This is a genomic window from Candidatus Corynebacterium faecigallinarum (assembly GCF_052264515.1).
In the GTDB taxonomy this organism is placed as follows: domain Bacteria; phylum Actinomycetota; class Actinomycetes; order Mycobacteriales; family Mycobacteriaceae; genus Corynebacterium; species Corynebacterium faecigallinarum.
Window position 1 is genome coordinate 1 of record NZ_JBQQOC010000010.1, and the last position, 57,671, is coordinate 57,671.

The 57,671-nt window shown below is 67.5% G+C and carries 46 protein-coding genes (1 of these 46 running past the window's edge); 24 read left to right on the top strand and 22 right to left on the bottom strand.

The annotated features are described in order from the left end of the window. Positions 1-117: 117 nt before the first annotated feature. Positions 118-564, top strand: a complete 447-nt coding sequence (locus tag ACTXPP_RS06865) for an acyltransferase family protein (RefSeq protein ID WP_301525376.1) — start codon at positions 118-120, stop codon at positions 562-564. A gap of 905 nt (positions 565-1,469) precedes the next feature. Here the strand turns inward: ACTXPP_RS06865 and ACTXPP_RS06870 are convergent. Then, complete coding sequence (locus ACTXPP_RS06870; RefSeq protein ID WP_301498369.1) at positions 1,470-3,059, bottom strand: VanW family protein; 1,590 nt, start codon at positions 3,057-3,059, stop codon at positions 1,470-1,472. 238 nt (positions 3,060-3,297) lie between these two features. Continuing rightward, the gene (locus ACTXPP_RS06875) at positions 3,298-4,611 is read right to left on the bottom strand and encodes a glycoside hydrolase family 3 N-terminal domain-containing protein (RefSeq protein ID WP_443341460.1); all 1,314 of its coding nucleotides are present in this window, start codon (positions 4,609-4,611) and stop codon (positions 3,298-3,300) included. 84 nt (positions 4,612-4,695) lie between these two features. On the opposite strand from ACTXPP_RS06875, the gene ACTXPP_RS06880 reads away from it, so the two are divergent. The 3 genes from ACTXPP_RS06880 to ACTXPP_RS06890 all read left to right on the top strand — a co-directional run bounded on the left by ACTXPP_RS06880 (position 4,696) and on the right by ACTXPP_RS06890 (position 9,239). After that, positions 4,696-5,292, top strand: a complete 597-nt coding sequence (locus ACTXPP_RS06880; protein ID WP_301496772.1) for a universal stress protein — start codon at positions 4,696-4,698, stop codon at positions 5,290-5,292. Positions 5,293-5,358: 66 nt separating this feature from the next. Then, on the top strand, positions 5,359-5,553 hold the full coding sequence (locus tag ACTXPP_RS06885; protein ID WP_301496773.1) for a DUF2613 domain-containing protein: 195 nt from the start codon (positions 5,359-5,361) through the stop codon (positions 5,551-5,553). A 20-nt stretch (positions 5,554-5,573) separates the two neighbouring features. Continuing rightward, positions 5,574-9,239: a DUF3367 domain-containing protein gene (locus ACTXPP_RS06890; protein WP_443341463.1), complete on the top strand. Its 3,666-nt coding sequence runs from the start codon at positions 5,574-5,576 to the stop codon at positions 9,237-9,239. On the opposite strand, the gene ACTXPP_RS06895 is transcribed toward ACTXPP_RS06890, so the two are convergent. Beyond that, positions 9,236-10,414 (bottom strand): acyltransferase family protein, encoded by a 1,179-nt coding sequence (locus ACTXPP_RS06895; RefSeq protein ID WP_301496775.1) that lies wholly within the window; start codon positions 10,412-10,414, stop codon positions 9,236-9,238. The two genes, ACTXPP_RS06890 and ACTXPP_RS06895, sit on opposite strands and share 4 nt — an antisense overlap. Before the next feature lie 188 nt (positions 10,415-10,602). Between ACTXPP_RS06895 and ACTXPP_RS06900 the strand changes: the two genes are divergently transcribed. Both ACTXPP_RS06900 and ACTXPP_RS06905 read left to right on the top strand, forming a co-directional pair. Then, complete coding sequence (locus tag ACTXPP_RS06900; RefSeq protein WP_301496776.1) at positions 10,603-11,877, top strand: PorA family protein; 1,275 nt, start codon at positions 10,603-10,605, stop codon at positions 11,875-11,877. A gap of 154 nt (positions 11,878-12,031) precedes the next feature. Continuing rightward, on the top strand, positions 12,032-13,723 hold the full coding sequence (locus ACTXPP_RS06905) for an MmpA family trehalose lipid delivery protein (RefSeq protein WP_443341465.1): 1,692 nt from the start codon (positions 12,032-12,034) through the stop codon (positions 13,721-13,723). A 10-nt stretch (positions 13,724-13,733) separates the two neighbouring features. Here the strand turns inward: ACTXPP_RS06905 and ACTXPP_RS06910 are convergent, their stop codons facing one another. Next, entirely contained in the window at positions 13,734-14,300 is a 567-nt protein-coding gene (locus ACTXPP_RS06910; RefSeq protein ID WP_443341467.1) for a TetR/AcrR family transcriptional regulator, read from the bottom strand. Between the two features lie 49 nt (positions 14,301-14,349). Here ACTXPP_RS06910 and ACTXPP_RS06915 point away from each other — a divergent pair, with 49 nt between their 5' ends. Next, a complete protein-coding gene (locus ACTXPP_RS06915; RefSeq protein WP_301524675.1) occupies positions 14,350-14,811 on the top strand; it encodes a DoxX family protein in 462 nt (153 codons plus the stop codon). Between the two features lie 57 nt (positions 14,812-14,868). Here the strand turns inward: ACTXPP_RS06915 and ACTXPP_RS06920 are convergent, their stop codons facing one another. Next, positions 14,869-16,005, bottom strand: a complete 1,137-nt coding sequence (locus tag ACTXPP_RS06920) for a glycosyltransferase family 4 protein (RefSeq protein WP_301493943.1) — start codon at positions 16,003-16,005, stop codon at positions 14,869-14,871. A 275-nt stretch (positions 16,006-16,280) separates the two neighbouring features. On the opposite strand from ACTXPP_RS06920, the gene ACTXPP_RS06925 reads away from it, so the two are divergent. From ACTXPP_RS06925 to ACTXPP_RS06950, 6 genes are all read left to right on the top strand, one after another. Next, on the top strand, positions 16,281-17,138 hold the full coding sequence (locus tag ACTXPP_RS06925; RefSeq protein ID WP_443341470.1) for a GDSL-type esterase/lipase family protein: 858 nt from the start codon (positions 16,281-16,283) through the stop codon (positions 17,136-17,138). A gap of 80 nt (positions 17,139-17,218) precedes the next feature. Next, positions 17,219-19,045: a hypothetical protein gene (locus ACTXPP_RS06930; RefSeq protein ID WP_301493947.1), complete on the top strand. Its 1,827-nt coding sequence runs from the start codon at positions 17,219-17,221 to the stop codon at positions 19,043-19,045. 145 nt (positions 19,046-19,190) lie between these two features. Continuing rightward, a complete protein-coding gene (locus ACTXPP_RS06935; protein WP_443341561.1) occupies positions 19,191-19,424 on the top strand; it encodes a hypothetical protein in 234 nt (77 codons plus the stop codon). A gap of 95 nt (positions 19,425-19,519) precedes the next feature. After that, positions 19,520-20,308: a class I SAM-dependent methyltransferase gene (locus ACTXPP_RS06940; RefSeq protein ID WP_301493951.1), complete on the top strand. Its 789-nt coding sequence runs from the start codon at positions 19,520-19,522 to the stop codon at positions 20,306-20,308. Between the two features lie 258 nt (positions 20,309-20,566). Next, the gene (locus ACTXPP_RS06945; protein ID WP_301493953.1) at positions 20,567-21,793 is read left to right on the top strand and encodes an acetyl-CoA C-acetyltransferase; all 1,227 of its coding nucleotides are present in this window, start codon (positions 20,567-20,569) and stop codon (positions 21,791-21,793) included. Between the two features lie 11 nt (positions 21,794-21,804). Continuing rightward, positions 21,805-24,096, top strand: coding sequence for a 3-hydroxyacyl-CoA dehydrogenase NAD-binding domain-containing protein (locus ACTXPP_RS06950; RefSeq protein WP_301493955.1), 2,292 nt, complete (start codon positions 21,805-21,807; stop codon positions 24,094-24,096). A 344-nt stretch (positions 24,097-24,440) separates the two neighbouring features. Here the strand turns inward: ACTXPP_RS06950 and ACTXPP_RS06955 are convergent, their stop codons facing one another. Then, a complete protein-coding gene (locus ACTXPP_RS06955) occupies positions 24,441-25,745 on the bottom strand; it encodes an oxygenase MpaB family protein (RefSeq protein ID WP_301493957.1) in 1,305 nt (434 codons plus the stop codon). 323 nt (positions 25,746-26,068) lie between these two features. Between ACTXPP_RS06955 and ACTXPP_RS06960 the strand changes: the two genes are divergently transcribed. Then, entirely contained in the window at positions 26,069-26,707 is a 639-nt protein-coding gene (locus ACTXPP_RS06960; RefSeq protein ID WP_301493959.1) for a DedA family protein, read from the top strand. Here the strand turns inward: ACTXPP_RS06960 and ACTXPP_RS06965 are convergent. Next, positions 26,704-27,846: a YihY/virulence factor BrkB family protein gene (locus ACTXPP_RS06965; protein ID WP_301493961.1), complete on the bottom strand. Its 1,143-nt coding sequence runs from the start codon at positions 27,844-27,846 to the stop codon at positions 26,704-26,706. The genes ACTXPP_RS06960 and ACTXPP_RS06965 overlap by 4 nt on opposite strands. Positions 27,847-27,945: 99 nt before the next feature. Further along, positions 27,946-29,274 (bottom strand): YeeE/YedE thiosulfate transporter family protein, encoded by a 1,329-nt coding sequence (locus tag ACTXPP_RS06970; protein WP_443341476.1) that lies wholly within the window; start codon positions 29,272-29,274, stop codon positions 27,946-27,948. Between the two features lie 266 nt (positions 29,275-29,540). On the opposite strand from ACTXPP_RS06970, the gene ACTXPP_RS06975 reads away from it, so the two are divergent. After that, positions 29,541-31,142, top strand: a complete 1,602-nt coding sequence (locus tag ACTXPP_RS06975) for an alpha/beta fold hydrolase (protein ID WP_443341479.1) — start codon at positions 29,541-29,543, stop codon at positions 31,140-31,142. Between the two features lie 6 nt (positions 31,143-31,148). On the opposite strand, the gene ACTXPP_RS06980 is transcribed toward ACTXPP_RS06975, so the two are convergent. Both ACTXPP_RS06980 and ACTXPP_RS06985 read right to left on the bottom strand, forming a co-directional pair. Beyond that, the gene (locus tag ACTXPP_RS06980; RefSeq protein WP_301524563.1) at positions 31,149-31,568 is read right to left on the bottom strand and encodes a hypothetical protein; all 420 of its coding nucleotides are present in this window, start codon (positions 31,566-31,568) and stop codon (positions 31,149-31,151) included. A 39-nt stretch (positions 31,569-31,607) separates the two neighbouring features. Next, a complete protein-coding gene (locus ACTXPP_RS06985; protein WP_301493969.1) occupies positions 31,608-31,886 on the bottom strand; it encodes a hypothetical protein in 279 nt (92 codons plus the stop codon). Positions 31,887-32,027: 141 nt separating this feature from the next. On the opposite strand from ACTXPP_RS06985, the gene ACTXPP_RS06990 reads away from it, so the two are divergent. Further along, positions 32,028-32,618, top strand: a complete 591-nt coding sequence (locus ACTXPP_RS06990; protein WP_301493971.1) for a TetR/AcrR family transcriptional regulator — start codon at positions 32,028-32,030, stop codon at positions 32,616-32,618. On the opposite strand, the gene budA is transcribed toward ACTXPP_RS06990, so the two are convergent. The 8 genes from budA to ACTXPP_RS07030 form a co-directional block, all read right to left on the bottom strand. Then, on the bottom strand, positions 32,615-33,367 hold the full coding sequence (budA, locus tag ACTXPP_RS06995) for an acetolactate decarboxylase (RefSeq protein ID WP_443341482.1): 753 nt from the start codon (positions 33,365-33,367) through the stop codon (positions 32,615-32,617). The genes ACTXPP_RS06990 and budA overlap by 4 nt on opposite strands. Continuing rightward, positions 33,364-34,512 (bottom strand): glycerate kinase, encoded by a 1,149-nt coding sequence (locus ACTXPP_RS07000; RefSeq protein ID WP_443341484.1) that lies wholly within the window; start codon positions 34,510-34,512, stop codon positions 33,364-33,366. Before ACTXPP_RS07000 ends, budA begins: the two co-directional genes overlap by 4 nt. Positions 34,513-34,521: 9 nt before the next feature. Beyond that, a complete protein-coding gene (locus ACTXPP_RS07005) occupies positions 34,522-35,007 on the bottom strand; it encodes an LbetaH domain-containing protein (RefSeq protein ID WP_443341486.1) in 486 nt (161 codons plus the stop codon). A 71-nt stretch (positions 35,008-35,078) separates the two neighbouring features. Then, entirely contained in the window at positions 35,079-35,246 is a 168-nt protein-coding gene (locus tag ACTXPP_RS07010; RefSeq protein ID WP_301493978.1) for a hypothetical protein, read from the bottom strand. Positions 35,247-35,314: 68 nt separating this feature from the next. Next, on the bottom strand, positions 35,315-35,677 hold the full coding sequence (locus tag ACTXPP_RS07015; RefSeq protein WP_443341487.1) for a DoxX family protein: 363 nt from the start codon (positions 35,675-35,677) through the stop codon (positions 35,315-35,317). A gap of 167 nt (positions 35,678-35,844) precedes the next feature. Next, positions 35,845-37,683, bottom strand: a complete 1,839-nt coding sequence (locus ACTXPP_RS07020) for a phosphoenolpyruvate carboxykinase (GTP) (RefSeq protein WP_443341488.1) — start codon at positions 37,681-37,683, stop codon at positions 35,845-35,847. 48 nt (positions 37,684-37,731) lie between these two features. Then, a complete protein-coding gene (locus ACTXPP_RS07025) occupies positions 37,732-38,322 on the bottom strand; it encodes a DUF6802 family protein (protein ID WP_443341490.1) in 591 nt (196 codons plus the stop codon). Continuing rightward, positions 38,319-39,326: a hypothetical protein gene (locus tag ACTXPP_RS07030; RefSeq protein WP_443341491.1), complete on the bottom strand. Its 1,008-nt coding sequence runs from the start codon at positions 39,324-39,326 to the stop codon at positions 38,319-38,321. Before ACTXPP_RS07030 ends, ACTXPP_RS07025 begins: the two co-directional genes overlap by 4 nt. Positions 39,327-39,389: 63 nt before the next feature. Here ACTXPP_RS07030 and trmB point away from each other — a divergent pair, with 63 nt between their 5' ends. From trmB to ACTXPP_RS07055, 5 genes are read left to right on the top strand one after another with little or no spacing between them, the layout of a single operon-like run. Continuing rightward, entirely contained in the window at positions 39,390-40,175 is a 786-nt protein-coding gene (trmB, locus tag ACTXPP_RS07035) for a tRNA (guanosine(46)-N7)-methyltransferase TrmB (RefSeq protein ID WP_443341493.1), read from the top strand. Further along, positions 40,172-40,834, top strand: coding sequence for an NYN domain-containing protein (locus tag ACTXPP_RS07040; protein ID WP_301493990.1), 663 nt, complete (start codon positions 40,172-40,174; stop codon positions 40,832-40,834). Before trmB ends, ACTXPP_RS07040 begins: the two co-directional genes overlap by 4 nt. 37 nt (positions 40,835-40,871) lie before the next feature. Further along, positions 40,872-43,403, top strand: a complete 2,532-nt coding sequence (locus ACTXPP_RS07045) for an MMPL family transporter (RefSeq protein ID WP_443341495.1) — start codon at positions 40,872-40,874, stop codon at positions 43,401-43,403. Between the two features lie 9 nt (positions 43,404-43,412). After that, on the top strand, positions 43,413-44,834 hold the full coding sequence (locus ACTXPP_RS07050) for a lysylphosphatidylglycerol synthase transmembrane domain-containing protein (RefSeq protein WP_443341498.1): 1,422 nt from the start codon (positions 43,413-43,415) through the stop codon (positions 44,832-44,834). 10 nt (positions 44,835-44,844) lie between these two features. Continuing rightward, the gene (locus ACTXPP_RS07055) at positions 44,845-45,294 is read left to right on the top strand and encodes a DUF3054 domain-containing protein (protein WP_301493996.1); all 450 of its coding nucleotides are present in this window, start codon (positions 44,845-44,847) and stop codon (positions 45,292-45,294) included. Here ACTXPP_RS07055 and ACTXPP_RS07060 read toward each other — a convergent pair. After that, on the bottom strand, positions 45,272-46,171 hold the full coding sequence (locus ACTXPP_RS07060; RefSeq protein WP_443341499.1) for a LysR family transcriptional regulator: 900 nt from the start codon (positions 46,169-46,171) through the stop codon (positions 45,272-45,274). The genes ACTXPP_RS07055 and ACTXPP_RS07060 overlap by 23 nt on opposite strands. Before the next feature lie 55 nt (positions 46,172-46,226). On the opposite strand from ACTXPP_RS07060, the gene ACTXPP_RS07065 reads away from it, so the two are divergent. From ACTXPP_RS07065 to ACTXPP_RS07075, 3 genes are all read left to right on the top strand, one after another. Beyond that, on the top strand, positions 46,227-47,480 hold the full coding sequence (locus ACTXPP_RS07065) for an MFS transporter (protein WP_443341501.1): 1,254 nt from the start codon (positions 46,227-46,229) through the stop codon (positions 47,478-47,480). Positions 47,481-47,647: 167 nt separating this feature from the next. After that, on the top strand, positions 47,648-48,217 hold the full coding sequence (locus tag ACTXPP_RS07070) for a DUF6230 family protein (RefSeq protein ID WP_443341504.1): 570 nt from the start codon (positions 47,648-47,650) through the stop codon (positions 48,215-48,217). Continuing rightward, positions 48,217-49,674 carry a DUF6114 domain-containing protein gene (locus ACTXPP_RS07075; RefSeq protein ID WP_443341505.1) on the top strand — a complete coding sequence of 486 codons (1,458 nt, stop codon included), beginning with the start codon at positions 48,217-48,219 and terminating at the stop codon, positions 49,672-49,674. Before ACTXPP_RS07070 ends, ACTXPP_RS07075 begins: the two co-directional genes overlap by 1 nt. A 364-nt stretch (positions 49,675-50,038) precedes the next feature. Here ACTXPP_RS07075 and ACTXPP_RS07080 read toward each other — a convergent pair whose 3' ends face one another. From ACTXPP_RS07080 to ACTXPP_RS07090, 3 genes are all read right to left on the bottom strand, one after another. Further along, the gene (locus tag ACTXPP_RS07080; RefSeq protein ID WP_443341507.1) at positions 50,039-51,703 is read right to left on the bottom strand and encodes an acyl-CoA carboxylase subunit beta; all 1,665 of its coding nucleotides are present in this window, start codon (positions 51,701-51,703) and stop codon (positions 50,039-50,041) included. A gap of 10 nt (positions 51,704-51,713) precedes the next feature. Next, the gene (gene pks13, locus ACTXPP_RS07085; RefSeq protein WP_443341509.1) at positions 51,714-56,804 is read right to left on the bottom strand and encodes a polyketide synthase Pks13; all 5,091 of its coding nucleotides are present in this window, start codon (positions 56,802-56,804) and stop codon (positions 51,714-51,716) included. 195 nt (positions 56,805-56,999) lie between these two features. Beyond that, positions 57,000-57,671: the end of a FadD32-like long-chain-fatty-acid--AMP ligase gene (locus tag ACTXPP_RS07090; RefSeq protein ID WP_301494008.1), read on the bottom strand. Its footprint extends 1,260 nt past the window's final position; only the last 672 of its 1,932 coding nucleotides appear in the window; its start codon lies off the right edge, out of view — the gene reads right to left on this strand; its stop codon occupies positions 57,000-57,002.

A 57,671-nucleotide genomic window follows, 5' to 3' on the forward strand; every position in this document is an offset into this window, starting at 1 on the left:
GCCGTCTGGGACGTTTGACCCCGATCGAATTCGAGGCCATCATGACCAAGGACGTCGCCCTCGCGGCGTGACTAACAACTGTCACCTAAACGTGCAGCCGACCGCGTCTCGGTGGCCATGCTGGTCCTGGTCGGTGGAGCATTCGTGGTGTCGTTCGGTATCCTCATCGCCCTCAGCGGTGCGATCACGTCCCCGGCGTGGCTCCCGCTGACGGCGTTGGGCATGTCGACCGGGATCATCGCGTCGGCCCTGATCGCCCGCTACCTGCCGTGGCTGCGTCTCGACTGGTTCGGACGCCATACGTTACCGATCTACCTGCTCCACCTGCCGGTCATCGGCGTCCTGCTCACGCTCTGGCCGATGGACGATTCCGCCCCGATGCTCTCCCTCGGGCTGTCGACCGTGGTGACGATCGCCTTCACCGTGGCCGCGGTGGCCGGTGCCATTCTGCTGTGGGTGATACTGCGTCCGGTCCCGGGTCTGTTCATCGCCCCCTGGCGCGGTGAGGGCGCGAATACCCGGCCGTTGCCCGATGTCCCTGCAGTCAAGGTTCCCACCAGCTGACCGGACGGAGTTACTCACCCGGGCATGTGCTTCGAGGCTGTTACGAGACTGTCGAATGGGCCAGGGCCATATGGACCCGAGAGCGCCGAGGCACCCCCGAAGGTCGACCTGATGCAGTCCGAACGAATACTGGTTTTGCCTGGTGAAAACGTCATTCTTACTGGCACTGCCAGGACATAATTCCGACAGTATACCCTCCCATGGTACCCGATCGACCACCCCCGGTTCACCCACCACCCCATTGCAGGTGACCAGGTGACCTGCCTACCTTGCTGCCACGCCAGTGAGAAGCAGACGTTCCGACCCGGTTCTCTCCTCGAACTAGCGTGGCAGACCAGCGTCAATCCCGGTGTCTCTCAGCGTCTCTCACCGGAAGGCCTGCCACCATACCCTGGGGCGTCTGCCCTCACTGGCACATAACTCAACAGTGGCCCCTCGCCTTTCCTCGTCCGGCATTCCTGCACCCCTCAACGGACCATGGCACCCACCGCAGACGGCCGTACCTCACGGTCGCCGTCGGTCACACCGGCCGCTCCCCGCGACCGATGTCCCCGCCATGGAAACCCCGCCGGACTCTCTCTTTCTTGCCTCTCCTTATCCCTCATCACTCTCCAGTTTTGCTCTCCTTTTCCTCATCTCCTGCGAGGGGCGCGCCACGACCGAGTGACTCGAGCCCGTGACCAGACTCTCCATCTGGTCACGGGCTCGATGTCGTTGCGGAGAATTGCCTCGACGCGTCACTGCGGGCCCCTCCCTCCGACTGGTATCGCACCTGGTCGCGTGGTCAGTGTGGATGGTCGTCTGGTCAGTGTAGATGGCCAATAATCCGGGGTTTTCCGGCCGTTTACACTGACCGGACGACCACTTGCAGTGCCACTTCGCGCTCCCGGCACCCCCAGCGACCGCTAGTCCGAGCAGGTGATGATCGGCTGCGGGTCGTAGACCGTGGTCGTGGTCTCGCGGGAGACCACCCCGCCATCCAGGTCCTTGATCGTACGGGTGTCAGTGATGGTGAACCCTCGCCCACCGCTCGACGGCGAGCAGTCGTCGCCGGAGACCTCGCGGCGCTGCGGGTCGGTGTAGTTCGTCCGCGGACCCGAGTCAGACTCCACCTCCACGTGCTTGACCCCGCGCAGTCGGACGGTCACCTCGCTGGAGTCCGCCGAGGCCTCGATCAGCACCGGGGTGTCGTAGGTGTTCTTGAACTGCAGGTCGATCGCACCCTCGAAGACCGTCGCCTCACGACCGGCCGGGTACCGGTCGATGTAGTAGGAGTGCGGGGTGTGGGCGACGTCCTCCATACCGGCGAAGTAGGACGCGTTGTACAAGGTGGTGGCGAACTGGCTGATACCGCCACCGACGGCCCGGTCGGCCCGGCCGTCCTGGATGATGCCGGCGTCCACGAAGCCCTGGGCCTCGCCACGCGGGCCGGTGTGGCCGTTTAGGCTGAAGGTCTCGCCCGGCAGCACGATCGCCCCGTCCACCAGCTCGGCGGTCCGGCGGATATTGACCCCGGAGTCGGAGGCGAAGCCTCCGGAGGAGAAGGAACCGACAACGTCATCGAAGCTGGCGCGCTCGGCCATCTCGGTGGTGTAGGTGGCGTCCCTCTCGTCGTAGGCCACCTCATTGGTCCGCTCACCGGTCTCCATGAGCTTGTCCTCGATCGGGTCGAGGGTGTCCTCCCAGTTGATCAGCACACCGTCCTGGGAGGGGATGACCTTCAGGTCACGGCCGTCGGCCTCGAAGGAGGCGTTGCGGAACTCAACCTCGGTGGACCCCAGATGTTCGGAGAGGATCTCCTGGGCGGCCTCGGTGTTCCACTCCGGCTCCAGCGCACCGTCCTCCGGCTCGAAGGTGACGATCTTGCCCATGTCACCGGGGGTGATCACCCCGTCGGTGTCATCGCGTCCGGTGAAGACCACGTCACCGTCGGTCACCTTGTCGACGTACTCGGTGACCGCGGCATCGGCGGCGTCGCGCAGGACGTCCGCCTCGGTCACCTCCGCATCGATGCTCACCGAGCGGTCGGCGTTGAGCCAGTGGTCCTTGACCGCCACGCGCACCTCATCGGTGTCCACGGTCTGGCCCGGCACATCATCGCCGATGTCGGCGGCGCCCTGCTCGTCGATGGCCAGGGTGGCGTTCTCCGGGTCGCGGGTCAGATCCCCCTCCACCCGCTCGAGCGTGGTATCCAACTGTCCGTCGTCGAAGGTGCTGACGATGCCCACCTCGCGCTCCTGGAAGAAGCTCATCACCCGGGTGATCGGGTTCATCGGCTGCTGGCCTGCCTGCTCGATGGTGCCGGCCCAGTCGACGGCGAGCCCGGAGGTCATCGGGTCGATGCTGGTGGACATGTCACCGGCGGTGACTTCGACGGACTCCCGGGTGCCCGGGGCCAGTTCATTGCGTAGGCGCGCCTCGGCCTGGGAGTAGGACATGTCGCCGATGTCGACACCGCCGACGGTCACGCCGCGGGGCACATTGCCCTCGCTCATGATGATGTCGGTGGCGTAGAGCACGCCGCCGAGTCCGAGGACACCGATGAGCGTCCACAGCCACCACAGGCTGCGCTTGCGCCGGCCGGGTGCATCGGCCGTCGCGGTGTCGTCTGCCGGGGAGTTGCCCGGATCTTCTGTCCGGCCCCAGGTGTCATTGCTGGTCACGTGACACACCCTAGTGGTTCACCCCGCGCGGTGACACCCCGAGTCGGTGTTTCGGGGTCTCAGTGAGGCCTCAGTTCAGCGCGCACTGGCGGGCGGACGTCTCCTCCAGGCGTTCCCGGTCCAGGCTGCCCTCCTCCACCGCGGCGACGATGCCATCCACCGTGGCCTGTACATTTGCTGCGGTGGAGGTCAACGGCGCGTCCGATCCGGCGCGCACCGCGGCGACTACCGCATCCGGCCCGGAGTGCAGGTCTGTGATCGCGGCCATGCCGGTGAGATCGTCGGTGAAGATCACGCCGTCGAAACCGGGGCCACCGACGAGTCCGGTGCGCAGCATCTCGTAGACCGCGGGGTTCAGCGAGGCGGGGGTGGACGCTCCGGGCGCGTCCGGGGCGTCCAGCCCGGGGGTCTGCATGTGGCCGACCATCACCGCGATACCGGGGCCGTCGGTATCCCCCTCACCGTTCAGCAGGTCTGCGAAAGGCTGCAGGTCGGCGTCCATCTGGTCGATCGGCGGGGTGGTCACGGTGCCGTGGTGGGAGTCACCGGTGGCGTGGCCGTGGCCGGGGAAGTGCTTGATCACCGGGGTGACCCCTGCCTGCTGCAGTCCCTGGGCGGCCGCGGCAGCGTACTCGGTGACCACGGCCGGGTCATCGGAGAAGGACCGGTCGCCGATGGCGTTGTCGCTGATCTGCTCGCCGCCGGCCAGGTCGACGACCGGGGCGAAGTCCATGGTGATGCCCAGTTCGGCCATCTTGCGGCCGTGCTCGGCGAAGAGGTCGATGACCTGGCCGGGTTCCATCGTCTCGGCGAGCTGTCGGGCCGAGGGCACCTCACCGATCACCCCGGCCAGCCGCTGGACCTGCCCGCCCTCCTCGTCGACGGATACGGCGAGTTCGGCGCCATCCCCATTGTCACCATTGACACCATTGGTCTCGTTGGCGGCACGTGCACGGTCCTTCAGGGCACTGATGCTGCGCTCCGGGTCACCCTGGCCGTCGAGGATGGACAGGTCGGTGCCGGAGCCGACGAAGATGTGGCGCACCCCGGCATCCACGGCCGCCGCTGCATCGTCGAAGCCGGTGACGCCGACGGCCAGGGCCGAGCCGGCAAGCTGGGCCAGGTCCTCCGGCACCGCGCAGGACGCCGCGGTGTCGGGGGTATCGGTGGTGGGCGCACTGCTGGCGGACCCGGTGGCGGCCGGGGCGGTGCCCGACGCTGTGGCGGCCGGGGTCGAGTCGTCCGAATCGTCTTGCGTTGAACCGCAGGCGGTCAACGCACCGGCGACGACGACCCCGGCCAGGGCCACACCGGCCAGGTACGCGACACAGGATCCACGGACAGGTGTGGTTGCGGTGGCAGAACGGGGACGGGCGGGACGCACTGGCGGGCACCTTTCCGTGCGGGGGCGAAATGCGGGGCCGGGAGTTGGCCACGTGGGAACCCCGACCGTACTACGCTCGGGGGCATGGGTAGCGAATCAACCAGCAACCAGCCCGACACCACCGCTGACGCCACGGGCGCCTCTCTGGGTTCCTTCGACGGGGACACCGTCCTCATCGCCTACGACGGTTCGGAGGAGGCCAACGGCGCGATCGACTACGCCGGACGCTTCCTGTCGGCGAAGAATGCCTACATCCTCACCGTGTGGGAGCCGATCCACCGGCAGGCCGCCCGCACCGCCGGAATGAGCGGCATGATGCAGCACGACTGGTCGAGCCTCGGCGACGACACTGAAGACCCCGCCTACACCGATGCCGTGGAGATCTGCCGCGAGGGCGTCGCCCTGGCCGAGAGCCACGGCTTCGTCACCGAGCCCTTCCTCGTGGAATCTGCCACCGCAGTATGGAGCGCGATCGTGGACGCCTCCCGTGAGTTGGACGTCTCGATCATCGTCGCCGGCTCACGGGCATTGAGCGGGTGGCGTTCCCTGCTGCAGTCCAGCGTCTCGGACAGCCTGATCAAGCATTCCGGGTGTCCGGTCCTGATCGTCCCGCCGGTGGATGAGAATGACGAGGACGGGGCCGACACCACCGAATCGGCGGAAAACTCCCCCACACCGTAGATCACCGGGTAGTATCACCACAGAATCAAACCGACATCATCCGATGACCGACGACGGGATCGAACTTTGCCTACCGAGACTGACTCACAGCCGCGCCGCACCCTGGGCCCCGCCATCGCCTCTGCCGTAGTCGGCGTGGTACTCGGTGGTATCGGAGCTTTCGCCGCCGGATCGGTCGCCGACTCGACCGACCTGCCGAGCAACAACATCTCGGTCGATGACGCGGTGATGGGCTCCATCCAGTACGGCGAGCGCCGCTGAAACATGACTGAAGACCGTTAGTGGCACCAACCCTCTCCCGCCGCGGATGGGGTGCCGCGGCACTGTGTTGGTTGGTCCTCGCCCTGGTACAGGGCCCTGGACTGACCGTCGCAGACACCAAGCACGACCTCACCGCCAATCCCTGGGGGTTCCTCCAGCAGGCACTGTCGCCGTGGACGGACGTCTTCCCCCTCGGCCAACTGCAGAACCAGGCCTACGGGTATCTCTTCCCGCACGGCCTGTTCTTTGCTGTGCTGGAACCCCTGCCGGACTGGCTGGTCCAGCGCCTGTGGTGGGCGCTGCTGCTGTTCCTGGCATTCGCCGGGGTGGTGAAGCTCCTGGAGGCATCCAGGGTGGGTTCGCGTGGCTCCCGGATCGTCGCAGCGGTGCTGTTCGCGCTGAGTCCGCGGATCCTGACCACCCTCGGGGCGATCTCCTCGGAGGCGTGGACCATCGCCCTGGTGCCGTGGGTGATGCTGCCGGTGGTGCGTGTCCTGCAGTTGCCGGGGCGTCCCTCCGCCAGACGACTGGCGGTCGCCGCCTTGGGCTCGGCGGTCGCGGTGCTGTGCCTGGGGGCGGTCAATGCGGTCGCCACGCTCGCCGCGGTGGTGCCGGCGGTGCTGTGGTGGCTGGCCCAGGGGGTCTTCGCCACCGGGCAGGACGCCCGACTGCGACGTCGCACCGCCTGGCGATTCGCCGCCTGGTGGGTGCCCGGCGGGGTGCTGGCCTGCTTCTGGTGGATCGGCCCGCTGCTGATCCTGGGGCGGTACTCTCCCCCGTTCACCGACTACATCGAATCCGCCGGGATCACCTCCTACTGGTTCGGCCTCGGCGAGGTGCTGCGCGGGACGACGAGTTGGACGGCGTTCCTGTCCTCGGAACGTCAGGCCGGGTACGCCCTGGCCACCGAGGCCGTCTTCATGGCGGCGACACTGGTCGTCGCGCTCGCCGGGCTGGCCGGGTTGGCCGGTGCGCGACTGGGGGCACGGCGGGGCACTGACGGTGCCCGTCGCGTCCTGCCACCCTTCGCCGGTACCTGGCTGCTCATGCTGGGTGTCGGCGTGGCGATCTTCGGGCTGGCCGGAGCACCGTTCTCCCCGGTGGCCGAATCGGTGCAGTCGTTCCTGGACGGCGCTGGTGCCCCGCTGCGTAACCTGCACAAGTTCGATGCCCTGATCCACCTGCCGATGGTCGTCGGCGTCGCCCACCTGCTGGGTGGGGTGTCGGTGCCGTCCCCGTTCACCCGCGAGGGGCTGCGGGATACCTGGGCCCACCCGGAGAAGAATCCGGCGGTGGTCACCTCACTGGTGACGATCATCGTTGCAGGTGTGGCGACCGCCCCGGCGTGGACCGGACGGTTGGTGCCGGAGGATGGTTTCCGGTCCGTCCCGTCCTACTGGCAGGACGCCGCGGACTGGCTCAACGACGAGGAGAACGGGGCCGCCGACACCCGCACGATGATCCTCCCCGAGGCCCGTTTCGCCCGTCAGACCTGGGGGAATACCCGCGATGAACCGGCCCAGGCACTGCTGGACGTGCCGTGGGTGGTCCGTGACGCGGTGCCGCTGGTGCCGCCGGAGGCGATCCGGTCCCTCGACGGAATAACCCGCGAGTTCTCCCCGGTCAACGCCCAGGGCCGCAATCCTGCCCTGGCTGATGCACTGCTGCAGCAGGGTGTGGGGATGGTGCTGGTGCGCACCGACCTGACCCAGGTGGCCGACACTCCCGGTGCCCGGGGTGTGTTGACCACCTTGACGGACTCTGCGGCGGCGGAAGGCTTCACCGAGGTGGCGTCCTTCGGCGACGATGACGTGCGCATCTTCCGCGTCGATGGCAGTGGGGACGGCAGCGCGACCGGACCTCGTGTCGTCGACGAGGACGATCTGGAGGTCACCGCCGGTGGCGCGGAAGTACTGCCACGCCTCGCCGCCGCCGATGCTGCGGCCGAGCGGACACCGCGCGACCGGATCCTGACGCAGGACGTCCCGTCCGATGCGAACTCGGGCAGCGGCGACGATCCGGTGACCGTGACCGACACCCCCGCACTGCGGGAGCACAACTACGGCACCGTGACCGGTGCGTCCTCGGACATCCTCGCCGCCGATGATGAGCGCTGGACCCGCAACCCGGTGCGCGACTACCCCGCCGGCGTCCACGAGGACGACATGACCCAGGTCCGGGAGACCGGCGGGCGGATCACCGCGAGTTCCTCGGCATCCGATCCGACGTCGCTGGGCGGGGCCGATGCGTCCTCCGGCATCTCGGCGGCGGTCGACGGGGTCGGTGAGACCGCGTGGCGGCCCGGGACCGGCTCGCCGATCAACCAGTGGCTCAGCGTCGAGCTGGACCAGCCGCGCTCGCAGATGTCACTGACCGCGCAGGCGTCCGGCGGGCCGCTGCGCGTGCAGGCGACCACCTACCTGGGCGAGGAGACGGTGGCATCGACGACGATGGTGATCCCCGGCTACCGGGAGGACAGTTCCCGGCTGCTGCTGCCGCAGGGCCAGGCAGACCGGGTGGAGCTACGAATCCTCGGCGCGTGGGGCAGCGCCGGGATCAGCCAGGCGCAGTTGACCGAGGTCGACACGGGTGAGGACGTGACCCCGCGCCGCGACATCGTGGTGCCCTCCCCCGGTGGGGTCCACCAGGCCCCGGGCAGGTGGGTGCTGGGTCAGGAGATCAACGAGTTCGAGCTGCGTCGGGTCATCACCGTGGCCGAGGACACCGAGGTGACGGTGAACAGTGACCGCTGCGCCGCCGGTGCGGGCACCGTGAGCCTGATCGACGGAGAGTCAGTGAGCTGTGGACAGCGCGTGACGTTGAGCGCCGGGGAGCATGAGGTTCGCAGCCGCGATCGGTGGATCTCGTTGACCACGCCGGAGTACGCGGCGGCGGCTGAGGCAGAAGCCGCTGATGCTGACGGCGACCGGGTGATCCTCACCGCCACCACGGTCAATGAGGGCCGCCAGGCGAGTGTCGACGGCACCGAACTGGAGTCCGTGACCGTCAACGGGTGGCAGCAGGGCTGGCGGGTGCCCGCCGACTCCGGGGTTGCCGCCCTGTCGGACGAGGAACTCCTCGAGTCGCTCGAGGTGGAATTCACCGCCACCGACACCTACCAGCGGTGGCTCGCCGCCGGACTGGCGGGTGCGTTGGCCCTGCTGCTGGCTTTCGCCGTCGCCCTGGTCGGGCTGCGCCGTGGCGGTGGCGGACGCCCTGATGATCCGGTTGACGCGTGCGATCCGGACGACCCGGCTGATCTGGTGGCACCGGACGCGACCGGTGCCGAGACCGTGGTGACCCCGACGAAGACAGGTGCCGTCGGCCGGGTACTCGGCGGTGCTGTCACCCTCGCCCTCGCGGCAGGGATCGCCGGACTCCCCGGTGCGGTGACTGCCCTGGTCACTGTCGGTGTCCTGGTCGGTGCCCCGGCCTTGCGACGGGCACTGGAGAAGAAGTCCACGTCGTCCCCGTTGCCGCTGCATGCCCTGTGGCGGGTGACCGAGCCGGTCAGCCTGGCGATGCTGCTGGGCGGACTGGGGAGCATCCTGATGGTGCGCGGACCGTGGGGCTCCGGGAACTACGGCAACTACGCCGGGGACAGCTGGGCCCCCGAGCTGCTGTTCATCGGTTGTCTCACCGCCGTGGCCTACGCTGTAGTGGTTCGGCGACGTGACGGGGACTAACCCCGGTCCCGCAACCTGCCGCTCCACCAGCGGTTGACCGCCCGGCGCGCCGGGTCCTCCACCAGCGCGTAACTGATCGCAGCCACCGGGATGGTCACCGCCACCGTCACCACGAAGACCAGCGCCATCGTCCACAGCGAGCCGTCGAACAGTCCCACCCCCAACAGCGGGAAGGCCAGCGACAGGATCGCCATATGCCAGAGGAAGATCGAGTAGGACCAGCGTCCCAGCGCCTGCATCACCACCGACTCCATCACCCTTGAGACCGGCTGCACCGCATAGGGCACGATCAGGGCTGCGGCGAAGACCAGTCCGAAGAGGTTCCGTCGGGCGAACTCGCCGTCACCGGCGGTGACCAGGCCCTCCGGGCCGTCCACCGCGGCAGCCCACACCGCGGCGGCGGCGACGATCACCCAGATCCACCGGCGGCCCGCCCAGCGGCGCAGTCCGGCGACCGTCGCATCGTCCGGGCGTTGTCGCAGCCGCTCGGTCATCCACCCCTCCAGTTCCGCGGCGAGCAACCCCACCCCGAACCAGGACACGAACGCCCACGGCATGATGTGAGCGTTGATCTCCCCGCCCGACCAGGCGACGAACGGCCACACGTAGCTCAACGAGCCGACGGCGACGATGGTGAGCACCCGGGTGCGCCGGCGACGGCGTCCGACCGCCAGAGCCAGCAGCGGCATCGCCAGGTAGAAGAACATCTCCACGCACAGTGACCACAGGTGCGTCAGACCACCCACCAGGCCATTCGGCACGAAGTTCTGGAACAGGAACAGGTTGCCGAGCACCGGCAGTGCCCCCGGTGGACCGTTCGGTTCCGAGGCGACGGGGAACGCCACCAGGACCACCACGACCAACACCCAGTAGGCCGGCATGATGCGTCCGATGCGTTTGACGTAGTAGGTCGACCACGAGCGCACCCCGGTGTCGGCGGAGTGCCGTCGCCACAGCAGGAACCCGGACAGGGCGAAGAACACCGGGACGAAGAAGTCCAGGCGAGCCATCATCTGGTTGATCAGCGGGCCGGTGTCCCGGGCGACCTGGAAGGCGACGTGGGCGACGATGATCCCGAGCGCCGCAACTGCACGCAATCCCTCCAGGGCAGGCAGAAACGCCGGCGGCGTGGCAGTGTCCGCCGGGACGCGTCGGGGGGTCGCAGGTGCAGTCATGTTCGATCAGGCTACCGTGGCACCACACCTGCGTGTCGGCGATCCACGGTGAATGATCATCACCGGTTGGAGGAGCAGATGAATTAATGTGCGCGTTTTGCCCCATAACCCTTGTTTCCCACGCTAAAGTAGCCGCATATTCACCTCCGAATGTCCCCGAATGACTCAAGACAGGACTCAGGCCCATCATGAAGAAGGTGCTCTCTCACGTCGCCATCGTCCTTGGCGCGGCGTTGCTGGTCATCGCACTGGCGTTGCCGATGTACGTTGTCCCCAAGGGCAAGGTGATCCCGAAGGACATCGAATCCGCCACGGTCACCAAGGTCGTGCCAGGAACGCTGGTCAATTCCGGCGCCCTGGCCGAAGATGAACCTGTGCAAGGAAAGGGGAGCCTCCCGGAGTGCCGCGGCGAGAACAAGGTCGTGAGCTGTTTCATCATGGAGGACACCGACCTGCAGTCGCAGCGTTTCGTGATGGCACAGGAGCCGTCCGACGATGACGTGGTGACCCTGGAGGCCGGCGGTACCGTCTACCGCGCCGATGCACCCGAGCCGGAGAACCTGATCTCCGCAGAGATCGACCGGGTCACTCTGGACCGCGAGACCGCTTTCCCCATCGATGAGCCGACCTCGACCCTGAACATCACCTCCCCGGCTGCCGACGGCGGCAACATCAACGAGGACGTCCCGGAGTTCACCCGTGAGGGTCTGCAGTTCCAGTTCCCCTTCGACACCGAGAAGAAGGCCTACCCCTACTTCGACCACCGTCTGATGGAGACCAACGACATCGACTTCGTGGAAGAGGAGAAGATGGGCGGCGAGACGATCTACCGTTTCGAGCAGCAGATCGGTCCGACGGCGATGCACCCCAACGTCAAGGCCATGCTGGAGAGCGACGGTGAACTCAGCGCAGCCGACGAGGCGGCCCTGGGCTCGCTGAAGCTGGCCTTCCCGGCAGCGAAGTGGGGTCTGACCCCGGACGAGGTCGACGGCTGGGATCCCGACGAGGACGACGCCCGCGGCAACGAGGACGAAGACTCAGACGCCGAGGGCGACGCGGAGGGTGAGGACGCCGAGGCATCCGCCGACCTGGGCCCCGAGGTCGAGATGGACCGTTACTACACGGTGAACCGTGTGCTGCGTGTGCAGCCGGACACCGGCGTGATCGTCCACGGTGCCGAGGAAGTCTGGATGTACTACGCCCGTGACGACGAGGAAGCCGCGGAGATCTACGAGGACGACAACCGGGAGGCCGAGCTAGCCAACCCGACCCGCACCGCGATCTACTACCCGGGTGAGTTCAACGACGAGACTCACGAGAACCAAATGACCCGCGCCAAGGACGGCCTGAGCACCCTGACGACCATGGGCACCATCGTCCCCTGGGGCGCTGGCATCATCGGTCTGATCCTGCTTGTGATCGGGTTCATCCTCAACCGGTCCGCCGGTAAGCACCGCAGCTAACCGAGTTCCACTACTTTCAACCCCGCAGGCCGGACACTCCGGTCGGGCGGGGTTGTCTGTGTCCGGGCCCAGCTGTCCGGGCCGTCCCGTAACGTTTGAGTCGACCGCCCCGTCCTGTCACGCCGTCCGCCCCACGACCACCGAGAGAGGTGCCATGCCAGCCACCGGCCACCGCAGTCGCCTACGACGCGTCCTGCTGCACCTGTGGTGCCTCGCGTTGACCGGTGCGGTGTTCTGGCCCTTCCTCGTCACGGTCGGCCGTACCGGCGACACCAGCGCGCTGCTGCTGCGGGATATGTCGGTACCACCGACGATGGCACTCAACGACCTGGCGACCGGACAGGACGGGCTGCCGCGCGCCCTGCCGCAGGACGCCGTCCTCGCCTGGCTGTCCCCGGTCATTCCGCCACCACTGCTGGTCGCGGTGCTCATGCTCGTCTGCGGCTATGTCGGTGCACTCGGCGCGGCGGGGCTGGCGGGCTGGGCAGGTCAGACAGGACGCACCGAACAGCCCCGACGCACCGGCCCGGTCGCCTTCCTCGCCGCCGCGCTGACGCTGTGGAACCCTTTCGTCGCAGAGCGTCTGCTGCAGGGGCACTGGTCGGTGGTCGCCGCCGGTGTACTCCTGCCGACACTGGCCCTGCTGATTGTCCGGGCCACGACCAGGTCGCTGCTGCTGGCACTGCCGGTACTGGTGGTGTGTGCGCTGACCCCGACCGGTCTGATCCTGGGGATGGTGACATCCCTGGTGGTCTGCACCGTCAGCACGCCCGGCCGACGGTGGATCCGGGCGCTGCTGACTGCGGTGGTCGGGGCGGTACTCGCCCTGCCGTGGCTGATTCCCGCGCTGGTGAACGCCGGTGCGTCCGCGTCATTGTCGGACGCCGCGGGTGCCGAGCTTTTCGCCGCGCGGTCCGAGCCCTGGGTCGGGACATTGGGCGCGCTGGCTGGCCTGGGCGGGATCTGGAATGCCGATGCCGTCCCGGCGTCCCGCGATGCTCTCGCCCCGGTGAGCACATTGGCCGGGGTGGTACTGGCGATGGTCGCTGTGGCGGTGGCGTGCGCAGTGGCGGCCGCTGCCGCCAAGGTGCGGAAGGCTGCGTCCGACACCCTGGTCTCCGAACACCCGCCTCTCCGCTGGGCACCACTGGCCTGGCTCGCCCTGGCCGCGGTGCTGGTTCCGGCCCTGATGGCCACTGGGCCGGGACTGGCGGTGACCGGCTGGCTGATCGAGAACGTCCCCGGGGCAGGGCTGGTCCGCGACACCCAGAAGTTCGTGGTGCTGGCGGTACCGGGACTGATCGCGGTGCTCGCCCAGGTGCCTACGGTGGTCGGAGGGTTCACGGGCCGGACGTGGGTTCCGCAGGTCAGCGTCCTGTCTTTGCTGGTCCTGGTGTGGGTGAGTGTGCCTGCCCTGCCCCGTGATGTCGGCGATGTCGCCACGGTGTCGATGGACTCGACGTACCGCACCGTCGTCGAGCAGGTCGATCAGTGGGCGCAGGGGCCGGGCAATGAGGTCCATCCACGAACTCTGCTGTGGCCTCCGGGGAACTACCGGATGGTGGCCGACCGGCCGGTGCTTGACCCACTGCTGAAGATGCTGCCGGGCGCCCCGGTGGATCCCGGCTACCTCATCGTCGACGGGCAGCTGGTCGATGGTGACGTGGACACGGTGCGACTGATGGGTGAGCTGGCCAATGGCGAGGACACGCTGGCGGACAACGATGTCGATCTGGTCGTGGTGCAGGACGTGCCCACTGACGCGGACGCAGAGGCCCACGACGTCCTGGAACGGCATGAACTGCTCTGGGCGGACGACGGCTGGTCCCTCCACGCCGTCCGGTGATTCAGTCTGGCTACTGCTCACTGCCGGACGGGGTGAAGAGCTGATGTGCCGCCGCAAGCACGGCGGGTTCAAGGTCCGCGTCCCCGAAAGCTCCGGACAGCCAGAGTGACGACAGTCCGTGCACCAGCGCCCACGCTGCCCGGCGGGCATCCCCGATATCCACTGTCACACGGTGGTCGGGAACGGTGTCCAGTCCCGCGTCCAGTTGAGCCGCAGCATTTTCGCGTGCGGCGATGAGGTCCTCAGTGGAATCAATGAGATCTGGGCGGAACATCACGGCGTAGTGACCGGGATGACTGACAGCGAAACGGACGTAGGCCAGGGCGGTGCGGTCGAAACGGGCGGCGGAGACTGACTCTGCCAGCGTCTCAGCGAGCAACGTGAACCCCTCCACCGACAGGGCCGTGAACAGGCCTCGACGGTCTCCGTAGTGATGGGCCGGAGCTGCGTGGGAGACATCGGCTCTCCGGGCGATGTCACGCAGCGACAGTGCATCCGGTCCGCGTTCAGCGATGAGCTGGGCAGCGATGTGCATGATGTCGCCGCGGAGGTTCTCCCGGTGGTACGGCTTTGCCATGGCTCGGGCTTATCCAGCGATCTTTTCATTGACAAGATTGGAGATTCTCATGGCCCCGTTCATTGTCTTCACCGTGACGACACTGGCCGCGCTCCTGAGTGGAACCGCTGGCCTCACCTATGCCGAGGGCCTTCCTCAGGCACTGGCCATCGGCCTTGCGGCGATGCCCGCACTGACGTCCGGCGCACATTTTCACCCCACGCGTCGCCAGGGGCTGATCGCCATCGTCCCTCCCCGCCTCCCCTTTCCCGACCACCTCGTGACCCTCACCGGCATCCTGGAGATCCTTGCCGCGGTAGGCCTTCTGGTTCCCCCGACTTTCCTCGACTGGGCCCGACCGTCCGCCAGTTTCTGCCTGGCACTGCTGCTCATCATCATGTTCCCGGCCAATGTCTTCGCCGCGACAGAGAAGCGGGGAAAAGACTCCCCCGACACTCCACTACTCCCACGGACGCTGCTCCAGGTCCTCTTCGTGAGCGCCGCACTCATCGTGGGCATCGCCAGTCTGTGACCGAGGGGCGAGACGCGCCCCGCAATCTCCGCGGGGCCCTCGCTCCCCGCGGGAGCCTCAACGGTCCTCGCCCAACTCCACCAGCAGTTTCTCCCACGCCGCGCCGGTGCGTCCCCACGAGAACGTCCGGGCGCGGCGACGCGCGTTCTCCCCCAGCTCAGCCATCCGGTCCGGGTCATCCAGCAACTGCTGCAGTGCATTGATGAGTCCACCCTCGGACCCGACCAGCACGCCGGTCGACCCGTCGATCACGCTGTCCCGCAAGCCTGCGGAGGTGTGGTAGCCCAGCGTCGGCACACCGTGCAGGCCCGCCTCGATCACCACCAGTCCCCAACCCTCCTTCCGACTCGGCAGGATGTTCAGGTCCGCCCGGGCCAGCAGCAGATGCTTCACTTGCTCGGAGACGTGCCCGTGGAAGATCACGTTGCCGGCGATACCCAGCTCGTCGGCATGACGCCGCAGATTGTCTGCCCACCAGCCATCCCCGATGACATCCAGGTAGGTGTCCGGGTGTCCGGGCAGGACGGCGGCGAGCGCATCCATCGCATGCTCGATCTGCTTGTGCGGCACCAACCGAGAAAGGGTGACCAGGTGGGTGCGTCCGGTGGACTCCGGTGACGTGTCGCCCAGTTCGTCCGGAACGTCCACGCCGTTGCGGATCACCCGGATCCGGTCGCGGTCGACCCCGAGTTCGACCAGTTCCTCCGCACTCGGCCCCGAGACCGTGACATACGGGTGCTTCCGGTGCAGCCACGGTGACAGCCGCGACTCGATGAACCACCCGACCCGGGACAGTACCGGACCGGCCACCGGCCACTGTTCCCGGTGACAGTGGTGGGTCAGCAGGACCGAGGGGACGCCGCCACGCCAGCCTCCGAACACCGCAGCGAAGAACGGCACCCCGTTCTGGGTGTCGACGATGACGTCCGGACGCTCCCCTGCCCTCGAGGCGAACACTCTGCTGCGCAGCATGTGCCACCAGGCCCGCGGGTAGACGGTGAGGTTTCCGCCGCCACGGACGTAGTTCACCCCGTTCCGTTCCTCGCGGCGCGCCGAGCCGGGGTACCAGGCCGTGCGGTAGGTGACCTGGTGGCCGCGACGCGCCAGGTGCTCGGCCACGCGCTCGAGGTAGACCTCGCTGCCGCCGCCTTCGGGGTGGCCGGAATCGCGCCAGCACAGCAGAAGAACTTTCATGACACCGCCAAGGTTACCGTGCGGTCAACCACCGCCGTGCAGGTTCGGTGAACCGCAACCAGCCTGTCCTTCAACTCGCCCGACTATGTTTTACCCCCTCACGTCGGCCCCCGCAGTTCACCTTCAGTGCACATCAGCAGTAACTTATCTCCGGTCGGTTGCCTTCTGAGGAATCATCACCGACACACCAGGTCATCTGCATTTCTCCACGGGGGCGCCGACATGCACGGACCCGGTCACGGCATCGCTCTGACAGGACACCCCAGGAGAACAGCGTGCGCACCCGAAACCACGTGAAGAAGACCCTTGCCATTATCACTTCTGCAATCGGCGTCCTCAGTATGGCGCTGGTGGCAGCACCCACTGCTACCGCAGCGCCCAACGGGAACATCGTCGCCATCGGCGACTCATTCACCGCCAACCCGGACCAGTTCCGCAATGCCGTCCGCGACATCCCGGGGAGCGTCGACGGGTACCCGAGGAAGGGCGGCCGCCTCCAGTCTCCCGACAACTGGCCCCGTCAGATGGCCTCACGTCACAAGCTGTCCGTGACGGACTGGTCGTGTGCAATTCTCACGTCAGGGGGCATGCTTCCCCGCATCGACCGTGCGATTACCGCCGGTGACCTCCACGCGGGGACCCGAAGCGTCGTCCTGGCCGTGGGAAAGAACAACTACAGCCCGTTCACCGCCCCGACTGATGACAGCCTCCTCAATCCGGCCGCGGTGCGCACCAGCCACCTGGCCGATGTCCGTGCAGCAGCCAGGAAGATCCGCTCCGTCGCACCGAACACGAAGATCATCATCCCGGGCGCACTGCCGATGGTTGACCGCACGACGATGATGTTCTGCGCGGTCAACGTCGTACCCAACGTCCCGGCCGGGCTGCCGGTGCCGGTACTCCGGGACGTGGAGAACTGGAACCGCAGCAACCAGAAGGAAGCCGCACGTCAGATCGGCGGCCACTACGTCGAGATGATCGACGGGGCACGGGGACACGACACCTGCGCATCGGATCGTGACCGCTCTGTCTCGGGCATCATCGACACCACGACGCCGCGGTACAACATGGCCTTCCACCCGTCCTACGCCGGTTCGCGGTACATCGTCTCTCAGCTGGTCAGCGTGGTCTAGAAGCCGAATGTCGAACCTGCGTTCTATCAGGTTCGCATTCTGAAATTTCGTGTCCGAGGCGGCCGATAGCATCCCGGAACATGAACACCACACAGATCTGCGCCGCTGCTACTGCCGCCGCCACCCACGTCACCCATGTCACCACCGCTGCCGAGGTCCGGGAACTCGCCGACCGGCTGAACAATCCCGCGGGCATGGCACCGTCCCTGGTCGTCACCACTGACCAGCGCACCTCGCAGGTCCACCTGGACATGGCGGAACTGTGCCGACGTGTGGATGATGACGTGCACGTGCATGTCCTGGAGACGGGGTCACTGACATGGGAGTTCTCTGATTCCATGCCGCCGGAGACATCGGTGTGGGGTGGGGCAGCACGGATCTACCCGGCACATGACCTGACGTGGATTCAGAACTGCTACGCCGGCGACCTGCTGTTCGCCAACATCCGGCCGGACAATGCCACCGCCATGGCCCGGATCATCGCCGAGCGGGTGAACACCCTCGCAGAGAACGCCCGCAACATTGAGGCGCTGACCTCGCTGGCGGCACAGGCAGAGGTTCCGGCGGAGATGATCGCCCCGCAGCCGTTCCGTGGGACGTTCTCCGGGGCAACCTCGGTGTCGGTGGGCCGGATCACCTCGCCGGACGCACCGCGTCTGGGCATGCTGCAGGTCGACCTGGATGTGCTGCTCCCCGGGATGCCGGTGTCGATCGGCAGCGTCTTCACTGTCGACGACGTGGTCAGTGGTCGTTTCGACGCCTCCGGCACGGTCATCGGGGTGGACGGACTGCGCACGGTCGAGCAGATGGCGGCGGACCTGGTACCGCATCACGTCTACCCGGCTGTCGTGACCGAGATCGTGTGCAAGAGCCAGGTGAAGGTACATGTCGTGCCCGGTGTGGTCTCCACACTGACGCAGAGCGGGATCGACGCGTCTGCCACGGTCGGTGACGTTGTCCCGGTGCAGGTGCAGTCCGTCGGCGAGCGTGACGGAAAGGTCCGGATCGTGGTCGGCCCGGCCCCTGAGAACGTCATGAACGACTCCGGGATGAACTGCGGGGTCAATGATGCCCCGGCACTGCGCACCGGTGGCCCGGTGTGGGCGTCGATGCCCGCTTCTCCTGACGATGCTGACGATGCCGCCGCCGACGCAGGCATGGCCGTGGACGAGGACGCTACTGTCAGCATTCCGGAGGGATCCGTCGCCGAACTGAAGGGCCTGCGGACACGGGTGCCGCAGCTGCGAGAGCGGGTGCGGCAGCAGGATAGCGAGATTGGGCAGCTGCGTGCCGACCTGGCCACCAGCTCCCAGGAGATCACCTTCGCCTGGGACGAGAATGACCGGCTGAAGGACGAGAACGACCAGTTGCGCGCACGGTTGACGGCAGCTGGCCTGCCACTGCCGGACGGAGTGACCTCCGGCGATGCGCGGACCGCCGCGCGCACGAAGAAGACCGTGACTCGGACGGTGTACACCGAACGCCCGCTGATCGGCACCGAGTTCGACACGTTGGACGATCAGCTCCGGGCAGAGGTCCAGGTGAACTGGATGCATCAGGTGGATGCGGCGGACAAACACGACCACAAGCTTAACTTCGACTTCGGTACGGAGTTCCTCGCCTCGGTCGATAAGACGGTCAATGACCAGGAGGCGGCTCGACAGAAGCTTCCACTGGTGATGGCCTGGATCGCCTGCGGGATGCCGGAGCGCACCAGCCGGCACCACGCCTACCGGGAGAACGAGGGCGGTGGATCACCGCAGCTCGTCCGCACTGACGGTGCGAAGGCTTTCCGTGTCGACCTGGAATCGAAGACCGCAGCCGCGCGTCGACTGCACTACTGGCGACTGCCGGACGGCTCCGTGGAGTTCGCCCGGGTGGGCTTCCACGACGAGCCGGGCTTCTGATCACCAGAGACGGGCAGAGCGCGTGATTCCTCAGTCGGACCCGACACTTTCGGGCCGTCAAGATAACATTGACGAACAGCAGTACGTCAAGATAAGGTTTACGCTTACCTTCGATAAGGACTGAGAGAAAGTGACCACCAGCCACCTGAACGATGCCGTTGGACTTGGCGACCTCGACCCGTCAACGAATCCAGCGCGGGATGCCACCAACTTCCGGCGCATCATCGCAGCACGCAAGCAGGTCGACACCGCCAAGCAAGAACTTCAAGAAGCGGTCAACGCCGCACGCGCCAGCGGTGACTCATGGACCGTCATCGGTGCTGCACTGGACATCAGCAAGCAGGCGGCCTATCAGCGATTCGGAAAACGTCAGGCTTAACGACAGGGCCATCAGCGTCACCGACGGGGGCACCAGGTGGACCATCGGGAAGGATCCACCCACGCCACGGGTGGGGAACGTGCGATCATCGACACATGCCCGCGTCCCCCCTCCCCACCCTGCGGCGCCGCGCCACGCTGCGCCGCTCCCTCGGCCTGCTCACCGACTTCCGCTTCGAGCAGACCGACCCGGACAGGTTCTACGGGCACCTCGCCGAGGACACCGTCGGGCTGCTGTCCGACATCTGGGCCGACGCCGGTGACACCCCGTCGCTCAAAGGCACCCGCATCCTCGACGTCGGGGGAGGTCCCGGCTATTTCGGACGCGCCTTCGCCGCCGGCGGAGTCGCACCCGGCGACTACGTGACCTGCGAGCCGGACGTCGGCGAGATGGCCGCAGCCGGGATCACCCTGGCGTCCTCCGTCCGCGGCTCCGGCCTTGACCTCCCCTTCGCCGACGACGTCTTCGACCTCACCTACTCCTCCAACGTCGCCGAGCACGTCAACGATCCGTGGCGCATGGCCGCGGAGATGCTCCGCGTCACCCGCCCCGGCGGCCTGATGGTCTACTCCTACACCTGCTGGCTCGGCCCCTTCGGCGGCCACGAAACCGGCCTGTGGGAGCACTACGTCGGAGGGGAGTTCGCCGCCCGACGCTACGAGAAGAAGCACGGCCACCCACCGAAGAACCGCTGGGGCGAATCCCTGTTCAACGTCTCCTGCGCCGACGGGCTGCACTACGCCGCCCGCACCGACGGGCAGGACGCCGACCTCGTCGCCGCGTTCCCCCGGTACCACCCGCAGTGGGCGTGGTGGATGGTCAACGTCCCCGGCTTCCGCGAGGTCGCTGTCTCCAACCTGGTGCTCGTCCTGCGCAAGCGGTGACAGCCAGCGGCGGCGACCAGCGAGGACGGGGTGCCGCACGCCCGCAGCACGCCACCCCCGAACGCGCACTGGTTACACTGGGCAACACTCTCCTACCACCCGATTCAGCGCAGTTCAGAACACCAATCCCCCGCTCCCCGGCGCAACACCACCACTGCGTCCGCAGCGGCAATGACACATCCCAATGCATCTACAGATATAGTGATCGGCGACACATGTAGCACCCCGATGTCGTCTCATCGACAAGTGAGGAACGTCATGACGAACACCAGCATCCCCGAGGCCTTCATCTACGAGGCCCTACGAACCCCGCGTGGCAAGGGCAAGCCCGGCGGCAGCCTCCACACCGTGAAGCCGGTGGACCTGCTCTCCGGTCTGATCACCGAGACCCTCGAGCGCAACCCCGAGCTCGACCCTGCCGCCATCGAGGACATCATCACCGGTGTCGTCACCCCCCTCGGTGACCAGGGCATGGACATCGCCCGCACCGCCGCGCTTAACGCCGGCCTGCCGTACTCCGCCACCGGCGTGCAGCTCAACCGCTACTGCGCCTCCGGCCTGACCGCCCTGAACATCGGCGCCATGAAGGTCCGCTCCGGCTTCGAGGACCTCGTCCTCGCCGGTGGTGTGGAGTCCATGTCGCGTGTCCCGATGGGCTCCGACGGCGGTGCCCTGGCCATGGACCCGGAGACCTCCTTCTACAACGACTTCGTCCCGCAGGGCGTCTCGGCTGACCTCATCGCCACCCTCGACGGTCTCACCCGCGAGCAGTTGGACGCCTACGCCGCCCGTTCCCACGAACGTGCCGCCACCGCCTGGGAAGAGGGCCGCTTCGGCGACGCCGTCGTCCCGGTCAAGGACCGCAACGGCGTGACCGTGCTCGACAGCGATGAGACGATCCGCCCCGGCACCACCGTCGAGAAGCTCGCCGGCCTGCGTCCCGCCTTCGCCGCCGTCGGCGAGCAGGGTGGCTTCGACGCCGTCGCACAGACCAAGTACCCGCAGGTCGAACAGATCAACCACCTGCACCACGGCGGCAACTCCTCCGGCATCGTCGACGGCGCATCCCTGCTGCTGATCGGCAACGAGGCCGCCGGCGCCAAGAACGGACTGACCCCGCGCGCCCGCGTCGTCGCCGCAGCCACCACCGGTGTCGAGCCGACGATCATGCTGACCGCCCCGGCTCCCGCCGCCCGCGCGGCCCTGGCCAAGGCCGGTCTGACGCCTGAGGACATCGACGTCTGGGAGATCAACGAGGCTTTCTCCTCCGTCGTGCTGCGCGCACAGCGCGAGCTGAACATCCCCGACGAGAAGCTCAACATCAACGGCGGTGCGATCGCCATGGGCCACCCGCTGGGTGCCACCGGTGCGATGATCACCGGCACCGCTGTCGAAGAGCTGCACCGTTCGGGCGGACGCTACGCCCTGATCACCCTCTGTGTCGCCGCCGGTATGGGCGTCGCCACCATCATCGAGCGCGTCTAAGGAGAGACACCATGACTGAGAACATCATTGCCTGGGAGTCCGACGACAACGGCGTGGTCACCCTGACCATCGACGACCCGAACTCCCCGGTCAACACCATGAACGACGCCTTCCGGGCGTCCATCCACGAGACCGCCGGCAAGCTGAAGGACGGTGTCGAGGCCGGCGACGTCACCGGCGTCGTCATCACCTCTGCCAAGAAGACCTTCTTCGCCGGCGGCGACATCAAGTCCATGATCAAGGCCACCCCGGCCGATGCCGAAGCCATCAGGGACCAGATCGACGGCATGAAGGCCGACATGCGCACCATCGAGACCCTGGGCGTTCCGGTGGTCTCCGCGCTCAACGGCGCCGCCCTCGGCGGTGGCCTGGAGATCGCCCTGGCGACCCACCACCGCATCGCCTCCGACGCCAAGGGCGCCAAGTTCGGCCTGCCCGAGGTCACCCTGGGCCTGCTGCCCGGCGGTGGCGGAGTCACCCGTGTCACCCGCATGCTCGGCATCCAGGACGCCCTGATGAAGGTCCTGACCACCGGTAAGCAGTTCAGCACCGAGGCCGCCAAGGACGCCGGCCTGATCGACGAGATCGTCCCGGCCGACCAGTTGGTCGATGCTGCGAAGGCCTGGATCGCAACCAAGCCGGAGCCGTCCCAGCCGTGGGACCGCAAGGGCTTCAAGATCCCCGGCGGCACCCCCACCACCCCGGCACTGGCCGCCATGCTGCCCAGCTTCCCGGCCAACGTCACCAAGCAGGTCAAGGGTGCCCCGATGCCCGCGCCGCAGGCCATCCTTGCGGCTGCTGTCGAAGGTGCGCAGCTCAAGCGCTTCGAGGACGCCACCGCCGTGGAGACCCGCTGGTTCGTCTCCCTGGTCACCGGCCCGACCTCGACCAACATGATGCAGGCGTTCTTCTTCGACCTGAACCACTGCAACGGTGGCGGCTCCCGCCCGGTCCAGGAGGACGGCACCCCGTTCCCGAAGACCCAGTTCAAGAAGATCGGCGTCATCGGCGCCGGCATGATGGGTGCGGGCATCGCCTACGTCGCCGCCAAGTCCGGCATCGAGGTCGTCCTGAAGGACATCTCCGAGGAGAACGCCGCCAAGGGCAAGGCCTACTCCGAGGGCCTGGAGGCCAAGGCGCTGAAGCGCGGCCGCACCACCGAGGAGAAGTCCGCCGAGCTGCTGGGCCGCATCACGCCCACCGCAGACTACGCCGACCTGGCCGACGTCGAGCTGGTTGTCGAGGCCGTCTTCGAGAACACCGAGCTGAAGCACAAGGTCTTCGCCGAGATCCAGGCTGCTGTCCCGGAGACCGCCGTACTGGGCTCCAACACCTCCACCCTTCCGATCACCGGCCTGGCCGAGGGCGTGGACCGCAAGGGCGACTTCATCGGCCTGCACTTCTTCTCCCCGGTGGACAAGATGCCGCTGATCGAGATCATCTCCGGTGACGAGACCAGCCCGGAGACCCTGGCCAAGGGCCTGGACTTCGCCCGCCAGATCCGCAAGACCCCGATCGTGGTCAACGACTCCCGCGGCTTCTACACCTCGCGTGTCATCGGCACCGTCCTCAACGAGGCGATGCGCATGCTGGTCGAGGGCGTCGACCCGGCCGTCATCGAGTCCGCCGGTCGCCAGGCCGGTTACCCGGCTCCGCAGCTGCAGCTGCAGGACGAGCTGAACCTGAAGCTGGCCCGCAAGATCGGTTCCGAGAACGCTGCCGCCGCCGAGGCCGCTGGCGTGACCATCGACGACGGTGGCGTCAACGCCCTGGTCGACCTGTTCCTCGACGACCTGGACCGCCCCGGCAAGCTGGAGGGCAAGGGCTTCTACGAGTACGACGAGAACGGCAAGCGCACCGGCCTGTGGTCCGGTCTGCGCGGTGAGGTCCGCGAGAAGCTGGGCATCACCCCGGTCGTCGTGCCGGACGGCGAGGCCACCACCTCCGGTTCCGACCTGAACTCCATCGTCTCCGCCGGTGTCGAGGGCCCGAGCCTGAACGACCTGATCGAGCGCATGCTGTTCATCGAGGCCCTGGAGACCCAGAAGTGTGTCGACGAGGGCGTGCTGACCTCGGATGCGGACGCCAACATCGGCTCCATCCTGGGTATCGGTTACCCGGCCTGGACCGGCGGTACCCGCCAGTTCATCACCAACTACGCCCGTCCGGCCGCAGCCCAGCTGCCGGCTGATGCCGGTCAGGACTACCCGACCGCCGGTGTCGAGGGCTTCGTGGCCCGCGCCGAGGAGCTCGCCGCCGTGTACGGTGAGCGCTTCGCCCCGGTCGCGTCCCTGAAGGGCTAATACCGGGAGCCGGCACTGACGGGGCGGTCTGACGGGCCGCCCCAGACGGTGGTTACCGAGCCCACAACGGCGGACTATCGCACCTTCGCAATTCCCACCAACCGATACCTGCAAGTCAGCAGGTTACAGCTGGTAGGGAAGATCGCGCACAGGTGCGATAGTCCGCCGCTTTCTCGTGTGCGGCGCTTCCGTAGAGCAGAAAACAACCACTTTCGATCGAGAATCCCGTGAACGTCTCCGCTCAACGGGACCTCGATCGAGAGTGGTTGTTGTTGTTCCTGCCGGTCCAGGTAGCCACCGGATCACGTAACCACTGGAGACCGGTGGCAGCGCCTGGCGGTGACCTAGCCGGTCACGCGGAGCTCGGCCATGGACTCCTCGGCTGCCTTGATGGTCTTCTCCGTCGCGGCCTGGTCGTCGGCGTCGGCGAACTCGAGGATCTGGTCGGTGTGGTTGTGGTCGTAGGACTTCTGCCCCACGCCCTCATACCGCTTTTTCAGCAGCTCCTCGCGCTGCTCCAGCGGGGTCAGCGGGTTGCCGAACTTCCGGCGGGCAACCTCGGGGGTGTAGACCCGGGGAGTCTTCGCCGGGGTATTCAGCAGCAGCGGCTCCATGTACCGGACCGCACGCGGGCAGATGCGCTTGAGCAGCCAGAGGAAGAGCTTCGGGTTGCTGTCCAGCACCTTGTAGATCGGACGCCAGAAGGCGATGGAAAGAGAGTCCGTCAGCTTCGACTGCTTCACGCCGAGCATCGGACGCATCCACCGCGGGTAGGTGGCGATGATGCTCCAGCGCAGGAGGGGGCGGCCGGCCCGGGTGAACCACTTCGGCAGGTCCGGCTCGATGGTCACGAAGCCGTCGAGGATGTGATCGGCGTTGCGGATCGCCGCCTCGGAGGCGGAGAGCTTCTCACGCCAGTCGTCGAAGAACTTCTGGACCTCACCACGGGTCTTCGGCAGATCCTCCTGGCGGATCGGCTGGAACGACGCGGAGATCGCCATCTGCGTCCAGTACTCGTTCTCCTCGTCGCGGGAGAGCTTGCCGGGGCCGAACTTCTCGTAGCAGTACAGCATCGAGTGCCAGGCGGTGACGTGGATCCACACCTGGGAGTCCGGGTTGTTCGCCTCGAAGTTGTTTCCGGTCACCGGGTTCACTCCGTAGGAGCGGTCGTGGACCTTCATGAGGATGTCGGACATCCGCGTCATGGTCTGGGCGTCCGCGGTAAGGACGGCGGAGAAGTACTCCATCGTCCGGTCGTAGCGCACCGGGGTGCGCTTGTAGACCTGGCCGGAGGCGTCGACGGCGGCGACGAGATCGGGGTCGAGGTGCTCGAGGGTCACCGCGCGGGCGAATGCCTGGAGGGCGAAGACGGGGTGGCTCCAGACCTTCCAGGCGATGGAGCCGGGGCCGAAGAAGCCCTCGTCCTCGCGCTCCACGTGGAAGTAGCTGTCGCCACGCCGGTCGGCCTTTGCGTTGCGACTGTTCTTCCGGTCCTTCTTCATCTGCTTCCTGCTGGACGTCGCAGTCGCTGCAGTCGCTGCAGGTGTTGCAGTCGTCTCGGACGCGGCCTCCGTGGCCACGTCTGCCGTCGGAGCATCGCGCAGTGCTGCGTCGAGCTCACTGGTCTCGCCGCTGAAAGGGCAGCTCATGGTTGTCCTCCTTGGGTTCATTCCAGGTGAGTGCACCACTGCTCGGCGTCTTCGTCCTCATTCCTGGAATGTTCGCTACGGAAAACTCTAACGCAGTTATGACGGTTCCGAACCCAAATATGGAAAATTTTGCGATGTGGGTCATAGTTACCCCCATCAGTGACAGCTGTCGCAGTTGTCGCCGCCATGGTTCGGGCACAGCGAACTACCAGATCGGGGCCCTATCCTGGGGTTGTCATGTTCGGCTCCGTCGACATGCCGACCCCGAGCGCCCGTACGCCACCCATCCCCCACCAGCCCGCTATCCCTGGAGCCCGCACCTCATGTTCGATACCCTCGCCGACTGGGCCGTCACCCTGATGGACACTTTCGGAGGTGTCGGCGTGGGTCTGGCGATCCTGTTGGAGACCGTCTTCCCGCCGATCCCGAGCGAACTCGTGCTGCCCATGGCCGGGTTCGCCTCGACCCAGGGGGAGCTCAACGTGTGGGCGGCGATCGCCGGAGCCACCACCGGGTCGATGGTCGGTGCCTGGCTGCTGTACTGGCTCGGCGTGGTCATCGGTGCCGAGCGGTTACGGTCCATCGCCGACCGGATCTGGCTCACCGACGCCGCCGACGTCGACAAGGCCCTGACCTGGTTCTCCCGCTTCGGTGAGATCTCGATCCTCATCGGACGCCTCATCCCGGGTGTACGCAGTCTCATCTCCATCCCCGCCGGCATCCACGGCATGGGTGTGGTGAAGTTCTCCGCGCTCACGCTGCTCGGTTCCGGGGTGTGGAACGGTGTGCTGATCTGGCTGGGAGTGCTGCTCGGGGAGAACTGGACGGTGGTGTCGGACACCATGGACCGCTATTCGACGGTGGCCTACATGCTGCTGGTCCTCGCCGTCGTCGCCTGCGTGTTCTACCTGGTGCGACGGGACCGCAAGCGCAAGCAGAAAGTCGCGAACGGCGGGGGCTAGTCGCGGGAGGTCGCGACAGTACCGGATGGCGCGACGGTACCTGTCGGTGCGTCCGACGTCTCCGTCGCTTCCGGCGCGGCCGGCATGTCCGGCGACTCCAGTACGACCACCTCTTCCGTCTCGTCCAGCTCACTCGCGGCGACGCGCACCTCGCGGGCGCGCTCCACATCACGGGCCAACTGGTCCTCCAGCTTGTCGCTGGCGGTGGTGGCACGCGCCTCCAACTGCAGGCTCTCCTCTGCCGGCAGCCCGGATCGAAGCTGGCGGGTGCGCTCGATCTCGCAGTCGAGCACCGCCCCGGCCAGCAGCAGGATGTTGACGATGTACCCCCACAGCATCGCGATGATCACGCTGGCCAGCGCCCCGTAGGTTGCGTTGTAGTTGCCGAAGTTGGCGACGTAGAAGAAGAACACCGCCGAGGACACGATGATGCCGATGATCGCCAGCATCGCGCCGGAACTGAACCAGCTCATACCGTGCGGGCGGATGTTCGGCGTCGCCCGGTACAGCAGTCCGACCAGCAGGACGATCACCACGAAGATCACGATCCAGCGGACCACATCCCACACCTGCAGCGTGGCGGAGGCGAGCCCGATTAGTCCCCCCAGCCATTCGGCGACCGGGGTGGACAAGCTGAAGGCGATCACCCCGAGGGCCAGGAGCAGCAGCAGGAACACCGTCAGCAAGTACATCTGGACGTTCTTCATGATGACCCCGCGACCTTCCTCCACCCCGTAGATCGCGTTCATCGCGCGACTGAAGGTGCGCACGTACCCCGACGCCGTCCACAGTGTGACCACCAGGCCGACACCAAGTCCCACCCCGGCGGAGGGGACGGAAAGCACCGACTCCGCCAGCGGCCCGACGGTGTCCCAGGCATCGTCCGGGGTGACCTCCTGAATCTCCTCGAGCATGCTGGTCACCGCCTCCTCGCTGGCGCCCAGCATGCTGACGATCGCCACCAGCGCCACGACGGCAGGGACGATCGACAGCAGTGCGCGGTAGGTGAGACTCGCGGCGAAGTCCATGACCCCGTTGGAGGTGAAACTCCGGATGGCGCGGCCCGGGATGTAGCGCCAGGACGGCGGCAGCTTCTCGGTCTGCTCGTCGGGGTCCTCGGCCGTCGTCGGGGAAGTCATGTGCTCAACCTACACAGTGAGTGCCCATGTCAGCAGGCTGGACGCGCCCGTGCCGTGCGGCAAAGGCTTCCACAGGGGCTGCTACGGGGACTGCGCCGCCTACGTCCCGCGCTTGACGGAGATGATCCAGCCCGCGTCGCCGGTGGCCTCGAACTGGGTGACTTCGTGGCCGTCGGTGGCCGCCCAGCGGGGCAGCGCATCGGTGGCCTGGGTGCAGTCGAACTCGATGACGAGCTCGTCGCCGATGTCGATGCGCTTGATCGCGTCCTTCGCCTCGATCAGCGGGAACGGGCACACCGCGCCGAGGGTGTCCATCATCCAGCGCCCGTCGCCGGGGCTGGTCAGGCCGCCGTTGTCCGCACCGGACGCGCCGGACGCGCCGAGGGTTGCCGTGTTCAGCACCGGGGTGGTCATCGTCAGGACGCCGGACGCTGCATTGGTTGCGGTGGTGGCCGGAGCCTGGGGCGCCGCGGCGGTGTCCGTGGCAGCGTCCACGTCGGCATCCGGCGTGGCCGGTGCGTCCGGTGCGTCCTGCGGGTTGTAGGGCTGGTCGGGCTTCAGCCAGATCTTCGCCGCCAGGCCGACGCCCAGGGCGATGGCCAGCAGGGCGATCCAGCCCTGGTAGCTGAACAGGGAGGTCTGCACCATGCCGTTGCCGACGGTGCAGCCGCCGGCCCACACGGCACCGACGCCCATCAGCACGCCGCCGCCGATAGAGCGCACGGCCTGGCGTCCGTCCGGGACGCGCACGCGGAACTCGCCGGAGGCCTTCGCCGCGATGTAGGAACCGACGAGGATGCCGAGCACACCGACGATGGCACCGGTGACGTAGAAGTGCCACGGCTTCTCGGTCAGCAGGTGCGCCAGGCCGGTCTTCTTCGGGGCCAGCGTCGCCGGGGTGGGGATCGCGCGGTCGCGCAGGACGAAGTGGCGGACCATCACCACGGTGAGTGCCACGATGCCCACGACGAAGAACCAGGGGCTGATCCCGAGGGCCTCCGGGACGGTGGTCGCGCTGACGGTCACCCCGCCCAGCCAGTCGTTCATGCCGGACAGCGGGCCGTAGTTCATCGCCGCGGCCGACAACGCGTACATGGCCAGGGCGATCCAGGAGCCGACCAGGCCCTCACCCGAGCGGTACCAGGTGCCGGAGGCGCAACCGCCGGCCAGGACGATGCCGAGGCCGAAGAGCAGGCCACCGACGATGACGGCCAGCGGGGCGAAGTCGTTGACCTCCGGGCTGATCACGCCGGTGCTGGTCAGGGCAGCGAGTCCGACGGCGTGGACGGCGATGACCACGAGTAGGGCGGTGAAGCCGCGCCAGGTCTTGAGGGTGAAGATGTCGCGCAGGAAGCCGGTGACGCAGAATCGGCCGCGCTGCATGACGAAGCCGAGGACTGCACCGAGCGCGAGTCCGGTGATGAGCATGGGACCTCCTGAAGGAACGTGGCGACGACGATCGCCATAGACTGATCGGTCTGTTCTTTGTATGCGAGTGGCCCGTTACCCGCTGCAGCCACTCCCCACAAGAGGCCGGACAAGGGGCCGGAGGTCCTCCCCGCCTATCGTGGCCGACGTGACCTCGGCCCCGTCGCGTCCCGTCGAGTGATCGCATCGGCCATGAGGTAGATTCGGAAGGCGAACATCATTCGACGTTTTCTGGAGTTTCTGTGCCCTCGCGTTGCCGCATGCCCATGAAGTCCATGCCCGCCCTGATCGCCGCCGCCGCGGTGGCGTCCACCGGGCTGGTCGCCCCAGCCGTCGCCGGCACCGCCGGCCCCGCCGCAGCGTCCGACATCACCTGGGAGGACTGCCCCGCGCAGGTCACCGTCGACCGTGCCGAGTGCGGACGCATCGACGTCCCGATGTACCACGCCGAGCCGGACGGCGAGCAGATCTCCGTCGGCTTCGTCCGCGTCGCAGCGTCCAACCCGGACGCGACGCGCGGCACCGTCTTCGGCAACCCCGGCGGCCCCGGCGGGGACGCCTACGAGTTCTTCGGCTACGACGGCGAGTACGGCATGCAGTGGCCGGACGAGCTGTCCTCCGAGTGGGACATGGTCGCCGTCCAGCCCCGTGGCCTGCCCGGATCCACCCCGGTGGACTGCGAGCACGAGCCTGCCGGCTGGGACCCGGTGCGGATGCAGACCCAGTACGGCGCATTCCTCCAGGACGCCTGCGAGGTCGGAACGCCCGGCTACACCGACTCCCTCAACACCTGGGAGACCGCCAACGACTGGGAGGATGTCCGCGCTGCGCTGGGCGAAGAGCAGATCTCCATCCTGGGGCTGAGCTACGGCACCCAGCTGGGATCCACCTACGCCTCCCTGTTCCCGGAAAGCACCGACAAGCTGGTGCTCGACTCCGGCTACGACACCGACCGTGCCTGGGCAGGTCTGCTGGATGACCAGACCGGTGGTTACACCGGCGCGCTGCACGACTTCCTGACCTGGACCGCCGAGCGGGACGACGAGTACGGCCTGGGTGAGACCCCGCTGGAGGTGTACCAGTCCTGGTCGGCGAAGATCGTCGCCGAGTCAGGCACCAACCCGACCGCAGTGCCGCCGCCGGCGGAGATCGGTGACCTGCCCGCGGGCCTGCAGTGGGGCGGCCAGCCTGCTGCGGACGTGCTCACCGCGATCGGCCACCCGCAGGCGCAGATCGAGAACGTCTTCCGGATGATAGCCAAGCCCGGCTCCAACCAGTCGACCTCGGAGACCCTGAACCTGACCCGCACACTGCTGCCGCAGCCGAACTACTGGGGTGACCTGGCCGGCGTCATCAACGGCACCGGATCAGCCCCCGGCGCCGAAGCCGCAGGCACCGGCGAAGACATGAGCCAGGACATGTCGGATGCCGAGTCCACGATGTTCACCTATGTCGCGATGCAGTCGCTGGTGATCTGCGGTGAGAACCAGGTCGCGCCCGACTACAGTCGTATCCCGGGCGCGATCTGGAGCAGCATGGTCACCGGCGACATGTTCTCCACCCCCGGCGACATGGCTGCCTCCGGCATGAGCTGCAGTGGCCGGGAACCGGACGCCCCGTGGACCGACATCTCCGGCGACCAGCTGGAAACCACCCCGCTGCAGATCCAGGGTACCGGCGACCCACAGACCGTCTACCGCACGCACCGGCCGATGGCCGAGGCGATGGGTAGCCACGTGATCTCCATCGACGGCCCCGGCCACGGCCAGTTCGGCATGGGCAATGAGGTGCTGGACGCCGCGGTCATCGACTACCTGCGCACCGGATCCACCGACGTGACCTCCGCGCCGGCGCGTCCGACGGAGTAGGCAACCTCAGGCCTTCCCCTCCGCCACCAGCCGGAGCAGGTTACGGGTCTCCACGGCGAAATGCTGCGCGTGCTCCTCGACATAGATGGGTGGGCAGGCGGCCGGGTACCAGACGCGGAGATCGACCTCCACACCGTCCTCCGTGTCCTTGAACTGCTGGAGCACGTAGGTGAACGGGGTCCCGTCATCCAGCGGACCCTGACCTGCACGGCTGATGTCGAAGGAGTCATCGATGTGCTCGGCGACGAAAGCCGGAGGGGTCTCGATCGGCTCGATCCTCGTCAACGTGGGCAGGCCACCCATCGTCTCCACGACACCGGCGCCGGGCAGCACCATGTAGTGCTCGGGATGGGTGGGGAATCCGGTCTCGAAGACCATTCGGCGACGCTCCTCGTCGTCGGCACCTGCGCCGCCGACCATGGCCATAGTTCCACTGACGAGTTCCGGGATGTGAACCCCGGTGGCCTACACCTGGACGTGACACTCGGTGAACTCTCCGTCGGAGGCGTCGGCATACTCATGGCCCCGCCGGTCCGCTTCCGCCATCTGCTCGGCCAGCAGGTCCTGCATTGCCTGACCGTAGAGGAGCTGCCGAAGGTTCGTCATGCCTCGACGGGCCGCCTCCAGTTCCCAGGAGTCGATGCGGGCGTCGTCCGCGGCGCCGAACATCGTCTGCATCTCGACGGTGACGTTGCGCTCACCAGCGCCAACCTCTGTGGTGTCGTGTCCGGTGGTGTCGGTCATGGTGTTTCCTTCCCTGTTGCCGGTGCCGCTCGCGCCGTTCTATCGGCGCAAGCCCCAGACCCTATTAGATACTCTGAAGTGTCTTAAATTGCAGGACGGTACACGTGATGCGAAGATACGCAAGGGTACCTAGGAGGTAATATGGCGTCACGTAGACGCGGTAAGGAACTCGAGGACGCGATCCTCCAGGCGGCATGGTCACTCTTCACGAGGGACGGCTTCACCGCGGTCACAATGCAACAGGTCGCGGCGGATGCGGGCACGAGCAAACCGGTGCTCTACCGACGGTGGCCCGACCGAAACGCCTTACTGAAGGACGCCATCGCCTTCGGCCTCCACGCTCTGTCCCCCGCAACCCCCAACACCGGCTCCGTGCGCGGCGACCTGGTCGCCTTCATGACGGACATCAACAGAACACTCGTCGACATCACCACTGCCATCAGCATCCACCTCGCGGCCCGCTTTGACGAGACCGGTGCCACCCCGTCCGATGTGCAACCGGGGATGCCGGACGAGATCCTGCGCCCGCTTCACGAACTCCTCGACAGGGCGGTTGACCGTGGTGAGATCGACCGAACTCGGCTCACACCACGACTCATCTCCCTGCCCCTGGATCTCATGCGCGTCGAGATCGTGACGACGATGCGCCCCCTATCCCCGGAGAGCATCGCGGAGATCGTCGACACGGTGTTCCTCCCGCTGGTGACCAGCAGCCCCGTAAAGCCCCTTTAGTCGCCCTTGACCTCGGTGACGTGGAGTTCCTCGTCGAGGTCCTCCGGGTCGAGGTTCGCGTCCGAGAACGCCGAGGTCAGCGGGAGTCGCAGGTCGAGGTCCGTGCCGGGGCACAGTTCGATCTTGCCCTCGGCCAGGGTGAAGTCCAGGACGTGTCCGCCCTGCGTCCGGTCGTCGTCGATGAAGTGGACGTGACAGCCGGGCACCGAGATCCCCTTCTCGAAGATCGGGGTACGGAAGCCCGCGATCACCCCGGAGACGTCGGTGAAGTTCTGCTCGGCATCGTCGCCCACTGCCTCGGTCATCCGCGGGTACGGCTTCTGCTGACGCACCACGGTGCGGGTGGTGACCTTGCTGAACCGCCCGGTGATGCGCACGGCGTACATGTAGTTCGCCGAGGGGGTCATCTCGTCGATGAAGTTCGACAGGTCGGCCCGGCGGATGTTCTCCGGTGCCCGCCGGCGGATCCTCGGCACGAAGTTGGTCGCCACGGCATACGGACTGCGGGCACTCAGCCTGGCACGGGTGGCGGTGCCGTCGTGGCGCAGCTGGTAACAGACCCCGCCGACGATGACCATCTCACCGTCGAGGGCGTCGAAGGTGCCGAGACCGAAGTTGCCCTTGCCGAGCAACTCGCCGACGCTCATCTCGCCGTCGTAGATGCCGTCGAGCAGGGCGGTCATCAGGGAGTTCTGGAAGATCGTGTGCCGGGTCACGGGCAGATCGTTGGACGTTGTGTTGTCGCTCATAGCCCCAGCGTAGCGTTACCGAGGTCCTCCCCGATGTCCGTGCCGTTACGTTCCAGTAGCGGTAGGGGGTTCCGGATACAAGACGCCACGTCCGGCTCGATGTCGGTGAGACTGTAGACCTTCTCGAACAGGTCCGCCCCGTCGGCCTCTGCAAGCAGGCTCTGCCCGCAGACCGCCGCGACCGGCACCCCGGCCGCACGAGCCCGTTCGGCGACGCCGGCAGGGGCCTTCCCGCTGAGGGTCTGGGTGTCCAGGCGTCCTTCGCCGGTGATCACCAGGTCGGCGTCCTGCAGAAGTTCGGTGAAGCCGGTCTTCTCCAGGACCAGGTCCACCCCGGTGCGCAGATCAGCGCCGAGCAGGGCAATCCCCATGAAGCCCAGGCCACCGGCGGCTCCTGCCCCCGACTGTGTCGCGGCGTCCTGCTCACCTGTCGCTTCCCCGACAACCTCGGCGAAACTGGTGACAGCCGCGTCTACGACGGGAACAACCTCCGGGGTCAGCCCCTTCTGCGGGCCGAAGACCGCGGCCGCGCCCTCGCGGCCACACAGGGGGTTACGGACGTCGGACGCCAGGACGACCCGCAGGTCAGCGACCCGGGGATCCAGGCCGCTGACGTCGGCGGAGGCGATGCGCGCCATGTCGCCGACCCCGCCAACGGAGCGTCCTGCCTCATCGCGGAACACCACCCCGAGCGCGGCGGCCATCCCCATCCCGGCGTCGGTCGTCGCGCTGCCGCCGAGGGTGAGGATGACCTGCCGGAGACCCCGGCCCATCGCATCGACGAGCGCATCGCCGACACCCCAGGAGCCGGCCTGCACCGCATCCGCCACCGCCGGGGTCTCACCATGAGCCGCCACCATGTCCAGTCCACAGATCCGGGCGACCTCGATCACCGCGGTCCGCTCCCCCGGGTGCAGGCAGTAGTCGGTCTCGACCGGCCGACCGTCGGAACCCCGGACAGTGACGGTCACCCGCCGGTAGCCGAGCTGGTCGAAGACCTCGAGAGTGCCGTCCCCACCGTCGGCCAACGGGGAGGTCAGGACGCGGTGACCGGCCGCGGACAACCCTCCCGCCAGGGCCGCATTGACCTCGGCGGAGGTCGCGGATCCCTTGAACTTGTCGCAGCAGACGAGAACAGTAGCCATGACTACAGGTTATCGATAACGACAAGGCCGCCCAGGCCTACGGCGATGAAGCCGGTGTCGGCCATGGAGTGCGCGAGAGTGGGCATCCCCCGCGATGACCACCGGTGCGGGTTCCAGACCCGCCCGGCGCGCCGGATCCATCGCATGGTTCAGCGTGGCGATGACGGTGTTGTGACCGATGAGCGCACCGTCGCCAATCATGAGGCCGCCCTGGTCCTGGAACCGGCAGCCGGCGTTGATGAAGACGTTCTTCCCGAACCGGATACTGCGTCCGAAATCGCTGGTGAACGACGGGAACAGGCCGACGGTGGCATCCACCTCGTAGCCGACCAGTTCACTGAGCAGGGTGCGGACGCCAGCCTCGTCGTGGTAGGTCCCGTTGAGTTCCGTGGTGAGGACGCCCCGGTGACCTGGTCGGCATCGCCCTCCCCGACGGGTCCGGCGTGTCGGACGGCCTGGACGCCGATCCAGATCAGGAACAGGACTCCACCCCACTTGAACAGCTGGAACAGCAGGTCCCACCGTTCCAGCAACGGGCCCGGTCCCACGGCGACAAGGACTCCGGCTCAGTAGCAGCCGACCGCGTTGCCGACCGCGGTGAACAGTGCGATGTCCCGACCGTGGCTCAGTGCCCGGCCGACGACGAAGAGGACCGAGGGGCCCGGGACGGCGATGATCACCACACTGGCCACGACCAGTGCGCCGAGTTGGGAAAGATCGAGAAGCTCAGTCACGGCTGGCGATGTTACCTGGCACGACCTCCCGGCCCACCTTCACCGGTGAGCCGCCGGGGCTGACCGTCCTAGCCCTTGTCGCCGAGCTGTTTGACCAGCGTGACGACTGCCAGGGCGTCGAGTGCAGCGGCCGCGCCGTAGACCTTGGGTCCGTCGCCGGCACGAAGGTGCTCGATGACGGCACCGGTCAGCGCGGCAATCACACCGACGTTCGCGGCGATTCCGATGGCCCGGGACTTCGCACCGGCCAGGAGCCCCACACCGCCGGCGACCTCTGCGGTGCCGATGGCCTGGTACGCCTCCGGGGAGTATCCGAGATGCTCGGCGGATTCGAGCATGGCGTCCTGCTTGGTGACCTTCGCCGTCCCGGCGCCGAGCATGGAGAGGGCCAGGGTGGTTCGAAGGATGCCGGTGGTTTTACTGGTTGCCATCGTTCGTGTCGCTTTCGTCGGTGGTGATTCGGTGACCTTGTCGCCCGACGTTACCCCGGTGACGGAAAAGTCCCCACCACCCGGCACACACTGTCAGGGGTGACGGTGTGCGCCGGACGGCGGGGACGATCCCTGGGGCGCAGCCTCCAGGGGGCTCGGCGTGAGTGCTACGCCTCGGCCTTCTCCGCGGCCACGGCAGCCTCGACGCGCTCCTTCAGCGCGGCGAACTGGTCGTGGATCTCCTGCGGCACCTTCGGGCCGAGGAAGGTCAGGTACTCGTCATTGTCGCCCATGTCGTTGGCCCACTGCTCGGCCGGGGCGGACAGTGCCTCGCGGATGTCAGCCTCCGGCTCGGTGACGCCGTCGAGGTCCAGATCCTCGTAACGGGCGGTGTGGCCGACAACGGTCTCCTCGGCACCGACCTGACCCTCGATACGCTCGACGATCCACTTCAGCACGCGGCTGTTCTCGCCGAAGCCCGGCCACAGGAAGCGGCCGTCCTCACCACGGCGGAACCAGTTGACCAGGAAGACGGCCGGCATCTTGTCGCCGCCCTTCTTGCCCATCTCGATCCAGTGGTTGAGGTACTCACCGGCGTTGTAGCCGATGAAGGGCAGCATCGCCATCGGGTCGTGGCGCAGGGCACCGACGACACCCTCCTGGGCGGCGGTCTGACCGGAGGCCAGCAGGGAGCCGACCATGGTGGCGTGGTTCCAGTCGTAGGTCTCGGTGACCAGCGGGACGGTGTCGGCACGGCGTCCACCGAAGAGGATCGCGTCGACCTTCACACCCTTCCAGTCGTCGAACTCCGGGGCCGCGACCGGGCACTGGGCGATCGGCACACAGTAGCGGGAGTTCGGGTGCGCGGCCTTCTCGCTGGAGTCCGGGGTCCAGTCGTTGCCCTTCCAGTCGATGAGGTGCTCGGGGGCATCCCCCATGCCCTCCCACCAGACATCGTTGTCGTCAGTGAGCGCGACGTTGGTGAACAGGGTGTTGCCGGCCTCCATGGTCTCCATGGCGATCGGGTTGGAGCCGTAGCTGGTGCCCGGGGCGACACCGAAGAAGCCGTTCTCCGGGTTCACGGCGTAGAGGTGGCCGTCCTCACCGAACTTCAGCCAGGCGATGTCGTCGCCGACGACCTCGGCCTTCCAGCCCGGAATGGTCGGGGTGATCATCGCCAGGTTGGTCTTGCCGCAGGCGGACGGGAAGGCACCGAGGATGTGGTAGGCCTTGCCCTCCGGGCTGGTCAGCTTGAGGATCAGCATGTGCTCGGCGAGCCAGCCCTCCTCCTTGGCCATGACCGAGGCGATACGCAGCGCGAAGCACTTCTTGGCCAGGATGGCGTTGCCGCCGTAGCCGGAACCGAAGGACCAGATCTCCTTGGTGTCGGGGAACTGGGTGATGTACTTGGTGTCGTTGCACGGCCAGGCGACGTCCTCCCCGCCGGGCTCCAGCGGGGCACCGACGGAGTGCAGGCAGCGGACGAACTCGCCGGTCTCGTCGATCTTCGCCAGGGCCTCGGCACCCATGCGGGTCATGACACCCATGGAGAGCACCACGTAGGCGGAGTCGGTGAGCTGCACGCCGAGCTTGGGCTGCGGGTCGGAGATCGGACCCATGCAGAACGGCACGACGTACATGGTGCGGCCCTTCATCGAACCGCGGTACTGCTCGGTCATCTCCTCCTTCATCGCCGCCGGCGGGGCCCAGTTGTTCGTCGGGCCGGCGCCCTCCTGGTCCTCGGAGCAGATGAAGGTACGGGACTCCACGCGGGCGACATCCGCCGGGTTGGAGCGGGCGAGGAAGCTGTTCGGACGCTTCTCCTCGTTGAGCTTGATGATCGTGCCAGCCTCGACGAGCTCACCGGTCAGTCGGTCCCACTCGTCGCGGGAACCGTCCACGAAGACAACGCTCTCCGGCTGAAAAAGCTCCACGGCCTCAGCGATCCACGTGAGCAGTTCCTGGTTCTGGGTGGGTGGCTGGCCGACGAGCCCGGGGATGGTCATGAAGTCTCCTGATGGGTGGGTCAAAATGTAGGTTGCGTACCCCCCAGACTAACCCCACCGTCCCCGCTCCACACATTTCCAGCCGACAGTGTCCCAGTTTGAAGTTCCGTTTCCGGGGGTAGCGGGGGGAACATCGGACGCCCCGTCGTTTCCGATTCCGACCTCTACCTGCAATGTTTCCGACACATCAGCTCCCAAAACCGACGTTTGCACTGTGACTGACGACACACCTGAACGGGATTCCCCCGGCGCGTCGTCCTCCACAGAGTCAGTTATGTCCACAGTGTCCGTAGTATCCGTCATGCTCACTTCCCGCCGCCACGCCGACCACCCACCGTCAAAGGTGACCACCGACATGTAGTCGACCAGCCCGTCGCCGTCAGTGTCGGAGCAGATCGTCATTCCCGTGTCATCGGTGAGGGTGACGGACTCCTCGAGCAGTTCCATGTCCTCACCGCAGTCGGCCTGGGTGACCGCGGCGGGCAAGTCATAGCTCACTCCGCCGAGATCGAGGGTCAGGCCGTCCGACAGGCCGGCGTCCAGACCGGCACCGTCGCCGGATACCGCGCCGGACGCTTCGGCGCCGGACGGTTCCAGTCCACCGATGCCCGGCAGTCCCAGGTTCTCCCACTCAGTCACGGGGCCACCACCTGACGGCCAGCCTGGTGACCATCCGGACGAGCTGTTGCCGACACATCAGTGAGGCCCTCTGCGACCGCTGGCACCTCCAGCCGGGAGACCACGTCGGTCACCGTCGCCGCCCAGTGCCGTCGCAGCGTCGCTGCCCGGGTCGCGGCGTCCTGCGTCCGGCGGGCCGAGCGTTGCGTCCACCAGCGCACCAGGAAGGTCGCCACGGCGACCGGCACCCCGACGATCACCCCGATGACCGGGGCACCGACCGTGCGCGTCACCGTCGCGCCGACGACTGCACCGGCGCCGAGTGCCGCAACACCGGCCAAAGCCGTCAGTCCGTCGGCCTTGGCGAACCGACCGGACGCACCACTGTCACCGGAGGCACCGACCGTCTCGCCGACCGCGGGCCCCAGGTGGGGCATCTCCACACCCTGCTCCAGCACCGAAACGGTCAACCTGGCCCGGAACCGCCGGTCCAGCCCGGCTGCGTCCGCCACCGGCTCAGCCAACAGCTCCGACGCCAGACGTTCCGCGGCCAACCGCACGGCGATGCGCACCCGGTCGGCCCGGTCGGCATCCGCCCGGCGCGCATCGGCGGTCCAGCGCCGCATATCGACCCAGAGTGACTCAACGACCCGGCCCAATGTCTCCAGCGCGGCCGGCGCGGCCGGACCGTCCGACGCAGTCCAACGACACACCACGACACCGGGCTCCGCCGCCACCTCCGCCACCGCGTCAGCCATGGCGTCCTCACTGACGTGGAGCACGCAGAGGCCCATCGTGTCACGCACCGCACGCACCACCGCGGCGTCATCGGCGGCATCACCGGCGCCTCCCGCACCGCCGGCACCACTGGCAGAGTCCCCGACAGGGGCCCCGACCACGGCAATCACCCCGTCGGCCTGGTCCGGACCTGCCCCGGTCACGACCCGGTGGCGACTCCCCCGCAACCCCTCCACAACCGTCCTCACGAGCCGGGCGTCCGGCCCGATCACTGAAACAACAGCCATATTCCTGATCCCTCTGTCCCCTCATCTTCCCGAGTACCGCTGTGTTCTGCCACAATGACAAGGATGTCTGACACTGAAAATCCCCCTGCACAGCAGTCGGGTGGCCGCGGTCGCCCCCTGCAGACCCAGTTTAACGACGGGCGCGACTATCCGCGACTAGGTTCCTTCAGTTTCCGCCGCGGAACCCTGACCGACAACCAGGAGTCCCTGTGGGACGAGAACTGGCCGCGGCTGGGCATCGAGCTCACCGACGACCTCACCGACCCCATCGACCTGGACGAATGGTTCGGACGCAGCGGCCACGACACCATCGTCGAAGTCGGCTCCGGCACCGGCACCTCCACCGCGGCCATGGCCCCGCTGGAGACCGACACCAACGTGGTCGCAGTGGAGATCTACCGCCCCGGGCTGGCGAAACTGCTCGGCGCAGTGGTCCGCGGCGGCATCGACAATGTGCGCATGGTCAAGGGCGACGGTGTCGAGGTCCTGCAGCGGCTCTTCGCCCCGAACAGCCTCGCCGGGGTACGGATCTTCTTCCCCGACCCCTGGCCGAAGGCCCGGCACCACAAGCGGCGGATCATCCAGACCGGCACGCTGCACCTCATCGCCTCGCGACTGCGTCCCGGCGGTATCCTGCACGTCGCCACCGACCACGCCGAGTATGCCGAATGGATCGACGAGCTCGTCACCGTCGAGGACGAGCTGGAGTACATTGGCTGGCCGAACGACCCTGATGAGCGGGCGCAGACCGTACCGGTACTCACCGACCGGCAGATCATCACCAAGTTCGAGGGCAAGGGTCTGGACAAGGACCACACCATCCACGAGTACCTCTGGAGACGTCGATGAGCTCAGGCAGCAGTGCCACCCCGAAGCAACCCGTCCACCTGCTGGTCTGGGATGCCCCGAACATCGACATGGGCCTGGGCTCCATCCTCACCGGACGGCCCGACGCCGCCCACCGTCCCCGCTTCGACGCGGTCGGCCGGTGGCTGCTCGATCTCGCCGCCGACAATGAGCTCGGTGGCGACGCCGACTGGACCCCCGATGCCGAGGCCACGGTGTTCACCAACGTGGCACCCGGCGCGGCCGACCAGATCCGCGGCTGGGTGGACGCCCTGCGCAACGTCGGTTTCGCGGTCTTCGCGAAGCCGAAGCTGACCGAGGACTCCGATGTCGACCCCGACATGCTGGTCCACATCCAGGAACGTCGCGACGCCGGCCTGCTCGCGGGACTGGTCGTCGCCAGCGCCGACGGCCAGAACTTCCGGGAACAGCTCGAGACCCTCGCGACAGGTGACGACGGTGGCATGCCTATCCCGGTCACCGTCCTGGGCTTCCGGGAGCATGCCCACTGGGCGGTGGACAATGACCTGCTGGAGTTCGTCGATCTGGAGGACATCGACGGTGTCTTCCGCTCGCCGCTGCCGCGCGTGAGCCTGGACTCCCTGCCGGACGAAGGTGCGTGGCTGCAGCCGTACCGTCCACTCTCCGACCTCTACCGCTAGATATCCGACAGACCACACAGATCAACAAGGAGCTGACGTGTTCACGAAGTGGGGCGATGTCGCCTTCCGATTCCGTCGGATCATTCCGGCGGTGATCATCCTGCTCATCGCGGTGCTCTACCTGGGGCTGGGCACCCAGCTGGGCGACCGGATGAGCCAGGAGGGCTGGGACGACCCGAACAGTGACTCGACCCGCGCCGCGCAGATCGAGCAGGAGACGTTCGGACGCGACGACGGCGGCGACGTCATCGTGCTGGTCACCAGCGAGGGCGCCGGTGAGGGCGCTGATGGCGCTGACCTGCGTGACGCGTCGCTGCAGGAGAACATCTCCAGCCAGATCAACGCCATCGCGGTGGCCAACCCCGACGAAGTCGCACGGGTGACCAGCTTCTTCGACTCCAACCAGGAGCAGATGTTCAGCGAGGACGCCGAGACCGGCGCCCAGACCGCCTTCGCCGCGATCAGTCTCCAGGGCACCGAGGACGAGGTGCTGCAGAACTTCCGGGTCATCGAGGACGACCTGCACCAGATCTCCGCCGACGGGGCGACCGTGGAGATCGGCGGCGCCACCGCCGTGGCCGGCGCCCTGGACTCCGGCATGGCCGACGACATCTCCCGCGCCGAACTGATCGGCCTGCCGGTCGTCGCCCTGCTGCTGCTGGTGATCTTCGGCAGCGTGGTCGCCGCCTGCATGCCGCTGATCGTCGGTGTGCTCTCCATCCTCGGCTCCATGGGCATCCTGTCGTTCCTCGCCGGGATCGTGCAGGTCAACACTTTCTCCCAGTCCGTGGTGACACTGCTGGGTCTGGGCCTGGCCATCGACTACGGCCTGTTCATGGTCTCCCGCTTCCGCGAAGAACTCGCCGAGGGGGCCGACACCCGGACAGCGGTGCGCAACACCACCGCCTCGGCGGGCAAGACTGTGGTCTTCTCCGCCCTGATGGTGGCGGTTGCCCTGTCCAGCCTGATGATGTTCCCGCAGGCCTTCCTGAAGTCCGTGGCCTACGGCGCGATCTCCGCGGTCGGCCTGGCCGCCCTGATCAGTGTGGCGGTGCTGCCGAGCATCTTCGCGATGCTGGGGCCCAACATCGACAAGTTCACCATCTTCCGGCGTGGCCGTACCCGCGATGCCACCGTGCACTCCTGGTGGGGCAAGATCCCCACCTTCGCGATGAAGCACGCCAAGCTGATGACCGTCGGCATCGTCGGCATCCTGATCCTGCTGACCATCCCTATGTCCGGGATGAAGTTCGGTGGCATCAACGAGACCTACCTGCCGCCGGACAACGACACCCGCATCGCCCAGGCCGACTTCGACGAATCCTTCCCGTCCTTCCGCACCGATCCGGTGAAGATCGTCGTCGACGGAGACAACGCCGCCGTCGGCCGGGTGTATCAGCAGGCCAATGCCGTCGAGGGCCTGACCTCGGACTTCCAGGTCGCCCAACCCACGAAGGACGGCGTGACCGTGTTGTCGGCCGGCATCGCCGACCGTGACGACAATGAGCGGATCGTCAACGAACTGCGCGACATCGGCAACAACATCTCCGCCGATGCCGAGGTGTTGGTCGCCGGTACCCCGGCGATGGAGGTCGAGTCGATCGAAGCACTGTTCGACCAGTTGCCCTGGATGCTGCTCTACATCATCGCGGTGACGTTCATCCTGCTGTCGTTGATCTTCGGCTCGGTGATCCTGCCGGCGAAGGCGGTGATCATGAACCTGCTGGGCACCGGCGCTACCCTGGGCATCCTGACCCTGCTGTTCGTCGACGGCGTGGGTGCCGACCTGTTCAACTTCTCCCCCGGCCCGTTGATGAGCCCGGTGCTGGTGCTGATCGTGGCGATCATCTACGGCTTGTCGACGGACTACGAGGTATTCCTGGTGTCCAGAATGGTGGAGGCCCGTGCCCACGGAGCCTCCACAGCCAGAGCGATCCGGTTCGGAACGGCGACCACCGGCGGCATCATCACCGCCGCGGCGCTGATCATGATCGTCGTCGCCGGAGCCTTCGCCTTCTCCGATATCGTGATGATGAAATACATCGCCTTCGGCATGATCGCCGCCCTGGTCATCGACGCGACGATCATCCGCATGCTGCTCGTGCCTGCGGTGATGTACCTGCTGCGCGAGGACTGCTGGTGGGCACCGAAGTGGATCACGACGCTGTCGCAGAAGATCGGCCACAACGAGAAGCTGGAGGGCTTCAGCTCCACGGAGACCGAGGCTCCCGACCCCGCAGAAGTGGTCCCGGAGCGTGAGCCCGTGAGCGTCCGCGCTGACGGCACGGCGGCATCGTCGGACGGCGCGGGCGGTGCGGCCGGTGCGGCCTCCGCCACGGCTGTGCGCTCCCGTGGGCCGCTGCCAGCGGCAACGGCCGCAACCGGAGCGTCCGGCACCGATGGTTCCGACGGTGCAGACTGGGCCGACGGGGCGTCCGACGCGGACGTCGACGACTACGGCGCGCATTCCGGCGCCCGGGCCGGACGCGACACCGGCTCGGCCCCGGTGCCCTTCGACGAACTGATGAAACGCCTCGAGCGGGAGCGTCCCGACCGGAAGAGGCGGTGACCCACGACCATGAGCAGCGGTGAGAACCAGGCCGAGAACCAGTCGACGTTCCGCAACGTCATGCACTGGCTCAAGGACCCCCGGGTCCGAGCTCTGCTGACCTTGGCGATCCTCGCCATCATCCTCTTCCTCTTCCGGGACCACTACCACTTCCTGGAAGAGGGCTGGGCCGAGATCCTCCAGGCCAAAAACTGGTACATCGCCGCTGCAGTCGTGGCCATGGGACTGTCCATGGTCGCCCAGGCCGAGGTGATGGTCGCGCTGCTGCGTCCGGCCGGGGTCCCCGTCAAACGCACCAGCGCCAACGCCCTGGGCCTGTCGGCGAACGCCTGGTCATCGAGCTTCCCCGGTGGTCCGGCGATCTCCGCGGCGATGATCTTCCGCGAACAGATGAAATGGGGTGCCTCCGGTGTCGTCGCCAGTTGGTATCTGGTGATCTCCGGGCTGTTCTCCGGGGCCAGCATGGCCATCCTCGGCCTGGGGGCGGTGTTCTTCCTCCAGGCCAATGTGCACGTGTTCTCCCTGACGCTGTCCATCGTCGCGCTGGTTGCGCTGACCCTGGCGGCGAACTGGATCGCCCGGCACCCCGGCAAGGTCGAGGCAGCGCTGCTGAAGGCCGCCGCCTGGTTCAACCGCAAGCGCAAGAAGCCCGAGGAGCGCTTCCACGAGCGGATCCGTAGCCTCGTCTCGCAACTGCGCGCCGTGGACCTGTCGCCGAAATGGCTGGGCTACGCCATGGGGACGTCCCTGCTGAACTGGGTATTCGAGCTACTCTGCCTGTTCCTGTGCGTGCTGGCCATCGGTGCCGACCCCCGGGTCGCCGGTGTGATCCTGGCCTTCATCACCGCCAAGCTGATTGGCCAGGCACAGATCACCCCGGGTGGTCTGGGACCGGTGGACATCATGCTGACCACCATGCTCGTCGGCACCGGCGGACTGACTTCCGGACAGGCATTCGCCGCAGTGATCGTCTTCCGCATGATCAGCTTCGCACTGCTGACGATCATCGGCTGGCTGGTGTTCCTGTGGACCTTCGTCCGGGCCGAAGAGGCCGAGGAGGCAGAGAAAGCGGGGGCGGCCAACGGGAAACAGGAGGCCCAGTCGGGCGAGGCTCCCGGGCCCGCGCAGGCAGGCGGCATCGGTTCCGACCTCACCTGGTCCGTCACCTCGAAGCACACCAGCTCCTACCACCACCGCAAGGCCTTCAACATCCGCGGCATCACCGACGGGTTGGCCGCCCGGGCCTCCGAACTCGAGTCCCGGCCCGTCCCACCGGCCACCGGGCCAGACGCGCACGAGAATCTCCGCGAACCGGCTGACGCTGGTGAGGCGGGCGAAGGTGGTGAGTCGGGCGCCCCGTCCGAGCCCGCAGAGCCGTCCGCCAGGGACACTCCGCGGAAGCCAGACACCCCCACCCCGCCAGACGCCTAGAATGGCAGGCATGAGCCACGACACCAGCAGCAATCGGGCAGGAGCCCCCCGGACCCAGCCCAGCGAACCCGCCGGCCCGTTCTCCGCGACCGCCGGGCTGAGCTCCACGGTCGCTCTGGTCGCCGATATCGTGGCCGTCCTGGCATTCACCCTGGTCGGCAGCCTGTCGCACAACGGCACCGACGGTTTCAGCATCGGCGGCTGGCTGCAGACCTCCTGGCCATTCATCCTCGGCCTCGCCGTGGGCTGGGCCCTGCTCTACACCGGCAAACTGCGCCGGGCACCGGGCACCGGGGTCCTGCTGCTCGGCGGCACCTGGCTCATCGGCATCGTGGTACGCAGCCTGGTGAACATGTCCGTGGCCTGGGGATTCGTGATCACCTCCTTGATCTTCCTCGGGATCGTGATGATCGGCTGGCGGCTGATCGCCAGCCTCGTCACCCGGCGTGCTCGGTCATAAACTCCAGGAACGCCGCCACCGGCGGTGACAACTTCGCCCCGGACGCCCACACCACCCCCAGCTCGCGGGACCGGGTCGTCGCCAAGGGGATCACGGCCATGCCCGGCAGGCGCAGGTTCGGATCGTCCAACGGCAGTAGCGCCACCCCCAGCCCCGCGGTGACCAACCCGGCGACCGTGGTCAGCTCCATCGACTCGAACACCAACCGCGGCCGGAACCCCGCCGCCGCGGTCAGCTCGTTGAGCAGCAGGCGGGTACCGTAGCCCTCCAGCATCGCCACGAACGGCTCATCGGCGGCCTCGGCGATATCGATACTCTCCCGGCCTGCCCACCGGTGGGAGGACGCAACCGCCAGACCGAGACGCTGCTCGGCCAACTCCATCCAGTCGACCTGCCCGGCGGCGATCTGCGGCCCCGGACGCGGACCCACCAACGCCAGATCGGCGCGTCCGGAAATGACCTGATCCACCAGGTGCATCGCCGCCCCCTGCACCAGGTCGAAACGCACGGACGGGTGATCCTCGCGGTAGGTGCGCAACAAGTCAGGCACCAGCCAGGTGCCCAACGAATGCATGAAGGACAGCCGGACCGTGCCCCGCTCCGGATCGGCCATGCGCTGCACCTCCTCCACCCCGGCACGCCAGGTCGCGCGGGTGTCCGCGGCCGCGTCGGCGAGCGCGGCACCGCGGCGGTTCAGGACGAGGTGACGGCCATGCCGGTCGAACAGCGACACCCCCACCGCCTGTTCCAGCTTCGCCAGGCGGCGAGAAAGCGTGGACTGGCTGATGCCGGTGGCCAGGGAGGTGTCGACCATGTTGCCGGTCTCGGCGAGGTCGATGAACCAGTCCAGGTCACTGAATTGCACAGAATGGGACACAAAAGCGATTCTAATGCATTTAGGACGATTGTTCCGGTAGTGCAGCATGGGGTCCATGAGCGAGCGCACGAGTGAGACCCAGAACCAGGCCTCGGATGAAGCACAGGACAAGCCGTCCCCCGCCACCGGCCTGGGCCCCGGCGATCCCGGATACCGGCGCATCATGATCGCCGCAGCCGCCGCCGGCCTGGCGTCCTTCAACGCGATGTACCTCACCCAGGCACTGCTGCCGTCGATCCACCACGACCTCGACGTCTCCCCCACCACCGCTGCACTGACCGTGTCCGCGACCACCGGCATGCTCGCCCTCGCCGTGATCCCGGTGTCGATCCTGTCCGAACGGGTCGGACGCCGTCGCGTCCTGCAGGTCTCCGTACTCGCCGCCACCGCGCTCAGCCTGATCCTCGCCCTGGCCCCCGGCATCGAGACGTTGATCGTGATCCGCGCCCTGCAGGGCATCGCCGTCGCCGGCGTCCCTGCCGTGATGATGAGCTTCCTCTCCGAGGAGATCCGCGGCGAACACCTCGGCCGGGTCATGGGCCTCTACATCGCCGGTACCACCCTCGGCGGCCTGCTCGGACGCCTCATCCCCTCCGGCGCACTGAGCTTCACCGGATGGCGCGGGGCGGTACTGGTCGGCGGCCTCGTCGCCTTCGGCATCGCCGTCCTGTGCGCCTGGGCGCTACCGAAACAGCGCAACTTCACCCCGAAGCGGATCACCCTCTCCCACGAACTCGCCGCCTTCCGCCACCACTGGCGCAATCCCTCCCTGGTCGCCCTGTTCATCCTGCCGTTCCTGATGATGGGCGCGTTCGTGTCACTGTACAACTACCTCGGATTCCGGCTGACCGAACAATTCGGGCTGACCGAGGTGATCGCCGGCATGGTGTTCGTGCTGTACCTCTCCGGCACCTGGTCCTCCGCCCGGGCCGGCTCGCTCGTCGCACAGTACGGGGTGGCCCGCGTACTGGTCCTGAGCTGCCTGCTGGCCACCGCCGGACTGCTGCTGGCCCTCGTACCGAACCTGGCGGTCACCGTGGTGGGTGTGCTGATCTACACCGCCAGCTTCTTCGCCGTGCACTCCACCGCCTCCACCCTGGTCGGCCAACTCGCCGACCGCGACCGGGCGGAAGCGTCCTCCACCTACGTGATGAGCTACTACCTGGGGTCGTCGGTGGTCGGCTGGTTGGCCGGTTACGTCTTCGACCTCGGCTGGGGCGCGCTGATCGCCGGACTGGTCGCACTACAGCTCGCTGCACTGGGCCTGTGCGCGGTGAGTGTACGTGGCGCGCGAAATCGTGCATCCTAGACCAACTCGCTGACCTGCAGTGATACCCCCGCCCCTGCAGGGGTAGAACAATAATATGCCTATTCTTTCCAGAAACACTTGAAAGGGCGATAGCGTATCCCCCAGACAGCTTCACATTGAATACAAAAGGGGTCGCGTTCAGGCGCTCCACTGAAGGAGGAACACACATGGGACACATCAAGGGTAAGCGGTTCGCCGCGGTCATGGGCGTTGGCCTCCTCGCCACCGCCGGCGTCGGCGTTGCCATGGCACAGGGCGGACTGACCGCGAACCTGGCCCTGTCCAACGTCATCTTCAACCAGAAGGTCGCCGGCCTCGACGGCTCCGGCGTCTCCATCTTCGGCGGCGTCGACAGCCTCGAGGGTGACGACACCGCCGTGGCCAAGCTGAAGTTCGAGGACGCCACCGTCACCGACCTGTGCATGGCTGCTCCGCTGAGCCTGCCGGGCCTGGGCGACAAGAAGTTCCAGATGCTGGTGCCGGGCGACAACTTCACCGCCGACAACCTGGTCATCGGCGCTCCCGGCCTGAACGGTGGCATGACCCTGACCAACCCGCAGATCGGTGTCGACGCCAGCCAGCTCGACGACAGCGCCGAGCCCGGCTCCTGGGGCATCTCCGCTGACGCCATCCACGCCTTCGACCAGGAGATCAAGGCCACCTCCATCGCCGCCGACAGCCTGACTGCCGCCGGCAGCAAGGTGTCCGTCGTGAACGCGGACGAGAGTGAGTGCTGATGCCTGACGGTTCCACCACGCCCCAGGGCGTGAACGGGGATCCCGGCACCACAGGCGACGACGACACCCAGGTGATCAAGGCGCAGGACGACGCCACGGCAACGGAGACCGACAAGGCTGCCGCCTCCGATACCGCCGACGCCGCCGGGACCACCCGCGCAGAAAAGATGGAGAAGCAGAACCGACGGTTCAGCACGTGGCGCAAGCAGCGCCCGTTCGCTGCTGGCCTGCTCATGATGCTCGCCGGCATCGTGATCATGGTTCCGACCTACCTGTCGCTGTCCATCGACAACATCCAGATCCAGATCTCCTCCATGGGCGGCGTGTCCACCCTGGTCATCGGCATCCTGCTGATCACCTGTGGTGTGATGACCTGGTTCCGCGGCGAAGGACGCATCCTCGCCGGCGTGGCAGCGATCATCCTGGCCATCCTGGCGCTGTGGCAGTCCAACTTCGGCGGCTTCGGCGTCGGCCTGGTCCTCGGCCTGGTCGGCGGCGCGCTGGCCCTGGCCTGGGACCCGCGGCCCAAGCCGGAGTACAAGGCCGAGAAGGCCGAGAAGAAGGCTGCCAAGAAAGCCAAGAAGCAGGCCAAGCGGGAGAAGAAGGCAGCCAAGAACGGTACGGCGAAGTCTGTGATCGCGGTTGTCGCCGCACTCGCCGTCGGTGTCGGCGTCCAGACCCCACAGGCCCGGGCCCAGCTGCCCGGCCTGCCGGAGTTCGAGGTTCCGGAGTTCCAGCCGCCCGAGTTCCCGGGCCAGGGTGGTGGCAACGGCGAGGACGGCGAGTCAAACAACACGCCGCGCCGGCCCAACATCCCGACCCCGGAGCTGCCCGACCTGCCGTCGTTGCCGCAGGACGGCAATGACCTGCAGGACGGCATCGACCGCACCCTCGAGGACCTCGGTATCGAGATCCCGGGCCTGAACGTCGCTCCCCCGGAGCCCGTCCCCGGGATGATGACCCCGAACGGAAACACCTTCACCATCCAGTCGGACGCCACCGCGATGACCCCGAACATGAAGATGTCCTTCGTGACCATCGACACCATGCAGGGTCCGAAGAAGGCGGTGCGGATCGACTCGGATCAGACGATCCTGGACAACCTGAAGGTACAGTTCCCGAACTCGCAGGGTGCCGACCTGATGCAGGACACCATGGGCGGCAAGAGCACCCTGACCGGCAACTTCCACATCTTCGTCAAGAAGGTCACCATGACCCTGGAGATGCACGGTCTGGACACCCAAATCCCCATCACCATTGACGCGGACTGGGCGCCGGACCAGATCATGGCTGAGCTTGAGAAGATCGGCCTGGGCCTGCCGGACCTGCTGTCCGAGGAGACCCGCGTGCTCGACGGCCGCATGGAGACCTACCTGGTCATGGCCGACAAGATGGAGTTCCCGTCCAACGAGATCAAGACCTGGGAAGACACCGGTCCTTACCACGCGATCGGCTGACCGCGTCACTTCTCCGTCACTCGGAAGTGCACCGGACACCGGAATGCATGTTCCTCCACCCCCGGTGTCCGACCGCCCCAGCCAGAGTTTCTGGCCGGGGCGGTCCTTTGTTTGCCTGCGCCATCACCTAACTCATTCACCGTGGACGTGGACGAGGGCGAGGGTGTGGCCAAGGGCGTGGACGAGGACGAGGACGTTCAGTCCGGCATCAGTGAATCCATCACACCTCCGTCGCTGCGCCGGCTGAGAGGAAAACGCCCTGAACTGCAGGTCTCACTATATGGAAATCGACGAAGGTGTGATAGATCGCGTGGAGCGGTAGGCGGCAGGGCGACCCGGTCTGGCGGAGGCGGCCGGGGCGGCGCTACATCGGGTTGATGGTGTGCTTCTTCGGCTGGACCGGGACCTGCTTGTCCTTGAGCAGCCGCAGCGCCTGGCGCAGCCGCACGCGGGTCTGCGACGGGTCGATGATCTCGTCGACGTAGCCACGCTCGGCGGCCACGTACGGGCTGGTCATGTTGGCGTTGTAGAAGTCCATGAACATCTTCTTCGCCGCCGGGCGCTCCTCCTCCGGCAGCGCGGCCAACTGACGACCCTGGATCATCACTGCGGCTCCCTCGGCGCCCATCACGGCGATCTGCGCCGTCGGCCACGCCAGGTTCACGTCCGCACCGAGGTTCTTCGACCCCATCACCGCGTAACCACCGCCGAAGGCCTTACGCACGACCACGGTCATCTTCGGCACGGTGGCCTCCACGATGGCGAAGCCCAGCTTCGCCCCCCGGTGGATCAGCCCGAGCTTCTCCTGCTCGGCACCGGGCAGGTAACCGGGGGTGTCGACGACGTAGACCAGCGGCACACCGTAGGCGTCGCAGGTCCGGATGAAGCGGGACGCCTTGTCCGCGGCCTCGGCGTCCAGGCACCCGGCCAGGGACATCGGCTGGTTAGCGACCACGCCGACCGGGCGTCCGTCGATGCGGGCGTAACCGGTGATCACGTTCTGCCCGAAGTCCGGTTGGATCTCGAGGAAGTCCTCGTCATCGAAAATCCGGGTCAGCACGTCCATCATGTCGTAGCCGGCGTTGGGGTCGTCCGGAATGAGGTCGGCGAGCTCGGCATCGCGCTCGGTCGGCTCGTCCGACGGCGCGGGGTACACCGGGGTCGCCTCGAAGGCGCTGGTCGGCAGGTGGGCGAGCAGTTCGCGGACATAGCTCAGGGCATCGTCCTCGTCGGAGCCGACGTAGTGGATGTTGCCGTTGGCGGCCTGCACCCGGGCCCCGCCGAGATCCTGCATGCTGATCTTCTCGCCGGTGACCGACTCGATGATCTGCGGACCGGTGACGAACATCGTCGTCTGCTCCTCCACCGCGATGAGGAAGTCGGTGGTGGCCGGGGCGTACACGGCACCACCGGCACAGTTGCCGAGCAGGATGGAGATCTGCGGCGACTGGCCGGACAGCGGCAGCTGACGCCGGGAGATCTCGGAGTACATCGCCAGGGACATCACCGCGTCCTGGATGCGGGCACCACCGGAGTCGTTGATGCCGATGACCGGACAGCCGATACGGGTCGCGAAGTCCATGACCTCGCAGACCTTCTTGCCGAAGGTTTCACCCACCGAGCCGCCGTAGACGGTCTTGTCGTGGGCGTAGATCGCCACCGGACGACCGTCGATCCGGCCGTAGCCGGTGACCACGCCGTCGCCGTAGGGGGCGTCCTCGACACCGGGGGTGCGGCCGAGCGCACCGATCTCGGTGAAGGAGCCCTCGTCCAGCAGGGCGTCGATGCGCTGACGCGGGGTGGTGCGTCCTTCGGCATCGCGCTTCTCGCGAGCACGCTGGCTACCCGGGTCCAGCGACTTCTCGAGTCGGCCGCGCAGGTCGTCGAGCTTCTCGGCGGTGGAGCGTCCGGTGCCGGGCGCGTGGCGGGCCTCGGTGGCAGCGATGGCTGCGGCCGGATCAGTGTCGGCACCAGCGGCGTTGCCGGCGCCGGCACCACCGAACCAGGGGTTCTCCGGTGTTGCTGTCATGTGCTCCACGTTATCGCAGTTGGTTGATGTGCTCGGTGATGTGGGCACCGACAATGCCGATGGACGGCTCGTCCGGCACCGCCAGGTGGTCGCCGGCCAGCTGGACCAGGTCGACGTCCACGACGCCGTCCCAACCACCGTCGGCGGGAATGTCGGCGAAGGACGGCTCCAGCTCGATCGCGCCCTCGTGCATGCCCTCGGACTTGTAGAGGGTCACCGGTGCGGTGACCTCGCTCCAGCGCTCGAAGTCGAGGGTGTTGAGGATGCGGGTGTCGACGAAGCTGGCACGCTGGTGCTCCAGCACCCCGGCGGCGAGGCCGTGCTCGGAGGCGTCGGTGTTCTGCAGGAACATGGTGAGCATGCCGATCATCGCCTCCTCACCCTGCTCCTCGAGCATGTCGTGCGGGACGGGCATGTCGATGCCGTAGGTCTTCTTGGCGAAGGCGGAGTAACGGTCCCAGCGGGCGTGCATCTCCTCCTTCGTGTCCGGCGCCGGGGTCGTGGGACGCACCAGGTCGAGCAGTTCCAGATGGCCGACGGTGACCTCCCCTGCCTGCTCCAGGCGGTGGGCGACCTCGAAGGCCAGGGCACCGCCGAAGCTCCAGCCGCCGAGGACGACCGGACGGCCGTCGGCGAGGGCGGTGATGTCGGCGACGTAGGCGTCGGCGCGCTCGTCGAGGCTGCCCTCGAGCCGCTCGACACCGTAGACCGGCACGTCGGCGGGCAGGCGTCGGGTCAGCGGTTCGTAGACCACGCTGGATCCGCCGGCCGGGTGGAAGACGAAGACGGCCGGGCTGTCGGAGCCTTCCTGGCGGGCGCGCAGTACGCGGATATTGCCCTCCACGGTGGTCTCGAAGACCTCGCGGACCAGGTTGGCCAGCGGTTCCAGGGTCTCGGCGGCCAGCACCTGTTCGGTGGTGATGACGGTCTCGCCGGTGCCGCAGCGCTCGTTGAGACGCTCGGCGATCTTCGTGGCGGTCTCGCTGTCGATCTCGGGGAGTTCGCTGGTCACGCCGCCCGGGGCGGCGCCGGTGAAGGACGCCCAGGTGCCGAAGACCATGCGCTCGGAGGCGTCACGCGGGGCGACACCCACGCCGGAGGCGTTATTGGCCGCGGCATTGGTGTCCGTGTCGGACGCCGCACTGTCGGACACCGCGGCCGCCGTGTCGGCGGCACCAGAGGCGGCACCCGCTGCGTCCTTCTCGGCCGCGCTCTCGGACGCGGTCCCGCCATCGCCGTGGCGCTCCCCGATCATCTCCTCGACCAGGGCGATGACCTCGTCGACCGAGCCGTCTCGCAGGGCCTGGACGTTCAACGGCGGCAGGTCGAAGTCATGCTCGACCCGGTTCTTGATCCGCATGCCCATGAGGGAGTCCAGCCCGAGGTCGATCAGCGGCAGCTCACCGGGCAGGTCATCGATGTCGTAGCCCATCGACTCCGAGACGATGCCGCGCAGCCGCTCGGCCGCGCTCTCGCCGGAGTTCGGGTCCCACCGCGCTGCGTCGGTGTCGACGGTGGGCAGGCTGTTGCGGGACGTTGTGGACGCTCCGGCATCCTGCGAACCAGCGCCGGCGGTGGTACCCACTGCACCGGCGGCCTCGGACGCCCCACCCAGGGCGTCCGGCGTCGATCCGTCCTGAACCAGCGGCAGGGTCGCGGCGAACGCCTCGCCGACCAGCACCGACGAACCGTCCGACTCATCAACCACATAGACCTGCACGGTGAGTCCGCCGAGGGTGCGTGCCACCAGCGTGGTGACCTCACCAGCGGTCGGCAGCGCGCCGTGGCCCCGGAAGGCGGTGACCGAGGACTCCGGGGACACCGCGTGCACGGCGGCCTCGGCGACGGACTCCACGCTGGGCACGTCGCTGACCGCGGCGGCGAAGGCGGTGCGGCCGTCCGGCAGCGAGACCCGTCGACCCGGGATACCACGGCCAGCTCCACCACCGGGGCGGGCTGCGGTCCAGTAGCGCTGCAGGTTCCAGTGCACGCCCGGAATGTCCTGGCTGACGCGGTGCGCAGCGGCACCGGCAGCACCGGATCGGGCACCGCCGGCACGATCAGCATCGGTGGCATAGAGCGTCCGGAAGTCGACGTCCCCGCCGCGCACGTACAGCTCACCGACGGTGCGCAGCAGCGTGTCGACGCTGGGCTCCTTGCGCTTAAGCAGGTACATCAGGCTGGACTCGCCGGCCTCGTGGGCGAAGGCGGTGTTCATCATCGGCATCAGCGCGACCGGGTTCGGGGAGAACTCCACGAAGGTGCGGAAGCCCTCGTCGAACAGGCGGCCGGTGGCGTCCGAGAACCACACCGAGTAGCGGGTGCAGCGCAGGAAGTACTCCGCGTCGTGCACTGTCTCGCCGGGGTTGTAGGTCACCCCACGGTCAACGGTGCTGTACAGCGGGGTGTGGATGGCCTGCGGTGCGATGTCGCTGATCTCCGCGGCGAGCTCGCCGAGGATCGGGTCGAGCATGCTGGCGTGTCCGGCACCCTTGACCTTCAGCAGACGGGCGAACTTGCCCTGGCCGTCCAGGTGCTCCACCAGGTCGGCGACCGGCTGGGCCGGGCCACCGACGGTGGTCATGCCGGGCGCGGCGTAGACCGCGGGCTCGACGGCGGCGAACTCCGGGTGCTCCTTCTGGAACTCCACCAGGTCGTCCACACCGAGCTCGATGACGGCCATCGCGCCCTGCTTGTCCTCGGGCAGCAGGGTCTCGCCCTCGCCCATCAGCCGGGCACGGTGGCAGGCGATGGTGACGGCGTCCTCCATGGTCAGGCCACCGACGGCGTAGCCGGCAGCGATCTCACCCATGGACTGGCCGACGACGGCGGCAGGGCGCAGCCCCAGCCCGGTCATCAGGTCGGTCAGGGCGATCTGGATGGCGGTGATGCCGACCTGGGCGGTCTCGGTGCCGAAGTTCTGGGCGTCGTCGAGGATCATCTCGACGACCGACCAGCCGGACTCACGGTCGACGACCTCGTCGATCTCGTGCAGCCGGGCGGCGAACTGCGGGGAGAGCTGGTACAGCTCCTTGCCCATCTTGCGGTGCTGGGAGCCGAAACCGGAGTACACCCAGACCGCACCCTCGCGCTCGGGGCTGTCGGCCACGGCCACCCCGGCACCCTTCTTGCCGTTGGCCAGGCGGGTCAGCCCGGCGGTGGCCTCCTCGACGTCATGGGCCAGGACGATGCCGCGGGAACGGCCGTGGTTGCGTCCACCGGTGGTGGTCGCCAGGGCGGTGAGGTGGGCACCGCTGGACTTGTCCTCCAGCCAGCCGGCGAGGTCGGACGCTGCGGTGCGGCGGCGCGAGGGCAGCAGTCCAGAGACCGTGATCAGTCGCGGCAGCGGGATACCGGCGGCGGCGGCGGCATCGTCGGAATCAGCGTCAGCCTCGGGGTTGTCCTGCACACCGGCCCAGTCGAAGACCGGCTGGGCGGCGGCAGCAGTTCCACCAGCAACGTCACCAGCACCGGCAACCGGCGCTGCCCCCTCCGGCCCCACCACGACCACGTGCGCATTCGTTCCACCGAAGCCGAAACCGGACACACCGGCGACGGGCGCACCGGAGTACTCCGGCCACTCGCGCGGATCCTCCACGACCTCCAGGTGGTCGCGGTCGAAGTCGATGTAGGGGTTCGGGCCGGCGAAGTTCACCGTCGGCGGCAGCACACCCTCGCGCATCGCCGAGACGACCTTGATCACCCCGGCGACACCGGCGGCGGCCTCGGTGTGGCCGAAGTTGGTCTTCGCCGAGCCGAGCAGCAGCGGGGTGGCGATGTCGCGGCCCTCGCCGAGCACCTGGCCGAGTGCACCTGCCTCGATCGGATCACCGAGGATGGTGCCGGTGCCGTGGGCCTCGACATAGTCCACCTCGGAGGGCTCGATGCGCGCGTCACGGTAGGCCGCACGCAGGACGGCGGCCTGTGCCTCCGGGTTCGGGGCGGTCAGTCCGTTGGAACGTCCGTCCTGGTTCACCGCGGAACCGGCGATGACGCCGAGGACGTTGTCACCGGCGGCCACGGCGTCCGACAAACGCTTGAGGACGAGCACACCGGCACCGTCGGACCGGACGATGCCGTCGGCGTCCTCGGAGAAGGCGTGGATGCCGCCGGTGGGGCTGAGCACGCCGAGTTCGGAGAAAGCGACCGTGGCAAAGGGGCTGGACAGCAGGTTCACACCACCGGCGAGGGCGACGGTGGAGTCACCGTCGCGCAGGGAGCGCACGGCCTGGTGGATCGCCACCAGAGATGCGGAGCAGGCGGTGTCCAGGGCCACCGACGGTCCACGGAAGTCGAAGGCGTAGGAGATCCGGTTGGCGACCACCGCGGTGGAGTTGCCGGTCAGGGCGTAGGGGTGCGCCTCGGCCGGGTCGGCGCCGATGAGCATGCCGTAGTCGTTGTTGGACGAACCGACGAAGACACCGGTGTCGGTGCCACGCAGGGTGTTCGCCGGGATGCCGGCGTCCTCAAGTGCCTCCCAGGCCAGGGTGAGCATGATGCGCTGCTGCGGATCCATGTTCGCCGCCTCCAGCGGCGACAGGCCGAAGAACTCCGCGTCGAAGGAGGCGATGTCCTCGATGTAACCGCCGGTCAGCTGTGCCTCGGCCATGCGCCGGGACATTTCGGGGTCGTCGGCGTACTCGGTCCAGCGTCCCTCCGGCAGCTCGCCGACGCCGCTGCGGCCCTGCTCGAACATCGTCCACATCTCGGCGACGTTCTCCGCACCGGGGTAGGAACCGGCCATGCCGACGATGGCGATCTGGCGGTCCTCGGCGGCGAGCTCGCCGCCGGAGCGTCCGGCGTCCTGCCCGGCCCCTGCCGCGGCTCCACCGCGAGCGCGGGCGCCACCGGCGGCGACGAAGTCGGCCAGCGCGGCGATGGTGTTGTACTCGTAGGCCACCGTGGCGTCCAGGGAGACCCCGGTCAGCCGCTCCAGCTCGCCGGACAGGACGACGACATCGCGACTGGAGAGGCCGAACTCCTCCATGGAGCGGTCGTCGGTGATCTCCGCGACGTCCAGGCCGGTGGTGCTCTGCACCCAGTCGCGCAGCCAGACACGCATCTCGGCGGCGGTGGAAGGCTGATGCTCAGAGTTCGACATAGGCGTTAGGGGTACGGCTTCCTCGTGGGACGGACAGATGGCAAGAGTTGCAGTGCGATACGGGGTATCGAACATATAACGGGTCACATGTATCGCGACCACCGTCGAGTGACATCGTCGGTGGCCGCTGTTGTGCTACACGACAGTCTAGACCAGTTGGGGAAGCCGTCGCGAACGTTACGACACCCTCTCAGGTCAGTTGAAACTGCCGTTCAGGTAGAGCTTCGCCGCAACCCGGCGGGCGATCTTGTTCGCCGAGGACCGCGGGATGGCGTCCATCGCGACGATGCGGATGTCATCGGGCTGGACACCGTGGGTCGAGGTGACGGCGGCGCGGATCGCGGCGATGGCGGCCTCATCGCCGGCGGCGTCGGCCTCCGGGTCGCGCTCGGCGATGATGACCAGGCCTTCGGAACCGGAGCCGGAGTCGGCACCGGACGCGGCGGCATCGGCGGCGCTGACCGCGAAGGCGGCGACGACGCCGGGCAGCAGGTGGCTGGTCTCCTGGTTCGCCGCGGCGACGGCGGTGGCCTCGATGTCCTGCGGGTAGTGGTTGCGTCCGGCGACGACGACCAGGTCCTTGATGCGTCCGGTGATGTAGAGCTGGCCGTCGAAGACGACCGCCAGGTCACCGGTGCGTAGCCAGTTGTCGTCGTCCGGGGCATCGGCGACGGCCGAGCCCTCGCCGAGCCGGTGTGCCGCTGGCAGGGAGTTGCGGAAGGTCTCGGTCGTATCGTCCTCCCGGTTCAGGTAGCCGGCGGCGATGTTACCGCCGTGCAGCCACACCTCACCGACGGTGCCCTCGGCGACCTCCTTACCGGACGCCGGGTCGACGATGGCCATGAACAGCGACGGGCCGGGCTCGCC

What these genes read in the sequence shown, in the direction of transcription:
- ACTXPP_RS06920 (WP_301493943.1), bottom strand. Translation starts at nt 16,005, where the DNA reads ATGAAAGTTCTTCTGCTGTGCTGGCGCGATTCCGGCCACCCCGAAGGC.
- ACTXPP_RS07070 (WP_443341504.1), top strand. Translation starts at nt 47,648, where the DNA reads ATGGGACACATCAAGGGTAAGCGGTTCGCCGCGGTCATGGGCGTTGGC.
- ACTXPP_RS07055 (WP_301493996.1), top strand. Translation starts at nt 44,845, where the DNA reads ATGAGCCACGACACCAGCAGCAATCGGGCAGGAGCCCCCCGGACCCAG.
- ACTXPP_RS06880 (WP_301496772.1), top strand. Translation starts at nt 4,696, where the DNA reads ATGGGTAGCGAATCAACCAGCAACCAGCCCGACACCACCGCTGACGCC.
- ACTXPP_RS07015 (WP_443341487.1), bottom strand. Translation starts at nt 35,677, where the DNA reads ATGGCAACCAGTAAAACCACCGGCATCCTTCGAACCACCCTGGCCCTC.
- ACTXPP_RS06975 (WP_443341479.1), top strand. Translation starts at nt 29,541, where the DNA reads ATGAAGTCCATGCCCGCCCTGATCGCCGCCGCCGCGGTGGCGTCCACC.
- ACTXPP_RS07050 (WP_443341498.1), top strand. Translation starts at nt 43,413, where the DNA reads ATGAGCAGCGGTGAGAACCAGGCCGAGAACCAGTCGACGTTCCGCAAC.
- ACTXPP_RS06910 (WP_443341467.1), bottom strand. Translation starts at nt 14,300, where the DNA reads ATGGCAAAGCCGTACCACCGGGAGAACCTCCGCGGCGACATCATGCAC.
- ACTXPP_RS06990 (WP_301493971.1), top strand. Translation starts at nt 32,028, where the DNA reads ATGGCGTCACGTAGACGCGGTAAGGAACTCGAGGACGCGATCCTCCAG.
- ACTXPP_RS06930 (WP_301493947.1), top strand. Translation starts at nt 17,219, where the DNA reads ATGAACACCACACAGATCTGCGCCGCTGCTACTGCCGCCGCCACCCAC.
- pks13 (WP_443341509.1), bottom strand. Translation starts at nt 56,804, where the DNA reads ATGTCGAACTCTGAGCATCAGCCTTCCACCGCCGCCGAGATGCGTGTC.
- ACTXPP_RS07030 (WP_443341491.1), bottom strand. Translation starts at nt 39,326, where the DNA reads ATGGCTGTTGTTTCAGTGATCGGGCCGGACGCCCGGCTCGTGAGGACG.
- ACTXPP_RS06980 (WP_301524563.1), bottom strand. Translation starts at nt 31,568, where the DNA reads ATGGCCATGGTCGGCGGCGCAGGTGCCGACGACGAGGAGCGTCGCCGA.
- ACTXPP_RS06965 (WP_301493961.1), bottom strand. Translation starts at nt 27,846, where the DNA reads ATGACTTCCCCGACGACGGCCGAGGACCCCGACGAGCAGACCGAGAAG.
- ACTXPP_RS07065 (WP_443341501.1), top strand. Translation starts at nt 46,227, where the DNA reads ATGAGCGAGCGCACGAGTGAGACCCAGAACCAGGCCTCGGATGAAGCA.
- ACTXPP_RS06870 (WP_301498369.1), bottom strand. Translation starts at nt 3,059, where the DNA reads ATGAGCGAGGGCAATGTGCCCCGCGGCGTGACCGTCGGCGGTGTCGAC.
- ACTXPP_RS07075 (WP_443341505.1), top strand. Translation starts at nt 48,217, where the DNA reads ATGCCTGACGGTTCCACCACGCCCCAGGGCGTGAACGGGGATCCCGGC.
- ACTXPP_RS06955 (WP_301493957.1), bottom strand. Translation starts at nt 25,745, where the DNA reads ATGAGCTGCCCTTTCAGCGGCGAGACCAGTGAGCTCGACGCAGCACTG.
- ACTXPP_RS06945 (WP_301493953.1), top strand. Translation starts at nt 20,567, where the DNA reads ATGACGAACACCAGCATCCCCGAGGCCTTCATCTACGAGGCCCTACGA.
- ACTXPP_RS07020 (WP_443341488.1), bottom strand. Translation starts at nt 37,683, where the DNA reads ATGACCATCCCCGGGCTCGTCGGCCAGCCACCCACCCAGAACCAGGAA.
- ACTXPP_RS06915 (WP_301524675.1), top strand. Translation starts at nt 14,350, where the DNA reads ATGGCCCCGTTCATTGTCTTCACCGTGACGACACTGGCCGCGCTCCTG.
- ACTXPP_RS06950 (WP_301493955.1), top strand. Translation starts at nt 21,805, where the DNA reads ATGACTGAGAACATCATTGCCTGGGAGTCCGACGACAACGGCGTGGTC.
- ACTXPP_RS06960 (WP_301493959.1), top strand. Translation starts at nt 26,069, where the DNA reads ATGTTCGATACCCTCGCCGACTGGGCCGTCACCCTGATGGACACTTTC.
- ACTXPP_RS06900 (WP_301496776.1), top strand. Translation starts at nt 10,603, where the DNA reads ATGAAGAAGGTGCTCTCTCACGTCGCCATCGTCCTTGGCGCGGCGTTG.
- ACTXPP_RS07040 (WP_301493990.1), top strand. Translation starts at nt 40,172, where the DNA reads ATGAGCTCAGGCAGCAGTGCCACCCCGAAGCAACCCGTCCACCTGCTG.
- ACTXPP_RS06895 (WP_301496775.1), bottom strand. Translation starts at nt 10,414, where the DNA reads ATGACTGCACCTGCGACCCCCCGACGCGTCCCGGCGGACACTGCCACG.
- budA (WP_443341482.1), bottom strand. Translation starts at nt 33,367, where the DNA reads ATGAGCGACAACACAACGTCCAACGATCTGCCCGTGACCCGGCACACG.
- ACTXPP_RS06940 (WP_301493951.1), top strand. Translation starts at nt 19,520, where the DNA reads ATGCCCGCGTCCCCCCTCCCCACCCTGCGGCGCCGCGCCACGCTGCGC.
- ACTXPP_RS07080 (WP_443341507.1), bottom strand. Translation starts at nt 51,703, where the DNA reads ATGACAGCAACACCGGAGAACCCCTGGTTCGGTGGTGCCGGCGCCGGC.
- ACTXPP_RS06985 (WP_301493969.1), bottom strand. Translation starts at nt 31,886, where the DNA reads ATGACCGACACCACCGGACACGACACCACAGAGGTTGGCGCTGGTGAG.
- ACTXPP_RS06905 (WP_443341465.1), top strand. Translation starts at nt 12,032, where the DNA reads ATGCCAGCCACCGGCCACCGCAGTCGCCTACGACGCGTCCTGCTGCAC.
- ACTXPP_RS06970 (WP_443341476.1), bottom strand. Translation starts at nt 29,274, where the DNA reads ATGCTCATCACCGGACTCGCGCTCGGTGCAGTCCTCGGCTTCGTCATG.
- ACTXPP_RS07000 (WP_443341484.1), bottom strand. Translation starts at nt 34,512, where the DNA reads ATGGCTACTGTTCTCGTCTGCTGCGACAAGTTCAAGGGATCCGCGACC.
- trmB (WP_443341493.1), top strand. Translation starts at nt 39,390, where the DNA reads ATGTCTGACACTGAAAATCCCCCTGCACAGCAGTCGGGTGGCCGCGGT.
- ACTXPP_RS06865 (WP_301525376.1), top strand. Translation starts at nt 118, where the DNA reads ATGCTGGTCCTGGTCGGTGGAGCATTCGTGGTGTCGTTCGGTATCCTC.